Source organism: Nitrospira sp., assembly GCA_016715825.1.
Lineage (GTDB): Bacteria > Nitrospirota > Nitrospiria > Nitrospirales > Nitrospiraceae > Nitrospira_D.
Genome location: JADJXO010000012.1, coordinates 1 through 57,510, shown reverse-complemented (window position 1 = coordinate 57,510; position 57,510 = coordinate 1). Strand labels below are relative to the sequence as shown.

At 54.6% G+C, this 57,510-nt stretch carries 60 protein-coding genes and 2 pseudogenes (1 of these 62 only partly in view); 45 read left to right on the top strand and 17 right to left on the bottom strand.

The window, feature by feature from the left end:
- The 9 genes from IPM58_16700 to ychF all read left to right on the top strand — a co-directional run.
- A protein-coding gene (locus IPM58_16700) for a type II secretion system F family protein (protein ID MBK9308675.1) crosses the window boundary here: on the top strand, positions 1 to 764 show its 3' portion. The gene continues 451 nt to the left of window position 1, outside the view; the window shows 764 of its 1,215 coding nt (coding positions 452-1,215); the start codon falls outside the window, past its left edge; its stop codon occupies positions 762 to 764.
- Positions 765 to 966: 202 nt separating this feature from the next.
- Positions 967 to 1,455: a hypothetical protein gene (locus tag IPM58_16695; protein MBK9308674.1), complete on the top strand. Its 489-nt coding sequence runs from the start codon at positions 967 to 969 to the stop codon at positions 1,453 to 1,455.
- Positions 1,456 to 1,545: 90 nt separating this feature from the next.
- Positions 1,546 to 2,661: a PAS domain S-box protein gene (locus IPM58_16690; protein MBK9308673.1), complete on the top strand. Its 1,116-nt coding sequence runs from the start codon at positions 1,546 to 1,548 to the stop codon at positions 2,659 to 2,661.
- On the top strand, positions 2,646 to 4,031 hold the full coding sequence (locus IPM58_16685) for a sigma-54-dependent Fis family transcriptional regulator (GenBank protein ID MBK9308672.1): 1,386 nt from the start codon (positions 2,646 to 2,648) through the stop codon (positions 4,029 to 4,031). The genes IPM58_16690 and IPM58_16685 overlap by 16 nt, the downstream gene beginning before the upstream one ends.
- Entirely contained in the window at positions 4,024 to 4,932 is a 909-nt protein-coding gene (ispE, locus tag IPM58_16680) for a 4-(cytidine 5'-diphospho)-2-C-methyl-D-erythritol kinase (protein ID MBK9308671.1), read from the top strand. The genes IPM58_16685 and ispE overlap by 8 nt, the downstream gene beginning before the upstream one ends.
- Positions 4,933 to 5,141: 209 nt before the next feature.
- Positions 5,142 to 6,083, top strand: coding sequence for a ribose-phosphate pyrophosphokinase (locus IPM58_16675; protein ID MBK9308670.1), 942 nt, complete (start codon positions 5,142 to 5,144; stop codon positions 6,081 to 6,083).
- A gap of 51 nt (positions 6,084 to 6,134) precedes the next feature.
- On the top strand, positions 6,135 to 6,899 hold the full coding sequence (locus tag IPM58_16670; GenBank protein ID MBK9308669.1) for a 50S ribosomal protein L25: 765 nt from the start codon (positions 6,135 to 6,137) through the stop codon (positions 6,897 to 6,899).
- Positions 6,900 to 6,901: 2 nt separating this feature from the next.
- A complete protein-coding gene (locus IPM58_16665; protein ID MBK9308668.1) occupies positions 6,902 to 7,495 on the top strand; it encodes an aminoacyl-tRNA hydrolase in 594 nt (197 codons plus the stop codon).
- Complete coding sequence (gene ychF, locus IPM58_16660; protein ID MBK9308667.1) at positions 7,495 to 8,586, top strand: redox-regulated ATPase YchF; 1,092 nt, start codon at positions 7,495 to 7,497, stop codon at positions 8,584 to 8,586. Before IPM58_16665 ends, ychF begins: the two co-directional genes overlap by 1 nt.
- Before the next feature lie 114 nt (positions 8,587 to 8,700).
- Here ychF and IPM58_16655 read toward each other — a convergent pair whose 3' ends face one another.
- Both IPM58_16655 and IPM58_16650 read right to left on the bottom strand, forming a co-directional pair.
- A complete protein-coding gene (locus IPM58_16655) occupies positions 8,701 to 9,054 on the bottom strand; it encodes a PilZ domain-containing protein (GenBank protein ID MBK9308666.1) in 354 nt (117 codons plus the stop codon).
- Positions 9,055 to 9,198: 144 nt separating this feature from the next.
- Positions 9,199 to 10,791 carry a hypothetical protein gene (locus IPM58_16650; protein MBK9308665.1) on the bottom strand — a complete coding sequence of 531 codons (1,593 nt, stop codon included), beginning with the start codon at positions 10,789 to 10,791 and terminating at the stop codon, positions 9,199 to 9,201.
- A gap of 1,054 nt (positions 10,792 to 11,845) precedes the next feature.
- Here IPM58_16650 and IPM58_16645 point away from each other — a divergent pair.
- From IPM58_16645 to IPM58_16625, 5 genes are all read left to right on the top strand, one after another.
- Positions 11,846 to 16,078, top strand: coding sequence for a hypothetical protein (locus IPM58_16645; GenBank protein MBK9308664.1), 4,233 nt, complete (start codon positions 11,846 to 11,848; stop codon positions 16,076 to 16,078).
- 108 nt (positions 16,079 to 16,186) lie between these two features.
- On the top strand, positions 16,187 to 17,671 hold the full coding sequence (locus IPM58_16640) for an amidohydrolase family protein (GenBank protein MBK9308663.1): 1,485 nt from the start codon (positions 16,187 to 16,189) through the stop codon (positions 17,669 to 17,671).
- A 160-nt stretch (positions 17,672 to 17,831) separates the two neighbouring features.
- On the top strand, positions 17,832 to 18,515 hold the full coding sequence (locus IPM58_16635) for a TIGR00266 family protein (protein MBK9308662.1): 684 nt from the start codon (positions 17,832 to 17,834) through the stop codon (positions 18,513 to 18,515).
- A 57-nt stretch (positions 18,516 to 18,572) separates the two neighbouring features.
- A complete protein-coding gene (locus IPM58_16630; protein MBK9308661.1) occupies positions 18,573 to 19,721 on the top strand; it encodes a M48 family metallopeptidase in 1,149 nt (382 codons plus the stop codon).
- A 191-nt stretch (positions 19,722 to 19,912) separates the two neighbouring features.
- Positions 19,913 to 20,476 (top strand): DUF3332 family protein, encoded by a 564-nt coding sequence (locus IPM58_16625; GenBank protein ID MBK9308660.1) that lies wholly within the window; start codon positions 19,913 to 19,915, stop codon positions 20,474 to 20,476.
- Positions 20,477 to 20,499: 23 nt separating this feature from the next.
- On the opposite strand, the gene IPM58_16620 is transcribed toward IPM58_16625, so the two are convergent.
- Entirely contained in the window at positions 20,500 to 21,045 is a 546-nt protein-coding gene (locus IPM58_16620; GenBank protein MBK9308659.1) for an outer membrane beta-barrel protein, read from the bottom strand.
- A gap of 829 nt (positions 21,046 to 21,874) precedes the next feature.
- Between IPM58_16620 and IPM58_16615 the strand changes: the two genes are divergently transcribed.
- Both IPM58_16615 and IPM58_16610 read left to right on the top strand, forming a co-directional pair.
- Positions 21,875 to 22,384 carry a DUF3015 domain-containing protein gene (locus tag IPM58_16615; GenBank protein ID MBK9308658.1) on the top strand — a complete coding sequence of 170 codons (510 nt, stop codon included), beginning with the start codon at positions 21,875 to 21,877 and terminating at the stop codon, positions 22,382 to 22,384.
- A gap of 105 nt (positions 22,385 to 22,489) precedes the next feature.
- Entirely contained in the window at positions 22,490 to 24,349 is a 1,860-nt protein-coding gene (locus IPM58_16610) for a DUF4105 domain-containing protein (protein MBK9308657.1), read from the top strand.
- A 14-nt stretch (positions 24,350 to 24,363) separates the two neighbouring features.
- Here IPM58_16610 and IPM58_16605 read toward each other — a convergent pair whose 3' ends face one another.
- The gene (locus tag IPM58_16605) at positions 24,364 to 24,891 is read right to left on the bottom strand and encodes a hypothetical protein (GenBank protein MBK9308656.1); all 528 of its coding nucleotides are present in this window, start codon (positions 24,889 to 24,891) and stop codon (positions 24,364 to 24,366) included.
- 163 nt (positions 24,892 to 25,054) lie between these two features.
- Here IPM58_16605 and IPM58_16600 point away from each other — a divergent pair, with 163 nt between their 5' ends.
- On the top strand, positions 25,055 to 25,819 hold the full coding sequence (locus IPM58_16600; protein ID MBK9308655.1) for an alpha/beta hydrolase: 765 nt from the start codon (positions 25,055 to 25,057) through the stop codon (positions 25,817 to 25,819).
- Between the two features lie 36 nt (positions 25,820 to 25,855).
- Here the strand turns inward: IPM58_16600 and IPM58_16595 are convergent, their stop codons facing one another.
- The 9 genes from IPM58_16595 to IPM58_16555 form a co-directional block, all read right to left on the bottom strand.
- Positions 25,856 to 26,260, bottom strand: a complete 405-nt coding sequence (locus tag IPM58_16595) for a hypothetical protein (GenBank protein MBK9308654.1) — start codon at positions 26,258 to 26,260, stop codon at positions 25,856 to 25,858.
- Between the two features lie 158 nt (positions 26,261 to 26,418).
- On the bottom strand, positions 26,419 to 27,153 hold the full coding sequence (locus IPM58_16590) for an SDR family oxidoreductase (GenBank protein ID MBK9308653.1): 735 nt from the start codon (positions 27,151 to 27,153) through the stop codon (positions 26,419 to 26,421).
- Positions 27,154 to 27,184: 31 nt separating this feature from the next.
- On the bottom strand, positions 27,185 to 27,937 hold the full coding sequence (locus tag IPM58_16585) for a TIGR04282 family arsenosugar biosynthesis glycosyltransferase (protein ID MBK9308652.1): 753 nt from the start codon (positions 27,935 to 27,937) through the stop codon (positions 27,185 to 27,187).
- Between the two features lie 3 nt (positions 27,938 to 27,940).
- The gene (locus IPM58_16580) at positions 27,941 to 28,633 is read right to left on the bottom strand and encodes a TIGR04283 family arsenosugar biosynthesis glycosyltransferase (protein ID MBK9308651.1); all 693 of its coding nucleotides are present in this window, start codon (positions 28,631 to 28,633) and stop codon (positions 27,941 to 27,943) included.
- 8 nt (positions 28,634 to 28,641) lie between these two features.
- Entirely contained in the window at positions 28,642 to 29,055 is a 414-nt protein-coding gene (locus tag IPM58_16575) for a hypothetical protein (protein ID MBK9308650.1), read from the bottom strand.
- A gap of 2 nt (positions 29,056 to 29,057) precedes the next feature.
- Complete coding sequence (locus tag IPM58_16570) at positions 29,058 to 30,215, bottom strand: 2'-deoxycytidine 5'-triphosphate deaminase (GenBank protein ID MBK9308649.1); 1,158 nt, start codon at positions 30,213 to 30,215, stop codon at positions 29,058 to 29,060.
- Entirely contained in the window at positions 30,212 to 31,408 is a 1,197-nt protein-coding gene (locus IPM58_16565; protein MBK9308648.1) for a KamA family radical SAM protein, read from the bottom strand. The genes IPM58_16570 and IPM58_16565 overlap by 4 nt, the downstream gene beginning before the upstream one ends.
- Before the next feature lie 17 nt (positions 31,409 to 31,425).
- Positions 31,426 to 31,764 (bottom strand): glutathione S-transferase N-terminal domain-containing protein, encoded by a 339-nt coding sequence (locus tag IPM58_16560; GenBank protein MBK9308647.1) that lies wholly within the window; start codon positions 31,762 to 31,764, stop codon positions 31,426 to 31,428.
- A gap of 70 nt (positions 31,765 to 31,834) precedes the next feature.
- Positions 31,835 to 33,259 carry a hypothetical protein gene (locus IPM58_16555; protein ID MBK9308646.1) on the bottom strand — a complete coding sequence of 475 codons (1,425 nt, stop codon included), beginning with the start codon at positions 33,257 to 33,259 and terminating at the stop codon, positions 31,835 to 31,837.
- Between the two features lie 199 nt (positions 33,260 to 33,458).
- Here IPM58_16555 and IPM58_16550 point away from each other — a divergent pair, with 199 nt between their 5' ends.
- The 8 genes from IPM58_16550 to IPM58_16515 all read left to right on the top strand — a co-directional run bounded on the left by IPM58_16550 (position 33,459) and on the right by IPM58_16515 (position 40,569).
- Entirely contained in the window at positions 33,459 to 34,949 is a 1,491-nt protein-coding gene (locus IPM58_16550) for a DUF2156 domain-containing protein (protein ID MBK9308645.1), read from the top strand.
- Positions 34,946 to 37,258 (top strand): PAS domain S-box protein, encoded by a 2,313-nt coding sequence (locus IPM58_16545; GenBank protein MBK9308644.1) that lies wholly within the window; start codon positions 34,946 to 34,948, stop codon positions 37,256 to 37,258. The genes IPM58_16550 and IPM58_16545 overlap by 4 nt, the downstream gene beginning before the upstream one ends.
- A 113-nt stretch (positions 37,259 to 37,371) precedes the next feature.
- Complete coding sequence (locus tag IPM58_16540; protein ID MBK9308643.1) at positions 37,372 to 38,187, top strand: CbbQ/NirQ/NorQ/GpvN family protein; 816 nt, start codon at positions 37,372 to 37,374, stop codon at positions 38,185 to 38,187.
- Positions 38,188 to 38,218: 31 nt separating this feature from the next.
- Positions 38,219 to 38,527 (top strand): YggU family protein, encoded by a 309-nt coding sequence (locus tag IPM58_16535; GenBank protein ID MBK9308642.1) that lies wholly within the window; start codon positions 38,219 to 38,221, stop codon positions 38,525 to 38,527.
- The gene (locus IPM58_16530; GenBank protein MBK9308641.1) at positions 38,524 to 38,964 is read left to right on the top strand and encodes a hypothetical protein; all 441 of its coding nucleotides are present in this window, start codon (positions 38,524 to 38,526) and stop codon (positions 38,962 to 38,964) included. The genes IPM58_16535 and IPM58_16530 overlap by 4 nt, the downstream gene beginning before the upstream one ends.
- Before the next feature lie 316 nt (positions 38,965 to 39,280).
- Complete coding sequence (locus IPM58_16525; protein ID MBK9308640.1) at positions 39,281 to 39,715, top strand: hypothetical protein; 435 nt, start codon at positions 39,281 to 39,283, stop codon at positions 39,713 to 39,715.
- Between the two features lie 228 nt (positions 39,716 to 39,943).
- Positions 39,944 to 40,183 (top strand): type II toxin-antitoxin system Phd/YefM family antitoxin, encoded by a 240-nt coding sequence (locus tag IPM58_16520; GenBank protein ID MBK9308639.1) that lies wholly within the window; start codon positions 39,944 to 39,946, stop codon positions 40,181 to 40,183.
- Positions 40,180 to 40,569: a type II toxin-antitoxin system VapC family toxin gene (locus IPM58_16515; GenBank protein ID MBK9308638.1), complete on the top strand. Its 390-nt coding sequence runs from the start codon at positions 40,180 to 40,182 to the stop codon at positions 40,567 to 40,569. The genes IPM58_16520 and IPM58_16515 overlap by 4 nt, the downstream gene beginning before the upstream one ends.
- A gap of 143 nt (positions 40,570 to 40,712) precedes the next feature.
- Here IPM58_16515 and IPM58_16510 read toward each other — a convergent pair whose 3' ends face one another.
- Positions 40,713 to 40,979, bottom strand: a complete 267-nt coding sequence (locus tag IPM58_16510) for a hypothetical protein (GenBank protein MBK9308637.1) — start codon at positions 40,977 to 40,979, stop codon at positions 40,713 to 40,715.
- 141 nt (positions 40,980 to 41,120) lie between these two features.
- A complete protein-coding gene (locus IPM58_16505) occupies positions 41,121 to 41,612 on the bottom strand; it encodes a hypothetical protein (protein MBK9308636.1) in 492 nt (163 codons plus the stop codon).
- A 327-nt stretch (positions 41,613 to 41,939) separates the two neighbouring features.
- Here IPM58_16505 and IPM58_16500 point away from each other — a divergent pair, with 327 nt between their 5' ends.
- From IPM58_16500 to IPM58_16435, 14 genes and pseudogenes are all read left to right on the top strand, one after another.
- The gene (locus IPM58_16500; GenBank protein MBK9308635.1) at positions 41,940 to 42,797 is read left to right on the top strand and encodes an NmrA family NAD(P)-binding protein; all 858 of its coding nucleotides are present in this window, start codon (positions 41,940 to 41,942) and stop codon (positions 42,795 to 42,797) included.
- A gap of 12 nt (positions 42,798 to 42,809) precedes the next feature.
- The gene (locus IPM58_16495; protein ID MBK9308634.1) at positions 42,810 to 43,691 is read left to right on the top strand and encodes a pirin family protein; all 882 of its coding nucleotides are present in this window, start codon (positions 42,810 to 42,812) and stop codon (positions 43,689 to 43,691) included.
- Positions 43,692 to 43,723: 32 nt separating this feature from the next.
- Entirely contained in the window at positions 43,724 to 44,398 is a 675-nt protein-coding gene (locus tag IPM58_16490; protein MBK9308633.1) for a DsbA family oxidoreductase, read from the top strand.
- Entirely contained in the window at positions 44,398 to 44,826 is a 429-nt protein-coding gene (locus IPM58_16485) for a VOC family protein (protein MBK9308632.1), read from the top strand. Before IPM58_16490 ends, IPM58_16485 begins: the two co-directional genes overlap by 1 nt.
- A gap of 2 nt (positions 44,827 to 44,828) precedes the next feature.
- The gene (locus tag IPM58_16480) at positions 44,829 to 45,200 is read left to right on the top strand and encodes a nuclear transport factor 2 family protein (protein ID MBK9308631.1); all 372 of its coding nucleotides are present in this window, start codon (positions 44,829 to 44,831) and stop codon (positions 45,198 to 45,200) included.
- A gap of 27 nt (positions 45,201 to 45,227) precedes the next feature.
- Positions 45,228 to 45,650 (top strand): hypothetical protein, encoded by a 423-nt coding sequence (locus tag IPM58_16475; GenBank protein MBK9308630.1) that lies wholly within the window; start codon positions 45,228 to 45,230, stop codon positions 45,648 to 45,650.
- The gene (locus tag IPM58_16470; GenBank protein MBK9308629.1) at positions 45,647 to 46,093 is read left to right on the top strand and encodes a VOC family protein; all 447 of its coding nucleotides are present in this window, start codon (positions 45,647 to 45,649) and stop codon (positions 46,091 to 46,093) included. Before IPM58_16475 ends, IPM58_16470 begins: the two co-directional genes overlap by 4 nt.
- Before the next feature lie 317 nt (positions 46,094 to 46,410).
- The gene (locus IPM58_16465; GenBank protein MBK9308628.1) at positions 46,411 to 46,641 is read left to right on the top strand and encodes a hypothetical protein; all 231 of its coding nucleotides are present in this window, start codon (positions 46,411 to 46,413) and stop codon (positions 46,639 to 46,641) included.
- 272 nt (positions 46,642 to 46,913) lie between these two features.
- Positions 46,914 to 47,972, top strand: a pseudogene (locus IPM58_16460) (NAD(P)-dependent alcohol dehydrogenase).
- A 325-nt stretch (positions 47,973 to 48,297) separates the two neighbouring features.
- Complete coding sequence (locus IPM58_16455) at positions 48,298 to 48,636, top strand: hypothetical protein (GenBank protein ID MBK9308627.1); 339 nt, start codon at positions 48,298 to 48,300, stop codon at positions 48,634 to 48,636.
- A complete protein-coding gene (locus tag IPM58_16450) occupies positions 48,633 to 48,986 on the top strand; it encodes a histidine phosphatase family protein (protein MBK9308626.1) in 354 nt (117 codons plus the stop codon). Before IPM58_16455 ends, IPM58_16450 begins: the two co-directional genes overlap by 4 nt.
- 48 nt (positions 48,987 to 49,034) lie before the next feature.
- A complete protein-coding gene (locus IPM58_16445) occupies positions 49,035 to 49,211 on the top strand; it encodes a histidine phosphatase family protein (GenBank protein MBK9308625.1) in 177 nt (58 codons plus the stop codon).
- A 162-nt stretch (positions 49,212 to 49,373) separates the two neighbouring features.
- The gene (locus IPM58_16440) at positions 49,374 to 49,877 is read left to right on the top strand and encodes a hypothetical protein (protein MBK9308624.1); all 504 of its coding nucleotides are present in this window, start codon (positions 49,374 to 49,376) and stop codon (positions 49,875 to 49,877) included.
- 134 nt (positions 49,878 to 50,011) lie between these two features.
- A complete protein-coding gene (locus IPM58_16435) occupies positions 50,012 to 50,701 on the top strand; it encodes an HAD family hydrolase (GenBank protein ID MBK9308623.1) in 690 nt (229 codons plus the stop codon).
- A gap of 129 nt (positions 50,702 to 50,830) precedes the next feature.
- On the opposite strand, the gene IPM58_16430 is transcribed toward IPM58_16435, so the two are convergent.
- The gene (locus IPM58_16430; protein ID MBK9308622.1) at positions 50,831 to 51,094 is read right to left on the bottom strand and encodes an NAD-binding protein; all 264 of its coding nucleotides are present in this window, start codon (positions 51,092 to 51,094) and stop codon (positions 50,831 to 50,833) included.
- Positions 51,095 to 51,170: 76 nt separating this feature from the next.
- Positions 51,171 to 52,685: pseudogene (locus IPM58_16425) on the bottom strand (potassium/proton antiporter).
- Between the two features lie 403 nt (positions 52,686 to 53,088).
- Here IPM58_16425 and IPM58_16420 point away from each other — a divergent pair.
- From IPM58_16420 to IPM58_16395, 6 genes are all read left to right on the top strand, one after another.
- On the top strand, positions 53,089 to 53,325 hold the full coding sequence (locus tag IPM58_16420) for a CDGSH iron-sulfur domain-containing protein (protein MBK9308621.1): 237 nt from the start codon (positions 53,089 to 53,091) through the stop codon (positions 53,323 to 53,325).
- 82 nt (positions 53,326 to 53,407) lie between these two features.
- The gene (locus IPM58_16415; protein ID MBK9308620.1) at positions 53,408 to 54,946 is read left to right on the top strand and encodes a sigma 54-interacting transcriptional regulator; all 1,539 of its coding nucleotides are present in this window, start codon (positions 53,408 to 53,410) and stop codon (positions 54,944 to 54,946) included.
- A gap of 245 nt (positions 54,947 to 55,191) precedes the next feature.
- Complete coding sequence (locus tag IPM58_16410; GenBank protein ID MBK9308619.1) at positions 55,192 to 55,437, top strand: hypothetical protein; 246 nt, start codon at positions 55,192 to 55,194, stop codon at positions 55,435 to 55,437.
- A gap of 19 nt (positions 55,438 to 55,456) precedes the next feature.
- Positions 55,457 to 55,798 carry a hypothetical protein gene (locus IPM58_16405; GenBank protein ID MBK9308618.1) on the top strand — a complete coding sequence of 114 codons (342 nt, stop codon included), beginning with the start codon at positions 55,457 to 55,459 and terminating at the stop codon, positions 55,796 to 55,798.
- Between the two features lie 139 nt (positions 55,799 to 55,937).
- A complete protein-coding gene (locus tag IPM58_16400; GenBank protein MBK9308617.1) occupies positions 55,938 to 57,122 on the top strand; it encodes an efflux RND transporter periplasmic adaptor subunit in 1,185 nt (394 codons plus the stop codon).
- Positions 57,123 to 57,131: 9 nt separating this feature from the next.
- A partial coding sequence (locus tag IPM58_16395) for an efflux RND transporter permease subunit (GenBank protein ID MBK9308616.1) occupies positions 57,132 to 57,510 on the top strand: 379 nt, incomplete at its 3' end.

Genomic DNA, 57,510 nt, shown 5'->3' with positions numbered 1-57,510 from the left:
AACATATTGAAAAGGCGATGAAGCTCAAGGGGCAAATCAAGAGCGCCATGGTCTATCCTGCGGCCATCGTCGGGATCGCCGCGATTGTGATCACGGTCCTCATGATCTGGGTGATCCCTGTCTTCGAGAAGATGTTCAAAGAATTGTCAGGAGGAAAGATGGCGTTGCCGGCGCCGACACAGCTCGTCATCGATATGAGTAACTTCGTGCAAGGAAACTGGTACATCATCCTGGGTGTTATTGTGGGCTCGGTCATGGGCATCAAGAAATACTACGCAACTCCACAAGGGAGGCTGGCGATTGATAAGTTCGTGCTGAAGTTGCCGGTGTTTGGAGACCTTATCAGAAAAGCGTCAGTCGCGAAGTTCACGCGAACATTGGGGACCTTGCTGGCGAGTGGCGTTCCGCTCTTGGACGCTCTCACGATTTGCGCAAAAACCTCAGGCAACAAGGTGGTGGAAGGGGCTCTGCTTGATGCCAAAGTCAGTATCAGTGGAGGGAAAACAATCTCGGATCCGCTTGCGAAAAGCGGGACGTTCCCCAAGATGGTCACCCATATGATTTCGGTCGGAGAGTCGACCGGTGCGTTGGATACCATGCTCGGGAAGATTGCGGATTTCTACGAAGATGAAGTCGATGAGGCGGTCGGGAATCTCACCGCGCTCTTGGAGCCCATGATGATGGTGTTTTTGGGTACGACGGTCGGCTTCATCGTCGTCGCGATGTATCTGCCGATTTTTTCGATGGCAAATGCAATCGGGTAGCCGAGTGTCAACTCACGTCTGAGAGGCGGCTTGGCGAACTGCTTAAACGGGATGGCCAAGCCGTCCACTTCGTAGTGATTTCTGCGTCTATCAAGTATCAATCAGCCTCCTTCCTCGACATGCGTCCGCTTGATGGCACCACTGAAAGTGGAAGCCGCTCATGAGAAGGATCGAACCTAGCAGCTAGCTGGAGTCGGATGCCGTGGGGGATATCAAAACCAGAATCTATTGGTTGATGGGGTGGCGAGTCGTCATTGTGACTTTGCTATTGGGACTCTCCCTCGCCTTCCAGGTAACCAAAGGTGAGCGGGTCGAGACGTTCTATGCCTTGATTGTGTTCACCTATGCGGTGACCATTGTCTATGCGCTTGCGATCAGGAAGCTGACCAATTCGGAGATCCTGGTCCAATTTGCGTGGGCTCAGATCGTGATCGATTTCTTGCTCGAGACGATCTTAATCGCACGGACGGGCGGAATCGAAAGTCCGTTTGCTGTCCTGTATGTCATCAGCGTGACGGTCGCCAGCCTTGTCCCACGGCGGCGTGTGGGCTTACTCACGGCGAGTCTCTGCATCATCCTATTTGGGATTTTAACGAATGTACAGCTCTATGGACTGGCTGAGGTATGGGGATGGCTGCCGCATACTCGACTTGGTGCTGCTGGAAACGCTTCAGGCCTTCGGGGTCTATAGCTTGGCATTTTTGGTCGTTGGTTTTTAAGCGGTGCGCTTGCCGATCAACTTGGACAGGCCGATCGATCACTGCATGAAAAAGAACAAGGGTTGAGCCGCCTACGGGCCTTCCACGAAAATATCGTGCACAGTATCAGCAGCGGGGTGTTCACGACGGATGAAAATGGTCGGATTACGTCGTTCAATCCTGCCGCACAGGAGGCCACCGGCTATGATTTTGGACAAGTCCAGGGTCGTCCTTGGCGAGAGGTGTTTGATTGGCATCCCAGTCAGTTAGACCATGATCATACGCCTGATGTTTCGGTCAATACACGATTTGACGTGGAGTGCAAGCGGTCTGACGGCAATCGATTGATCTTGGGGATGACACTCGGACCGTTGCACGAACAAGGGGAGCAAAAAGGATTGGTGGGAGTGTTCAAAGATCTTACACAGATACGTGATCTGGAAGAGGAAATGCGTCGCAAACAATGGCTTGCCAGCCTAGGGGAAATGTCGGCAGGCATGGCGCATGAAATTCGCAACCCGCTAGGTGCGCTTGCTGGCGCGATGCAAATGCTCGGAAAGGATCTCCAGGCGGATGAGACCAGTCAGCGATTGATGGACATCGCCATTCGGGAAGCGACGAGGTTGGATGCGATTATCACCGAGTTTCTTCAGTATGCGAGACCGCCAGCACTCAATCTAGCGGAGCACGATTTAAACAAAGTCCTTGCTGAGACCCTCGATCTGGTACAACATGAAGCAGGGAGTCGCAGGGGTATTTCTATTAGGGCCGTCCCCTGTGCCGAGGCATTGTGGGCCCAGGTTGATCAGGATCAAATGAAACAGGTGTTCTGGAACTTGGCGGTCAATGCGTTCGACGCCATGCCATCCGGAGGCGAGCTCTCGATCACAGCTGGACGGAGAACAGTCGATGTCGGAGGGGACAAGGTCGACGTGATTGAAGTCTCATTTCATGACACCGGCGAAGGGATTCCAAAGAACACTCTCAACAAAATCTTTCTTCCCTTCTTTACCACCAAGCAACGAGGATCCGGATTAGGGTTGGCGGCCGTGCATCGTATTGTCGACCTTCATGGAGGGTGGATCAAAGTAGAGAGCCAAGAAGGTCGGGGGACAACATTCGGAGTGTGTCTGCCTCGCACGGCGGATGCTGGGGTACGTCTATGGCATGAAGGTAGGGAACCGTGGAAAAGATCCTAGTCGTCGATGACGAACCAAGCTTGCGTGAAGTTTTGAGCATCATGCTCAAGCGGGCGGGGTACTCCGTCACCAGCGTGACGGATGGAGAGAAAGCGATCGAGCTCGTACAGAAAGAGATTTTTGATCTCGTGATTACCGATCTCCGGATGCCCAAGATCGATGGGATGGAGGTGCTCAAAGCGGTGAAATCTGCCTCGCCGGAGACCGTTGTTCTCATCATCACGGCGTTTGCGACGGCCGATTCTGCCGTCGAAGCGATGAAGCATGGTGCCTATGATTATTTGACGAAACCGTTCCAGGTCGATGAGGTTCAGCTGATCATCCGGAACGCATTAGAAAAACGACGGCTTACGACCGAAAACATACTGCTGAAGCGTGAAATGGCCAGTCAATCCTCCTTTGCACAGTTGGTGGGCCAAAGCGAGGCGATGCAGAAGGTCTTCGACGTTGTGCGTAAAGTCGCCGATTCCAAAAGCAATGTGTTGATTTGTGGTGAAAGTGGCACGGGAAAAGAATTAGTCGCACGCGCCATTCACTACAACAGCGTGAGAAGTACCCTTCCGTTTGTGGCTGTGAATTGTAGCGCGGTGCCTGAAACTCTGCTGGAAAGCGAGCTGTTCGGGCATATGAAGGGATCGTTCACAGGAGCCATCTCCAACAAAGCGGGCCTGTTCGAAATCGCGGATGGGGGTACCATCTTTCTTGACGAGATTGGCGATACGACTCCCACGATTCAAGTGAAGCTGTTGCGGGTCATCCAAGAACGTGAATTTCGACGAGTGGGCGGCAATCAGGACATCAAGGTCGATGTGCGCATTGTTGCGGCGACGAATAAAGATTTGGAAAAAGCGGTCGCGGATGGGTCATTCCGGGAGGATCTCTACTACCGACTGGACGTGATTCCTATCCGGCTCCCTCCGTTGCGGATGCGAACCGGCGATATTCCACTGCTGGTCAATCACTTTCTCGACAGATTTTCAAAGGAGAGCGGTAAGTCTAGGCCTGTCATCAGCGCAGAGGCCATGCACGTGCTCCTAGAACACGAATGGCGGGGCAATGTTCGAGAGCTGGAGAATTTGATCGAACGCGTGGTCGCTTTTTCCACTGAAGGGCCGGTTGCCGAGGTTGACGTGCGCGGATGGCTCCACCGGCCCACGACGCCATCGCAAGCGTCCGTCATGCCGCTCGATCTGACTGACGAAGGAGTGGATCTTGAAGGTCTGATCAACGGTATTGAGAAGGACCTGTTACTCAAAGCGCTGGAGCGATCAAAATGGGTCAAAAAGAAAGCTGCCCGCATGCTCCGTCTGAACACGAGATCGTTTCGGTATCGTCTGGAAAAGTATGCTATAAAAGGAGGTCGTGACTAGCCCTACTCCTGACGCTGGTGTTCCGCCAGCCCACGTTACCGTTTCCGCACCTGCCAAGATTAACCTCGTCCTCCGTATTCTCGACCGTCGACCGGATGGCTACCACAACCTGTGGTCCCTGATGCAAACTGTAAAATTAGAAGACGAGCTTTCAATTTCCATCAATCATAGCCACTCAGCCATCAACCTGTGCTGTGACGATCCGTCATTGAAGACGGATCGTTCCAACCTTGTGTCTCGTGCGGCAGCAGCGGTTCTTGAGCGGAGCAGACAAGTCGTGGGATTGGATATTGTCCTCACCAAGCGAATCCCGATGGGGGCCGGCCTCGGTGGAGGCAGCAGCGATGCAGCGGCTACGATCCTGGGGCTGAATCGGATCTTGGGGTTGAGGTGGCCGAAAGAACTGATGGCGCAAGTTGGGCAAACGCTGGGAAGCGATGTACCGTTCTTCTCGTTCGCTCCCTCCGCGACGGTGGCTGGACGAGGAGAACAAGTAATGCCGGTCCGCATCATGGATAGGCGATGGGTCGTTTTGGTCAACCCGGGTTTCCCAATCGAGACCAAATGGGCGTATCAGCAACTCTCGGAGAGCCGAACCTGTGTGGTTCCGGTGTCTCGTTCACACATGGCGCTGGAGACCTCTCCCGAGCTCAACTGGAAACAGGTGCTGGAAATAGCGGAGAATGACTTTGAGATACCGGTATTCAAGGCCTACCCACTCCTCCGTGATATCAAGCAGCAGCTCATAACTCAAGGGGCTGAGGGTGCGCTACTTTCCGGCAGTGGAGCGACCGTATTTGGTGTCTTTTCTACCGAGGCCGGAGCTCGTTCTGCCCAAGTCTGCTTTTTGAATGAACAGACGTTCAAAGTCTTTGTGGCGGAAACCTGCACCGGTTCATAGCCGATCGGTGCCGAGCTGCCAGCTGGCTGTTTGTTGACAGGAGCCCAGGATTTCCGATACATTTTCACTCTTTGAGTGGCTTCCTCAGTAGTGTGTGCAGCAAACGAGAGACAAAGGCTTCCCAAAGCCACGGTCGCTCACCGCACAAGAACCACTAGAGAATCCAGCACGTTACACAAATGACTGGTCTGTAGTTCACGGAAGTTGTCATGAATAGAGAACTGAAAGTTTTCTCTGGCAACGCAAATCTTGCGCTTGCCCATGAAATTTGCGCGTATCTGGGGCAGAAGCTGGGTGAGGCGACCGTCTCCTCATTCAGCGACGGAGAGGTCAGGGTCAAGATCGATGAAAATGTGCGCGGGGCCGATGTGTTCGTGGTCCAGTCGTGCTGTCAGCCGGTGAACGATTCGTTGATGGAATTGTTGATCATTGTCGATGCGTTGAAACGTTCGTCGGCCAACCGTATCACTGCTGTCATCCCCTATTTCGGATATGCTCGTCAGGACCGAAAAGATCAACCTCGTGTTCCAATTACCGCGAAGTTAGTCGCAGATTTGATCACCACAGCTGGAGCTGATCGTGTATTGTCGATGGATCTTCATGCTGGACAAATCCAAGGGTTTTTCAATGTGCCGGTCGATCATTTGTATGCGCTACCTGTTCTGTTGGACTACATTGTCAAGAAACAAATTCCGGACTTGGTTGTTGTCTCGCCCGATGCGGGTGGTGTGGAACGGGCACGGGCGTTCGCGAAGCGTCTTCAAGCCAACTTAGCGATTATTGATAAGCGGCGCGAAGGTCCGAATCAGGCCCAGATCATGAATATTATCGGTGACGTGCAAGGCAAGAGCGTATTGCTTCTGGATGACATGATCGATACGGCAGGTACGATTGTTCAGGGTGCTCAGGCCTGCCTTGATCATGGGGCCAGAGAGGTGATTACGGCCTGTACCCATGCGGTGCTATCAGGTCCAGCGCTCGATCGCTTACAAGCGTCGAGCCTTTCCGAAGTAGTGATCACCAACACCATCCCGATGCGAGGGAAGGAGCTGGTGTGTCCGAAGTTGCATCAATTGTCGGTCGCGCCTCTGCTGGGTGAAGCCATCAGGCGCATTCACGAAGATGAGTCCGTGAGTTCACTATTTGCCTAGGTAAGTCTGTATTGGATATGGCGTCAGCAGTCGAGGAGACGGAGGAATCACATGAAATTCGATTTGACGGTAGCAATGAGAGAAGGAACGGGTAAAGGGGCGGCACGGTCGATGCGCCGGGCGGGGAAAATACCGGCTGTGCTGTACGGCCAAGGGGATTGTCTCTTGCTGACCGTACAACCTAAAGAATTAGAAAAAATTCTAAAGTCCCATGCGGGCAGTACCGCGTTGATTTCGCTCACTGTCGACGGTGCCAAGTCCAACCCGAATCGCACGGCACTCTTGCGTGACTATCAAGTGGACCCGGTGACCGGGGCTTTGCTGCATGCGGATCTCTTTGAAATTTCCATGGCCAAGCCGATTCGTGTAAAAGTCCCGATCAAAGTGGTTGGTTCCGTTCCTGCAGGTGTGAAGGAAGGTGGTGTTTTGCACCACAACATGCGCGACGTGCATGTTGAATGTCTTCCTGCAGTTCTGCCTGACCTGGTTGAAGTCGATGCCTCTGCGTTGACTATTGGTACTGGCATCCATGTGAAGGAACTCGTAGCGCTTGAAGGGGTCCGATTCATGGATGAGCCCGACCAAATGGTCGTGAGTGTGGCCGCGCCGATGACGGATGCCAAACTCGAAGCCTTACTCTCGAGCACACCGGGCGCAGCAGGGGAGCCAGAAGTTCTGGCAAAGGGCAAGGAAGGAGTTGCTGGTGCTGAAGGGGCGGATGCCGCCAAATCCGGGGCGGCCGCTAAAACCAGTGCAGCAGCGCCTGCCGCTGATACCAAGGGCGGTGACAAGAAAGAAGCTGAAAAGAAGAAGTAACGTTGCATCTTCTGGTTGGACTGGGCAATCCGGGGAAAGCATACGCTCAGACACGCCACAATGCCGGCATGTGGGTCATCGAACGGGCTGCCGCTCGATGGTCCATTCACCTCTCAGCACGAGGCTCCGGCCTACGAGGGGCCGGGCGACTCGGAAGAGAACTCGTCGAGCTGGCAGGCCTGCTCGATTGGATGAACGTGACCGGCCCTCCGCTGAAAGGCCTCCTACGAGAATTCTCGCTGTCGCTGGGCGAGCTCATTGTCGTGCATGACGATCTCGATTTAGAGCCAGGGCGGGTCCGTATCAAACTCGCTGGCGGTCACGGTGGTCATAACGGAATCAAATCCATCATCGAAGCGTTCGGGACCCCACAATTCGTACGGGTGAAGATCGGGATCGGACGGCCTGCTCCCGGTCAGGACACCGCCGACTTTGTCTTACAACCTGTGACGAAGGATGAGAGAGCCGTCATTGATCCGTGTTTGGAGCGAGCCGTCGATGTGCTCGAAAGTTTAATTCATCGTGGGCCAGAGGCAACCATGAATCAGTTTCATGTCAGAGAAAAGGTGGTTGACGAAAGAGAGGATAAGACCTAATGGGTTTGTGTTGCGGTATGATCGGTCTCCCGAATGTTGGCAAGACGACCGTATTCAATGCATTGACAGGCGGAGGTGCCCTGGCGGCCAACTATCCGTTCGCCACCGTCGATCCAAACATGGGAATTGTGCTAGTGCCTGACCCTCGCCTGGTCAAACTGACTCAAACCTTTACTTCGAAAAAGACCACCTATAGCACATTGGAAGTGAGAGACATCGCTGGATTGGTTGAAGGGGCCAGCAAGGGGGAAGGGCTGGGGAATCAATTTCTCGGACATATCCGTGAAGTGGATGCGTTGCTTCATGTGGTTCGTTGTTTCCAAGGGACAGATGTCGTCCATGTCAGTGGGGGAATTGATCCCCTCCGTGACATCGGCGTGATCGAAACCGAGCTCATGTTGTCCGATCTGGAGACGCTCGATCGACGGAGGCAGAAAACTGAAAAGAAAGTTAGGGCCGGGGATAAGAAGGCCGCGTTTGAAGTGGAGTTTCTCGCCAAGCTCATCGGGTGGCTCGACAAAGGCGAGTGGTTAGGCAACCGGGAATACTCGACGGAAGAACGGGTGATTCTCAACGAATGTCAGTTGCTCTCGGCTAAGCCAGTTCTTTTTGTTGCCAACGTGTCCGAAGGTAGAAGTGCCGATGAAGCCATGGTCCAAACTGTGTGCGAGTTTGCAGCCAAACGAAGAGCAAGAGTCGTTACCATTTGTGGGCAACTCGAAGCAGAGCTATCGTCGTTGGCCGAGACCGAGCGAGTCGATTTTCTCAAAGAAATGGGTTTGACGGAATCCGGCCTTCTCCGACTGACGCGCGAAGCCTATACCTTGCTGGATCTGGTTACTTTCTTTACCGCCGGAGAGACTGAATCTCGTGCCTGGCCGATACCCAGAGACACCAAGGCCCCACAAGCGGCAGGGAAAATCCACTCCGATATGGAACGCGGCTTCATCCGTGCCGAAGTCTATCACTACAATGATTTGCTGGCATGTGGATCTGAAGCGAAAGTGAAGGAAAAGGGGCTTTTCCGACTAGAAGGCAAAGACTACGTCATCAAAGAAGCAGATATTGTGTACTTTAGGTTTAACGTCTAGTCTCTTTGAGGCGATCAAGCTCAACCCACCAATTGACCGATCCCTTCTTCCTGTCCTATCTGTTACGGCAAGTGAAAATCCAACAGGGTCAAAAACGACGGTTGATTTCGCGCATCAGACTGATGCGGGAATCAGGTTTAGCTCGAGAGGGAATTGTTCAGATACCACTCGATCCAATCGATGTCGGGTGATCGCTGGTAGTCGAATAAACTCAACACCGAAAGTATTTTTGTGAACCCAACGGATCTTCCCCAATTCGATGAACAGAGAGGATGTGGGGTCTGGCAAGATAACGCTCAGCTTCACGTAGCTTCCTGTGAGAACCGTCCACTCACAGGTCACAGAACAACCGGAAAGAGAAAGGTTGGAAACGACGCCTTCCCCCACAAACGGGGCGCCTCCAAATATCACAGGATATGCCACGGGAAGCCGACGATGGATTCGCCAATTGACCGTTGTATCTATCATTCCTAGGCCCTCCGTAGACTCGGAGTTTATACAGGCGGTGGACATGGTGCCATTCCTCATAGGAGGGGCCGCTGGCATACCACCTCCTGGTTGTGGAGGACGCTCGCTAGGTTTTTTAGGCTGACTTTCGTTGCCCGGAGTATGTTAGGGCCTGACGTTAGTTGCGTCAGGTGGGGGAGGAGGGACAGTCGAGGGGAGCTCTAATCGCTCTAGGATATCCTGTTTAAGTTTGGTGGGCTCTTCAATACGGTTATCACGCTGGAGCGAATTGACATCCTTGGCCTTTCGCGCGTTCAACTCGATCATATCAGCCTCATCTCGAACGAGATGTGGAGTGAGAAAGACAAGGAGGTTGAGCTTCTCAACTTGACGACTTTGAGATTTAAAAAACCATCCAAGCCAAGGGATGTCACCCAACAGAGGAACTTTTCTCTCACTGAGGGTAATATTGTCACGCACGAGCCCACCTATCACGAGGGTCTGTTGATCTTGGGCAACCGTAGTTGTTTCCATCGATCGCTTCGTGGTTGTGGGGCCGACTGGGATGCTTGCTGTTCCTGATCCGATCGTTTGAGCCACATTTTCCGCGATAGCTGTAATCTCCTGCTTGATTTCGAGCCGAATCAGATCGTCTTCAAGTACCTGCGGGGTCAACTCCAATGTCACTCCAACGTCTTTCCGTTCAATGGTTACGAGGGTTCCACCCGTGATGCCTTGGGCTTGCCCGGTCGGAAATGGTCGATTTTCTCCGACAACGATTTTGGCCTTTTGATTATCCGCGGCTAAGACTTGAGGTGTCGAAAGGATATTTGTGTCCGTGAGGTTCATCAACAAGTTCATGAAAGCGCGAATATTGAGCGTGTTTAGCACCGTGGTTGCACCACCACTGGCTCCGCCTGCTGCAACACCACTGATTGCCTGGGCCACGGTTGCAAGGTCTTCCGGCGCTCGATTAAATCCCCCGATCCCCTGTATAAACCCATCTTTACCTGCGCCAAGAACCTGAGCTGGGTCAGTGCCGATTTGTCGCAGCCGGTCGACTTGAACCTCCAAGATGACGGCTTCCACGAAGACCTGTTTACGCCGGATATCTAAATCATGAATTACTGATCGGAGATGGCTCCAGGCGACCTTGGTCGAACTAATGATGACCGAGTTGGTTGCCTTATCGGCAAACACTTGGACAGGGGCTTCGAATTCCGTCAGAGGCCTGATCGGCGGCCGAGTGCCGGGAGTGATTTGTGCCACGGTCTGCGATCGCGCCACCAGATTGGTCAGTACGGCGGCCAGGTCTGTTGCATTGGCATGTCTGAGTTTATAGACGAACACACCACGTTCCGGCGGAAGATCACCCATCGGTACAACTTGGTAGAGATTATCGCCTTTGGGGACCACAGCCATCCGAGCTGCTTCTAACGCGGCCACAAACATGTTGAACGCCTGTTCCGAGGAAACCTTACTCGGGGAGAAAACCGAGATCTTTCCACCTTGCTTCTTAATTGTCTCGTCTAAGACGAAGTTTTTCCCGGTGAGCTCGCTGATAAAGCGAACGAAAACAGGGATCTCCACGTCGTTAAAGTCGAGTGCCACTTTAACCGGTTGGGCTGCCCAGACCTGCGAGAACCCAATAGGACATAATGGAGACAGGACGAAAGAGAGGAGAGCGAACCCAGCTAAGCCGAGCCGAAGCCGACCGTGAGGTCTCGATGACTGCTCAAAGCTTAATGGGTATCGCACGATGGACTTGTAATTCCGTGGTGTTGCTAATCTTTGGATATGTGCATTTGACGGTACCATAGGGAGATTGAAAGACACAACCAGGATAAAGGTTTTTGAATGAAATCCGGGAGGATCGGCGTTCCAAAGCTTCGGTTACCGTCATACACGTTCTGGCCGGTGGTCGTGCCAGACCCGTACCCTACTTCTCCATCTGAGCTTCAACTCAGCATATCAGCGGGGGGAATTATTCAGTCTAGGAGAAGGCGGAAAGCCGTTAAATACTTCCGCAAAAAGACCGATAGGGAAGGGGGGATGTGAAGAAGAGGGCAGGCGTGGATCACGGGATCGTACACGATAAGATTTGGGTGTTCGCTCAACAATTACTCAACGAGGCGAAAGGCGACCCTGTACGTGCCTTGGGACTTCTCGTGCTCGTATTAGACGGTCCAGAGGTGCTGTCATCAGAGCATGCTTGGCGTCTTGTGGCTGAGGTACGCCGTGTTCTGATACCTGAGACCACGGGGGAATCCTCTGTACCCATTCAGCATCTGGTTGGTCCCGTGTCCTGGGAAGGGGAGCAACGATGCCTCCGTTGCGGAAGGGTGTTGAGTAAGCAGAGCCCAGGGTCTGTGGTATCACTCCCGTCTGGGTATATATTCGAAATCGGATCACGGTTGACTTCCGAGCCGTGTGAAAACTACCGAGTTTGCAGCTAGAGGCTTGCGCACTACCTCGGTGAGTTTGCCTTCTGCACCGACAGGACGGGGATTGCAGATGAGCAGAGCGATACATCGAATTAAATTCAGGTACTACCCTCACCTGTGGAGGTCGATCGGCGCATTGGATTGTCCATAATTGAGTGCGGGAAGCTCATTCCCTTAGGCCCATTAGTTGACCAAATAATTGATTTATAACAATAAAGTATCATTTTTTACGGAACAGTGCACGGCACTTTGCTTGCAAGATTCTTACAAGTTTCACTCCTTTCAAGCTTCCGACCTTCATAGGGGTGGTGAGTGGGGTTCGGCCCGTCTGTGGGCTTCATCGAGTGGCTATCTGATAAGGTTGTAGCGTGCGTTGGACTAAAAAATCATCCGGCAAATCAGATAAAACTCAGACTGTCCGTAGTCAGAAGCGTGGTGTTGTTGGCTACAGCAAGAAGAGTGCCCTTCTTGAAGAAGCCATCACCCAGATGAATGCGGGCAAGTATGCGCGATCCTCTGCAGTCCTTAAAGAGCTGCTCACTCTCGATGCAGGGAATATGGAGGCGAGGAGGCTGTTTGCCACGCTCCATCTCCGCCTTGGGAGTCTCATTCCAGCACGACAGGCGTTTGACTCACTCATCGACGAAGCCTTTCAACGCCAGGACTACTGGCTGGCGGAATCGTTACTCCGGGAGTATCTAACAGCCGCACATCGGTGTGTTCCCTATTTGGAAAAGCTTGGGCGGATCTATGAGGAGAAGGGAGATACACTGGAGGCCGTCACCGAATACGGCAGGGCCGTCGATATCCTGATCGAAGATCCTGACACCGAAAATTCCCAGCAGGCGTCTCAGCTCTACAAGAAGATTCGAGATCTGGCTCCGGTCAGCCCTGTGGCTTTCCGGCTAGCGTCATTCTTTGATGCCCAAACCGGCGATCTACTGGCTCGCCAGCCTGCCGGAGATTCGGAATCAACCTCGACTTCGGCAACTGATTCGACTGCAGCAACGTCAGCTGGTCCAGCTCACGTTGAACCCATAACTGAACCGATGCCATGGGAACTTCCGAATCCTCAGGAAGTAGCCTCCTCATCTGGCTCTGCACCACTGCCTTTTCCCCCGGCCGCTTCGGATGAAGTTTCCTGGGAGGAACAGCCTTCGACGCAGGAACAAACAGTGCCTGCAGACACACAGTATGCACAGTCAAGGGAAGAGCAGCCTCCCAATGCACAGAATGAAATCTCGGTAGAGAGTCACAACCAAGAAATTGTCACAGTTCTTCCAGAAACAATCATAAATGGTTCTTCCGAGTCGACTGCTCCAGAACATACCTTATCAGAAGTCGCGCTATCGGACTCTGTCGGAGAGATTCCCGTGACGCAGGGGGAAACCGATGAGATTGTGCCGAGAGGCGATGTGGCTACGAGCCAGGAGCCAGAGAGGCTATCGGGGGAGACCTGGGGAGAGCATCGCATCGACGATCCCGGCAGATCGGAAACAGTGGCACTCGGAAACGAGGAGGTTCCAGCGCCGCCTCCAAGTGATACGGCAGCTGATATTCCTGATACCAATATTTCACCTTCCCAGGAGATTGAAAAAGGCCCTGAGTTCACATTCTCGACCGTGGAGCCACCGACTGTCGAAGCGACCGATTTGAGAAATACGGAGACGACCCTTTCGCAACCTGTCGAGACTGAGTCTCAAGAGGCGACTGTTGCAAACCGCTCGGACTCGGATGATGCGGCAATGTCGGGACTAGGACTTGGTGAAACCTCCCAGCCTTGGCTGCAACCAGGATTCTCCTGGGAGGCCACGTTTAGTAGAGCATGGAATTTCGGGAATCAAGATTCGGGGAATACGGTTTCACCTGAACCGAGTTCGCCTGAAAATGATGAGCCTGCAGCTGAAACCCAAGGAGGTCTTACTTCTCAGGATCTACCGCCAGGAAACCAATCTGAAGAGAATCATGAGACGGGTCTGCCGTCCACGGTTCAGGATACCACCTCAACTGGAACATCAATTGCTCCGATGCCATGGGATCAGGTGCAAGACTCGGTAGTATCAATTCCGCCAGCGCAGGTGGACTCTCCTATAGAGGATACATCGGGTCTCACTGTCGCTCAGTCAGATGACACACACGACTCAGATAAGGCGGCAACCGCTGAGGAGTTTGCGGACCAATCGGTGGTACCAACCTCCGCTTCCCATGATCCAGATTCTTTTTCTATCTTTCAAGATTCTGAAACAATCCAGCCACTCGACTCACCTGAACACGTTGATAACGATCATGCGGTTGCTGATGTGGGTGCATCCCAGAGCTCAGGGGCGGCTCAGCTTGAGACAGCTCCCCCAGCGGAAGAGTCATTCTCGCTCGTGCAAGATTCTGAATCGCCTCAACCGCAAGACTCATCGTGTTCGCTTGAGGCCGACTCGGCCGTTCTCGATGTGGGACAGCCTGCCCCATCCAAAGAAGAGGAACCAGTCTTGATAGGGGAGGAGCAGCAAGGCTTGCTTCACGTTTCCCTAGTAGAGGAGGAGCTATCGGTGTCGGAGGTTCCTGCCGGTGATGCCGCCGAGCCATTGTCGGCCGAGGAACCTTTTGGTGAAGAGCGGACACCTACCCAGGGCGAAATACGGCTCGAGAGCGGCGACTTTGTCTTGAGAATAGAAGAGGAATGTACACCGGCAGGTAGTGAGTCTCCAGCTCAGGAGGATTCTATAGAGCCACCCCGGCAAGCTCCACAACAGTCCCAAGAAGTCATCAGTGAGACGATGCACATGGAGCCGAGGCTGCTTCAGTCGGAGTCAGGAGTTCCATCGACTCCACCTGTCGGGCTGGAAATGGAAGAGAGTTCAGCTCTAGAAGATCAGACAGCCACGGAGGAGATCACTGAGCCCAGAACTCCGATTCGCGAGCCGGTAGCGCAGCAGAAAGAATGGCAAGACGCAGGAGCGTCGATTCGCTTTGTCGAGGAGTCGAAAGCTGCTCCCCTTCCTCCCGTGTCCCCTATCCCCACCGAGACGCAAGAAACGAATCGGCCGTTTTCTTCGCCTGTTACTGCTGTTGATAGGCTCTCTGAATCGTCCACAGATTCCAGAAAGACCGAGACGAGACAACGTACAGCAGAGATCGCATCCAATTGGACAGTTGGCTCCATCTTCAGTCCAATCCGCACCGGCCTGGTGGGTTTGGTTTGCGCATGCTTCTCTACGACTCGCTCCATTGTAGCTACCGCAATTGGGTTCATGGTGGTATCTGCCTTGGTTGTCGCATTGGCCATCGGGGCCGTCGCGTTGACATGGGTGATTATGGAGGAGCCGCCGTCCCAAACCTTCCAAAGTTTCACAACCATTCCTCAGCAAACCTTGTCGGACTCCAAAAACAATGGGTATCTGCTCCTGCTCGGAATAGATGCAGCAGAAGGACAAGATCCGGAACAGGGAAGCGGCGCGCCGAGTTCGAATACGGACGGTGGGCAGGCCGCGTTGACGTGCTTTGGCAGTCCGGTGGGTACGGGAGAACAGCCATCTGCATCGGCCGAGGTTATGAAGAAATGGTTTCGTGGACCAGATCCCATCGGTCAATTCAAGTCTCAGCAGGGTACCATCAAAGGGTTGGGGAACGAACATCAGCGCATGCTTGCTCGCTACGGGCGGTGGCAAAAACTACCCTTCGAAGATTGGGGGTATGGGAAGCCCGCCAGCTTACCCTGTGGGACGGTGGTATTTGCACACCAACTCCATGTCGCCGATGGGTTCGGCCAAAACATGGATCAGGGTGTCAGTCGGTTGGAGACGGATATGGAGGCCTGGCGCATCGCGTTAAGCCAGGCGAGAACTCTTCCAATGAAAATGCTGGCCCTGCAGGCGATCAATGACGATATTGCCGTGGCCTCGGGACTGCTGGTTCGGTCGGATTTCGATGGCACACATCTGGGGCGACTAACAAGGTTACTCCGCCCGCTCGATCAAGGAGAGCTGTCCATCCGCTGGCCCATGCAGAACGAGCTGGTGACGGCGTCGAAAACCTATGATGAGCAGCTGAAAACCTCACGAGCGGAAGCCCAAACGGCCTCAACTACGGTGGCCTCACTTCTTCCGTTACCCAAACAGCGCAGATTGAATGAGTACGCGAAGTATTATGAAGCCTCGTACAAGGCGGCCGGCGAAGGGCAATACGGTTCATTGCCCAAGTGGAAGAGCTATATCCAGTTTCCTGCAACCACGTTCATGGACTACTTGACCAATCCGATCGAAAATATAGTGGGTCTCGAGCCACTTCCTCGCTGGGATGAATATAACGGGCTTGTGGTGGATACCGATGCGTATCTCCGGCTGGCGAGTCTACAGGCTTGGCTCCGGCGTGGTCCGGCTGATGGCGATCTTCTTGCCCGTCTCGCCAAAGCTGGGCAGAGCTTTTATGATCCGTACACAGGGCTGCCGATGCTGGTGAATATGAAAAAAGCAGTGTTGTACAGTGTCGGGCATGACGGCAAGGATCAAGATGGAGATCCTGAGTTGGACGTGGCGGTGGAAATCCCGGTTGGTCATGCCGGTCCCGCTACAATCAAGTCAGCGGCTAGATCGTCTAGAGCCAAGTAGTTCGTCACATTGTCTGCGATCTCAGTGAAGTGGCTTCACATCCCTCCGCTTGACAGCGCTTCCGGTATTCCACACAATCACCCCACGATCGTCAGCCGAAGAGGATTCATGGGACATTCCCCAAACCTGTTTACGGATCCCCCTTCTGTGGAAAAAGGCAAGATATTCCCTACGACCATTCCTACCCAGATCGTCTCAAACGAGGAATTTGATCCTCTCTGCCAGACAAACCAGCAGAAGGCCGTTGAGCAATTAGCCGAGGCGATGGTGGCACAAGCAGCGGCGCGGCGAGGGGTCTCTCGGCGAGAATTCCTATGGACGACAGGTTCAATGGCGGCCGGGCTTCTGGCCATGAATGCACTGTTCGGGCGATTCTTTACTGTTGACGCTATTGAACTGTTTGAACCGGCCGCGTTTGCCGCACAGCAGGGAACACCCTACTTCATCTTCGATGTGCAGACCCACTATGTCAGCTCGGGCTACGATCCGTCCGATGCTGAATCCAATCGTAAGGGAGCGGTGTCAAAACAGGCACTGCTTTCCCTGAGAAAGCACATTCGAGAGGCCGGACTCAATCCAGTGTTGGCCGGGGATCGGGGTTCCATTGACGATCTCTCGTGGAAGAATTTTGTCAAGGAAGTGTTTTTGGACAGTGAAACCAGCATCGGTTTAATCAGCACCCCGCCGGGGCCGTATCCACAAGAGGCCGTCGTTCCGCCGAAGGAAATGGCGCATATTCGGGATGAGATCAATCGACTGGCTGGGTCGCAGCGAATGCTGGCGCATGGGCTCATCACACCGCAACTCGGCTCGGCTGACCTAGAATTCATGGCGATGCAGGCTGAGATCCTCAAGGTGGATGCCTGGAAGTGTTATACGGGATCTTGTCCAAAGGGATTTGATAGAGGCTGGCGTATGGATGATGAGGAGATCGCCTATCCGATGTTGGAGCAGGCCCAAAAGCTTGGGGTGAAACGCATCTGTGTCCACAAAGGCCTCCCGCTTGGCCCCGTTCCGGATTACAACCACCCGAGAGATCTCATCAAAGCCGCGAAGGATTTCCCTGAGCTTACCTTTTTGGTGTATCACTCCGGATTTCGTGGAGTGGCCGCAATCGATCAGATATTTGCGAAAACCGGAGAAATCCCCTGGACCACCGAGTTCTGCCGGATGAAGGAACGGGAACCGGGGATCTCAAATATCTACATGGAGCTGGGATCGACGTTTGCGCAATTAGTCACGACCTACCCGCTGATCTGCGCGCATCTACTGGGACAGATCATTCGTGCGTTCGGGGTCAACCATGTGCTGTGGGGAACGGACTCCATCTGGTATGGGACTCCGCAGTGGCAGATCGAAGCGTTCCGGCGATTCCAAATACCCGATCAATTGATCGAGAAGCATCAATATCAGCCCTTGACCAGACAGACCAAAGAATGGATTTTCGGACTGAATGCCGCCAAGATTTTTGAGATCAATATTGAAGCGAAACGGAAGGCGCTTCCTGGCGATGCCCTTGGTCGGCTCAGGATGACCTACTTGGATGAGGGGCCGGAGCCGAGTCGGCGAGTGTATGGATGGGTTGCGGGGTGAGTTAGGCGGAGCAGGTCGTGTCTTCTGCTCGCGCACCGCGCACACAAGTATAATTCTAAAAGTTAGTTGGTGGGAGGTGCTCGGTGCATGCGCGCAATGAGACACGACCTGCTCCGCCTATGGTTATGGTAGAGGTGGTAGAGAATAAAGGAGAAGGTGAATGAGAAGCGAAATTCTGTATCCCGGGGCATTTCCGATGGTGCGAGTGGAGCTGGCTGAGGGAGAACATATCAAAGCGGAATCAGGTGCGATGGTGGCCTGCTCGCCGACTATCGACATTGAAAGTAAAATGGAGGGAGGGTTCCTCGGCGCCCTGTCGAGAAAGTTTCTGACAGGGGAGAAGTTTTTCTTCCAGACGTTACGTGCCAGTCGGGGTGCCGGCGAGGCGCTGCTGGCTCCGACGGTGCCGGGTGAAATCGTTGTGCTGGAGCTTGATGGCGTCAATGAGTATATGGTGCAGAAAGACGGATTCCTGGCCGGTGCGGATGGAATTGCCATAGACAGCCAAATGCAGAGCATGACTCGAGGATTGCTGGGTGGGGAGGGGTTCTTCATCCTCAAGATGAGCGGAAAAGGGATGCTCGTCCTGAACAGTTTCGGCGCTATTCACAAGATCGAGTTGAAGCCTAATCAGGAATATATTGTCGACAATAGCCACCTCGTGGCGTGGTCGACCACAACCACGTATAACATCGAAAAAGCCACCTCCGGTTGGGTCGCCAGCTTCACGTCGGGAGAAGGGTTCGTCTGCCGATTTCGTGGACCGGGTATCGTGTATATTCAAAGCCGCAATCCCCGCGGCTTCGGTTCATGGGTACGACAGTTCATCCCAGTCTCCGAATAGCGGATGAGGAAGACACCGACCACGTGTACCGTCTTGTGATCAGTGGGTTCTCACTCCATGGTTGAGACTGCGCCCAATGGGCTCTATTTCGGCGACGGATTCCCTGCCAGTGGTGTGCCGTGCGTCGTTCGCGTCGAAGAGCATGGACTCACGATCACCTTTTCTTCTGACGTTCATGGAGCCGAGAAGGGTGCAGACTCTGTGCCGTTTTCAGATATGCGCGTGTCTGCTGGTGGGCTGGACCACGATCAGCTGGTGGTGATGTGGGACACACCGACTGCACCGCGGACTCTGTATCTGAAAAACCCTGATGTCATTCGAGCGTTCCGGCAAGCCGCCCCGGCGCATTTGAACAGCCCGCTTGAACGGGCGGCGGAACAAGTCCGTCAGGTGCGGAAGCGGCACCGAGTGGTCTGGGGTGTCGTCGGGGGGAGTCTCCTGGCTCTGGTGTTGGGGCTATGGTTTGGAAGCGACGTGCTGGTCGAACTGGCAGTCGATCGCATTCCCATCGAGTGGGAACAGAAGCTGGGCGAATCAGCCTATCGCGACTTTCTCGGCGGGCAAGAGGTGATGCAAGAAGGTCCAGCGGTGTCGGCTGTCGAGGAGATGACCCGTCGTCTGGCCGGCCAGATTCTGGATAGTCCCTATCGATTCAAGGTCACTGTCGTGAAGAGTGATGTGGTGAATGCCTTTGCCCTGCCAGGTGGCTCTGTCGTGGTCTTTACCGGACTGATGAAAAAAGCGGACCGTCCGGAAGAGGTGGCAGGGGTCTTGGCGCATGAGTTGAACCATGTCCTACAGCGGCACGGGCTCGAGCGGATCGTGAAACAGCTGGGCTTCATTGCCGTGGCGTCAATTATTTTTGGGAACCAGCAAGGCTTGGGGCAGATAATGAAACAACTTGGTGTGGAATTAATGACGCTGAAGTTCGGTCGTGCGCAGGAAACCGAGGCAGATCTGACCGGTCTTCAATTGCTCCACCGTGCCAAGATCGACCCGTCCGGTATGATCACCTTCTTTGAGCGGCTGGCGGAGAAGGATGGGGGGCGGGTGGAATTGCTGTCCACCCATCCGATGAGCGGCTCAAGGGCTGAGCGGTTGAAAACTGAGCTCGCAGCCATGCCGATCGTAACTCCGGAACCCTTCGCGTTCGAATGGGGCACGATTCAAACGGCACTTGGCGTGCCGATCAGTACAGGCTCATGAGTCGGTTTCGTTCGATCGGTCTCTCTTGCCAAGACCGTATCCCGAAGTCGTCCTGTGCTGAATGAGCGCTCCCATCGCTCTTTGTCCGGAGCAGGTTGTGCCTGCATTCACTCTTATGCTAGACGAGTGTGTAGGTACGATTAGATGGGGCTGCTCACTTATTCCTAGGTACTTCGAACAGGGAGGAGATCATGACTACACTCGTTCGTCGCATGATGATTGCGGTTGTGTTGATGTGCTTTGTAACGGTGAGTACGGCTTGCTATGGTCCGTTTAATCTCACCAAGAACGTCTATCACTGGAATAGTAATGTCAAAGGCAGCGGACAAGTGAACGACAAGTGGATGAAGGAGATTGTCTTCTTTGGGATGTTGATCGTTCCCGCCTACATGTTTTCGGCGCTGCTGGACACATTTATCTTTAACTCAATGCACTTTTGGACTGGGGAAAGCCCGATCAAAGCTTCTGATACAGGTGTTGACGATACGAAGGTGGCCACTGTGGGTGATACTACCATCCGGTGGACCCAGTCGAATGATGGGGCAACGGTGACCTATGAACGCCACGGTATCGTCGAGCGTCGAGCCACGATTGTCCCCAATGGGGCAGGGTATCGTCTCATTGATGAGGATGGCAAGCTGCTATCTGAGGCAGAGTACGCCATGGACGGGGGTGTCCAACTTCGCAATGGTGATGGACGGGTAGTGAATCGTTGGAGCCAGTCGCAACTTCAATCGCTCGCTCCGGCGCAATAACCTAAATCGACTTTGCCGGAAAATTAAAAGCGTAGCCCTGCACCCGCCAATCCATAATGGGTGCGAAAATCGATGGCTAATCCGTCCCAGTGATAGTTGGCCGATACATACCGATATTCGCCGAACAGAAACCACTTGGGACTGATTAGAAACTGTCCGCCGACCAGAAACTGATGGACTAAGGCATAGGCAGAGTCAAAATCCTCATCCGCTCGCCCAGAGATGTTCGGGTTGAGGAGGACTCCAGAGGACCAACCAAGACCAATCCCAACATACGGACGGACGTACTTGCCTGGATACCGCAAGATGAGATTGGCCGTCGTATTACTCACTAGCAGGTCGGACCGACCCGTGCCGTGGATCGATCCTCTTGTGGCATTGGGGAATGAGAGTGTTCCGTGGTGGATATTTGAATCCAATGCGAGCCCCATCATTCCATGCAGCGCAGATGGGAAGAGTCCAACCTTCACTCCAGCTCCAAAGCCCTGCTGTATGGAAGCTGGAATGATCGCCCCTTGATTAAAAATGTCCTGATCGCGCGGCCAACTGCCTAGCGCGTATCCACTCAACTCAAGATCTCCAAGTTCGACTGAGTACACGAGCGCGGGAGTATCTAGCCACCAGAACAGCACGCTGAACAGAGCAGCAGGCAGTAAAGGGCAACCAACTTTCACTATGTAACAAAGAAAAAGGGGAGAAAAAGACAGGGCCTTGCGTAGGTGTGGCCGAAGGCCCCTGTACAACCCCTTACAGCCGTCGGTTGGGTTCCAAGACAGAGTGTGCGCCATCGACTATCTGCGAGTTTTGAAATCACCATCACTGGCCGAGACGGCGACTGCTTACCTAGTGACCTTAATCTATCATCCGGCGGGAGTATAGTTGTATGGGCGGTATCCGTCAATTTGATATCCAGCGCACATCTAATAAAGAACCGAGCGTATTGATCGCGTCTGTTGCAGGAGTTTGATGAGTGTGAAGTGTGAGGATCTAGCCGCTAGAACTACGGAACAATACCTGCCAAAATCAATCACGCAAAGCTTCGGTTGTGGTTTCAAGTGAGCCGTATTCAGTGTGCTGATATTCAGCATAATGTCGAAGGTCAGTGTGTGCAAGCTTTGTTTGGCCTGTGTGGCAAGACAGAATCTGCTGGGCTGAGGAGCTCTGTGAATGTCCAGCGAACTTGTTAGGTGTGGAACATCGGATTTGCGGTAGGTGCTCGAAAAAAGTTGTTGCGCTGATCCATGATTTGTCTATAATCATTCCCCCATTTTATTGAAGCGAATAATTCATGAAACGGAACTTTTTTCTCAACATCCCTAGTGAATTCGGCTATACTTTGGGGCGATGTTTGGGTAGTGAGTGTGGGTACTCATACTTAAATTTAATGGAGGAGGATTTATGTTGAAGAAAGTGCTTATGTTTTCTATCGCCGTCCTGTTTGGTGCCCAGGCAGGTCTTGCAATGGCGTCTAATCCAGATACGGGGCCAGGCTGCGGTTTAGGGAAGCTGGCGTGGGGCGAGTATAAGGGCCAGAAGGAAATCCTTCCTCAAGTGCTGCAGACGACCACAAATGGTACCTTTTGGAGCCAGACGTTCGGCATCAGCTTCGGAACCTCCGGCTGCACCAATGATGGAAAAATCATGGGTGAGCACAAGACCACGATGTTCGCGTCGCTGAACTTCGACGCCCTCACGGCGGAAATGGCTCAGGGACAGGGCGAGCACCTGACCTCACTCGCGACTCTGATGGGCGTGCCGGCTGAGCGCCACGCGGAGTTTTTTGCCATGACTCAGGAACGCTATACGTCACTGGTCCAAGCTGGAGAAACGTCTCCAGTGGCCTTGGTGAAGTCTCTCAATGATGCGATCGCGGGCCATCCGGTCCTCGCTCAAGCATCGATTCGCTAAGTGATCAGCGAGGGCCCTGGCAGGAATGTCAGGGCCCTCGCTGTGTCGTATTACGACGTGCTGGTTCCTATTCTTGCTATCATCGGTTCGCTTTTTCTTTCAGCCATCTCTGAGGCCCAGTCACCAGACCATGAGTCCTATCTCGCGCAGCTGATCGAGCAGGCGCAACAAAAGAAACTCGCCGAACAGCGTGATTGGCGGCTGTTGTTGCATTATCGGAAGGGACTCTTTGGAGAATATGAAAGCGAACAGGACGACCCAGGGTTTTTTCTGTCTCCGAACGGAAAGACCAATCCGGAAGCCGAACTAGCTGCCACACTCGCACAATTCTTCTCATCCGAACTGGTGGGACGATCCAAGCAGCCGGCTCAATGCGCCTTTGTGGCGCGCTATCACTGGCTCAAGGAACAACTCACATTTGACTCGGCCCGTCTTCCCCAGCTTGCGTGCGAACGGTTCGATCGCTGGTACGAAGATTTTGAAGTTGACTCCGTCTCCCTGATCTTTCCTTCATCCTATCTAAACAACCCGGCGTCGATGTTTGGCCATACGCTGTTTCGCGTGGACCAAAAAGGCCAAACGGAACAGACCCGTATTCTGTCCTACACCATCAACTATGCGGCTGATGTTCCACCCAACAGCGGGTTGCTGTATCCAATACGAGGGATCTTCGGCAGCTATCGAGGATACTTCTCAACGATTCCTTATTACCTGAAGGTGCAGCAGTATCGAGACATTGAGAACCGCGATATTTGGGAATATAGGTTGAATCTCACCGAAAATCAGTTACGGCGCTTCCTGATGCATACGTGGGAACTGGGGAATGCCTATTTCGACTATTTCTACTTCAAGGAAAACTGCTCCTATCACATCCTGGCTTTGTTGGATTATGCCGATCCGAACTTGCATCTGACCGATGAATTTCTGTTTTGGACCGTTCCGGCTGACACCGTCAGATTAATTATTTCAAAACCTGGCTTGGTATCTGGCATTACCTATCGCCCTTCCCGCAGCACCATCATCAAGCGAAAGCGAGAATCACTACCCGCGGCAGAGCGGGATCTAGCGCAACGGGTCACCCAAGACCTTGGGGAACTGACTTCGCCGGCGTTCACTCACCTCACTCCTCCCAAACAGGCGTTTGTCCTGGATTTGGCGTCAGATTTTCTTCGCTCTCAGATTGAGACGAAAAAGGATCCGAAACCAGAATGGAAAGAGCGTAATAGGGCAGTTCTGACGGCTCGTAGCCGACTTCGAATCCCATCTGAGGAATTCTCCGTACGTCCATTTGCGAAACAGCCTGAGCTAGGCCATAAGATGTTACAGGCTACACTCGGAGGAGGATGGCGGAATAACGATACGTTCGAAGAGGCAACGTTTCGGGGGGGATACCACAGCTTATTAGACCCGGAGGCGGGCTATACGCCGGATGCGCAGATCGAAATGGCCTCCATTACGGTTCGGCATTACAACCGAGCTGATCAGACCAGAGTAGAACGAGCCACGTTGCTGAATCTGCTGTCACTCTCACCTATGGACTCCGTTTTTCGATCGCCCTCCTGGAAGCTCAACGTGGGGATGAACACGATTCGCCACAATGGCTGTCAGCTCTGCAGCAATGGTGTATTTAGCGGTGGCTTAGGAGGGGCAAAGGAATTGCGGCTGCTCAACCGCGAAGTCCTGTTCGCTTTCGCAGAAGCCGAAGCGAACGTCAGTCGAGCTTATGATGACATGCACCGAGTCGGTGGTGGCGCAACGATTGGGATCTTATCCGATCTCGCTGAACGCTGGAAAGTTATGGCAACGGGGTCGTATCTAAGGTTTCCCCTTGGTGACAAGTCCGACGAGTTTCGCTGGTACGTTGGCTCTCGTTTCACAATAGCCCAGAATTGGGCGGTAAGACTGGAGTATAACCATCGGAACCATGACAACGATATTCTCTTCAGTGTTCAAGCCTTTTTTTAAGGGTTGGATGTGGTCTAGGGTGAAGTGGTGTTTTGTGGATTTTCTGCTGTGTCAGGATGAGGAGTCTGATTCAAGCGTGATGCCGGTCGCTTTCGGACATACTTGTCCTGTTCCGCAAGGGCAGCCTTCTCTTCAGCCGAAAGCGGTGGAGGAGTATACCCACTGATACGAAGTACTCTGTTGTCGGCGCCGTAAACGATGTGAGTCTCTTCTTTGTGCCCTACAAAAAGTTCAATCACAGTGAACGCAGGCTCAGCAAACCCCAGGGTAGCTAAGTCATAATAACCGTAAATTGCGGCACGGGCAGCATTAGGCGAATTACCCATTGAGTATTTGTATGTCACTTCAGTAGTGCCGTCACCAATGTCTTTTGGCGTTCCAGGCTGATTGAACTCGAAATCAATTTCCTCTTTGGTTGCTCCGACCTTAATATGCTCAAAATCAGGTTCCTTGTCGCCGATCATCGCCATCGCAATTGAGCAGCCTGATAGGGTTAGCACCGCATATAGTCCACAGAGCGTTGCAGAAAGTGATCTATACATTATAGATTCTCCCCTAATAAGGAAAAGGCAAGTATCTGAGCTAGATGTTATATCGCAGGTATGGGATTGCCCAAGGAAACAATCGGTTTTTACCTGGCTAAGAGAAACAACGCCAACCTGTCTTCCTCTTCCTTCTCGGAGCTGACTTCGCTATCCTCGTGCGATGAGCCTGCTTGACCAATTCTTCGTCTATTACCCCGAATCATGGCAGGATCGAGACTGGGCAAGGCTGACCGGTTTGCCGCTCGAAGATGTGTGGTTTCAGGCCACTGATAGGTCGCGACTTTTCGGCTGGTATGTTGAAGCAGCCGCCAACCGTCCCGTCTTACTCTGGTGCCATGGCAATGCGGGCAACATCATCAATCGCCTCGATAATCTGAAGCTTCTCTACCAGATGGGACTGTCCGTCTTCTTGTTCGACTATCGGGGATATGGGAAGAGTCAGAATATTCGTCCCACGGAGCAGGGTTTCTATGATGATGCCGTTGGGGCATATGACTACCTGACCAGAGTCAGAAAGATTCGTCCCGAACGAATTGTGCTGTTCGGGCGGTCGCTGGGAGCGTCCGTGGCAGGAGAACTCGCAGCCCAACGGCCTGCCTCGGCCTTGATTCTCGAGTCATCATTTCCTTCTATCGAGGCAGTGGCCAAATTCTATTATGGGGGGGTACCTGTGCATTGGCTCCTCGGAGCCGCACATCGATTGATCGACAGGCTCCCGCAGCTGTCGCTTCCCAAGCTGATCATCCATGGAGACAAGGACGAGATTATTCCCATTGAGTTTGGTCGCCAGGTCTTCGACGCGGCCAAATCACCCAAGGAATGGTATGTGATCGAAGGTGCCGGACATAACGACACGTATGTCGTCGGTGGGAAGGACTACTTCCGTCGAGTTGGAGAGTTCATCCGAAAAGCACTTGTCGCCTAAGGGGACAATAGTCTGAGATTGCAGGACTGTGTTGAATTATCGTTTGGCTTCTGGTGGTGGCCAGTTCATTTCCGTGTGTCGGCCGCAGTAGTAACATAAGAGACGATAGCGACCTTTCCGGCGCGGATTGGGCAACGAGACAAAGGTAATGGGGGTTTCGTCGAAGGGGCAAATTGGTTGATCGTGAAGGAGGTGTGCTTCTGCCATCAATGTGATTGAGGCATCATCCCACGCAGGTTGGTGTGTTTCTTTTCCAGTGATGTGTTCCACGGTATGACACTGTTCGCATGTAGCCTCATACGTCTTAATCTTGGCAGTGTGCAGCGTGTGATCAACCACATCCATGGGGCCACCGCATCCTGGCTTGGCGCAAGTCAGGTGTTCGTGTTGCAGGGCCTGGACGAACCGTCTATGCGCCTCACGTTCTTGATCCGATTTCATCGGTGTCCCTTCCTTTCCTGAATTCTCTTCTCTGCCTAGAATGGCATCCAGGTTGGTTCCCCTGCGCACATTGAGCGAGCACAGCCCTTCATCAGAGAATATACTCATTCCGAGTGCGCGCTCAGTGAGCAAGGAACTAACCTGGGTGTCGTTCTACCCTATATCCCCCAGGCTCCGCTGATTTGGATATTCGCGCCATTGACGTACCGGGCTTCTTCGCTGAGCAAATATCGGACTGCGGCAATCGTATCATCAACCGTTCCGATGTACCCAGCAGGAATGCGTTTCGTCATGGCCGCAAGTTCCTGAGGTGGGGCGCTGCCGGAGTCGATGAAGCCGGGCGAAATAGCGTTGACCGTAATCCCATAGGGAGCCAGGAGCTTGGCTAACGTGCGTGTGAGAATGAGGACGCCTGCTTTGGCAATGTAATGGCCGGTGACATCAGGCTGTGCTTCCATCTGATCAGCATTGGCCATACTGAAACTGATAATCCTGCCCACTTTACGGGCCTTCATGCCTGGTGCAACGGCCCGAGCAAGGTAGAAGATGGGATGCAGGTTGCCGTCGAACATCTCGTTCCACCCCGCAACGGTTTCGTCGAACAGGTTGATGCGGTGATAGGGGCCAGCTCCATTGATGAGAACATCGATTCGCCCCCACGTTTGTTCAACTTGTGCCACTAAGTTCTTCGAGGCTACCGGGTCTGAGACATCACACCGGATCACAAGGGCCTCCCCGCCGCGGGTCGTGATGTCTTGTGCCGTCTGTTGTGCGGCTGCCTCACTCGTTCGGTAGCAGATGGCGATCCTCGATTGTTGGGCGGCGAGGTCGAGGGCAATTCCCCGTCCGATGCCTTTTGCCCCACCAGTGATCAATGCGACGCGCTGGTTCATGCGGTTCCTCGTCCGAACGGCTAGTGAAATGTCATGTTCTTGAACGAAGTCGTTTCGTGAGCGCTTGGAGGACACCGGCGGTGCGGGTCGAAACAACTCGCTCATTTTTGGATTTCTTGCTGTCGGTTGTGCACGCTTCGATCAATGCTTCCAGATCGTCCAATGTATCCACGTCGCGCCAGGGTTGTAGCAAGGCCGTCTTCAAACCAAGCCTGGCTGCTTTCTCTTGTGTGAGCCTCAGCACTTGGTCGGTCGACCATGGGATGTCAGAAAATAGTTCTGGGACTGCCTGGTTGATCCCCATCAGATAATAGCCACCGTCGAGCGCTGGACCGAGGACGACATCATGGTCTTTCAGCGAGGTGAGGGCCTGTTCAAAAAGGTTGAGCGGCAACGTGGGGACATCAGTGCCGGTGATGATGGTTTGGCGATAGCCTCGCCCGAACATTATCTTTACCGCCTCATGCATTCGTGCACCGAGATCAGCTCCGACTTGATCGATCAATTTGACACCTTGCCGCTCTTCCATGATCTTGAAAAATACATGGGTAGTGGATGGGGCGCAGGCAAGGTAGCGATCCATGTCCAACTTCAGCTTTCCAACGGCTGCTTTGGTGCGTTCGAGTGTATCGAGTACAAAGCTGCCGTGGAGTGTGGCGGCCTCGTCGGGAGTCAGCGGTGGGCAGAGGCGCGTCTTGACCTGCCCGGGAACGGGGGCCTTGGCAAAGATGACCAGAGCGGTACCACGAGTCAAGTTCCGGTCAAGGGAAGGAGCAGTCGGCATACCCTATCGCACCGCGTGGTAGACACGGGCCAGTTGATGCGGGCTGACACCCGCCCAGTAGAGGAAACGCAGCGTCCACATAAAGAGAATGGTCCGCAGGGGGCCTTGTGTGTCCCACCGTCTAAAGGAGGTCACGACGGTGTCTCGGAGTGCCACAATACCACCGGCTTGCTGGAGTCGCCTGCTGAATTCAATGTCTTCCATCAGGGGAATCTCACTAAAACCGCCGAGCATCTCGAATACGTCACGGCGCACAAAAAGGGCTTGATCGCCGGTTGCGATCCTCGTCAGGCGCGACCTGCGATTCATAAAGGAGCTGATGACTTGGCTCCACGGCGAAGAGCTATCGAATCGGACGTCGAAACGTCCCCCCACCACGGATGGGCTGGTTAAGGCCAATCCAACAATCCGTTCAGCTTGTGGCGGAAGTTGAGTGTCGGCATGCAAGAAGAGGAGGACCTCACCCTGACTGGCCTTCGCGCCTTCATTCATTTGGGACGCGCGGCCTTGTCGCGCCGTGATGACACGGGCGTTTGTCATGCGTCCACAGAAGTCGTGAGCAAGGTCGAGGGTACGGTCTGTGCTGCCTCCGTCGACGATGATGATCTCAGTGGGAGCCGAGGCCGACAAACATGCGAGACTCTGTGGCAGACTCCGTTCTTCGTTTAGCGTCGGGATGATGACAGAGATTGTCATCCTGGAGATCACGGGGTCGGCTTCTTCGGTTCGACGAACATGAAGTACATCACGATGATGATGGTACCCCAAAAGAGCATCTGTTTGTGCCAAAACAACACTTCGCCATACTGAAACAGGACCAGGGCTAATGTGACGGCGAGGCCCATGACTCCGTACCGAATGCCGGGTGTTTCGATTGCCGCATTGGCCCAGATCGTCAGACCTCCGAAGTAGATGAGAAACGGCACCTCATTGATTTCGAACCCTCCGCTGATAGAGAGGAAGATGTTCAAAAAGCCGATGAACATCAACGCGGTGCCGATCATCAGACCGATGACGTGGACTTGGTGTTCATTCCCCCCTTCCTGCCCGTCTGATGAGGAGGGGGAAGGCGAATGCACTGGGTCGTTGTGAGAAGGTGGGAGATCAGTTGGAGCCATCGCTAGACCTTAAAATGTTTACTCAGTGTGAGTGATTGTTGTTGATAGGATGACCCCAACCCCGATCCATAGAGTTGTGTCGGAACACCCAGCATTTTCTCATAGACGACTTTGAAAAACGTCTGTCCATCATGGATTAAGAATGGCACATCATGGGGACGAACTTCCAGCACGACTTGTGTCCCTTTGATTTCTCCCTTCGACCCAAAGCCGAACCCTGGGTCGAAGAACCCGGCGTAATGCGTTCGTAACTCGCCACAGGCCGCTTCGTAGGCCACCATTTCGGCGGCATAGCCCGCCGGAACGCGGATGCGTTCCTTTGAGGCGAGGATGTAGAACTCCTCCGGCTCCAAGAGCAGGCTGTCCTGACGATGACGGGGAAGCGGTTCCCAAAAGTCTGATGCTGCATAATGACTGATTTTTGCCAGATCAATCACGTGACTATTCTTTTTTGCCCGGTACCCGATCACCCGGTTATTCCCCCGATCTGATCCCGCCAGATCGATCCGAAGGAACAGGCCACGATCGGCTCGAAAGTCGCCGTTCCCGACGGGTTTCAGTGCCCCGCTATTTTGGTAGAGCAAGGGAGTCCGTCGATGGAGGGCCAGCAGGGCTTGGTCAGCCACGGTGGCTTCACCGGCGACAAACCGGATCTGATTCAAGGACTGTCCGGTACGCACATTGATAGCAAAGGAGCGTGGGACAATTTCAAGGAATAATTGACCTCGATAACCGGCTCGGATTTCATCGAATCCCGCGGTGAGGTCCGTGACCACGCGGGTAAAGATGTCCAAGCGCCCGGTCGTGCTCTTGGGGTTTGCATGGGCGCGAATCGTCTTCGGAAGCGCCAGGTGTTCCAGTAGGGGGACCAGGTAGACGTGGCCCTTCTCCAGAATGGCACCGTCCGTCAGGTCCATCTCATACATGACGAGATCGGACTGATAAAAATCCAACACGTTGAGCCGAGAGGAAATGGCCGACAGCTCGGGTAAGAAACTGCTGATCAAGCGATAGGCTTTGTGCCCTAAGCGGAGGTCGAGGCTAGCCGGTTGAAGTTGTCGGTCTTCGACGGCCGGCGAAGACATCACGGCACGACTCGCGATCAGGCGCTTAATGTCCTGGTAGGGGAGAATGCCGGCCCGGCGAGATGGTGTGGTCACAGGTCGTCCGACTCTCCGCCACAGCTGTTTCCCCACGACGCGAAGCCGTCTCGATCGGGATAGCTGTCACTGCAGGACGCATAGGCTTCCTCATCCGAGGCCTCACGCGAGGATCGGGCGCCGACCATCGGAAGCTCGCGCCCAGACCCGGTCTTGGGTTGAGGATAGAGGAACGATTTATGCTCGTAGTTGCGGAGAACAGCCCCATCTTCGTCCAGATGAACCAAATAATCGGCTGGTAACAATGGAATCTTCCCACCGCCGCCAGGTGCATCGATGACGAAGTGGGGTACGGCCATTCCACTGGTATGGCCTTGGAGTGCTTTGATGATATTCAAGCCGGTTTCTACGGTCGTCCGGAAATGATTGGTCCCTTTGGTCAGATCGGCTTGGTACAGGTAGTAGGGCTTTACCCGGGCCAGGAGCAGCTGATGAACGAGACGTTTCATCGTCTCAGGATCGTCATTGACGTCCTTCAGGAGCACGGTCTGCGCGCCCAATGGTATGCCGGCATCGGCCAGTCTGCCGCAGGCGGCCTTGACCGCAGGCGTGAGTTCATCGGGATGATTGAAATGTAGGTTCATATAGATGGGGTGGTATCGTTTGACCATTTCACATAGTGCGGGCGTGATGCGTTCAGGCAGGCTTCCTGGTACACGCGACCCAATCCGGATCAATTCCAGGTGGGGAATCGTTCGAAGTGATTTCAGGACCCGCTCAAGGAGGTGGTCGGGGAGCAGCAACGGGTCGCCACCGGAGAGAATGACATCACGCACCTCCCGGTGTTCTCGGAGATACTCGATCGCGCGGTCCAATTCCCCCTTCTTGAGGAAGCCGGGTTTGCCGACCAGCCGTTTTCTCGTGCAGAAGCGGCAGTAGATCGGACATTGATTCGTCACCATCAACAGCACTCGGTCCGGATACCGATGAACGAGGTGGGGCACCGGGCTCATGAGATCCTCCTCTAGGGGATCATCATCAGCCGCAATATCATCCAATTCCGCCATTTCGGGGACGACCTGTTTCCAAATTGCATCTCCCGGGGATTTGATGGTCTCCAGGACGGTTGGAGTGATTCGCATGGGATATGGGCCGACGATCGCTTCAACCTCTTTCTCGTCGAGCCCAAACCGTTCCGCCAAGTCTTTCGGTTTGACGATACTTCGGGCGAGGACTTGTCTCCATTCTTCCATGAATCGTCCTTTATTGATCAGTTGATCCGGCAGGAAGGGTGGTCGTCGTCTTCATTCGGGGTATCAGGTATCGCACGGGCTTGCGACTCAAATTGCACCGCGGCCGCATCGCCCACGCCGGCTGCCCCGTATCGTGTATCCAGATAATGAAGAATGTCTTCGGTCTCCGTCAGGATCAGGTCGTCGTCCTTGAGGACCGGGACATAATATTGGCCGGATACATCGTAGACTTGTGTCCGCATCCGTCTGCTGTCAGGCACGACGATATCCTGATAGGAGACCTTCAGAACGCTCAGTTTTTGTCGGACCACGTGACAGTCAGGACACCAGTCGACATGGAAGAGAGTTAAAGCCACGGTGACATAAGGCTACCAGGAAAACGAAGAAAGTGAAACGGCCTTTTTCCATTTTGTTTGTAGGCATACTTCAGCTGGTCTGAACGGCACAAGGCGCCAGTATCGCGTCCTTCATGCCATGGAGCACTTTCTTGTCGGCGGGGCAGATGGTCGCCAGGATGCCGGCCAGTTTGACTGTTCCGTCCGACACAAAATAGTAGGGAGAAAGCCGAGTGCGGCCGGACATCTGAACGACAGCAGCCTTGCCTTCATCCAGAAACTCCATCTCGAACAACCGGCCCTTGTGAAATGCCTGCAAGATGTAAGGAGTAGTCGGGAAAGAGGCCAGCGCGTTGCGCAGCGCGTCGCCCCATTCAGCTTGTGGAAGGTCATGCCCCACAGAAACTCCTCGGCTTCCCCAGGCCAGCTCCGAGAATCCCGACGGCTTAATGACAAACTGGCGCTCCTTCTGCGTAGCGTTCTCAAGATCGGTCCAGCGCGCGACGGCCCGAGGACCGAGATAGAGATCTGGAATCGTGGCGATGGCCGGAAGCGGTGCTGGGTCGAGTAACCAGGTTTTCGGGATGACCCTGGTCAATTGGGTCATGCATTCGGCCTCAAGTTCCTTTTCCCAAAATGGGCGCAGAATGGGATGGTGAAACAGCGCAAAGGCTGACTTTTCCTCCAGTGCCGGTTTGTAGGGAGGGGTCACGGCGACCCGCCCCTTCTTGGCGGCATATTGGATCAGTTCGGCCTTGGGGATGTTCAGGAGGTCGAACAGTTCATAGAAGCGGTAGACGACGCCAATGGGTTGCTCGTGCCCGTCGGCATCCAGCCATAACCCGTCCTCCGTAAATCGAATCTCGCGAGGCTCGACGCACCAGGCAGAGAGTCCTTCCTTGCGGAGCTGTTCGGCGAGCCACAACATCTCCGGCCGGTAGTCTTTGGATTCCTCGGACACCAAGATGGCCACACAGCCTGCGCGCTGGGCTTGATGCGATCGCAGCATGCGGGCAAAGTTTCGAACCATCCCATCCCGTCCTCCGATGATCTGCGAATGCCCCTCATCAAGGTCATGGTAGATCTGAGACAGGCAAGCCGTCAGACCGATGCCTCCGGGAACTGAATCCAGCTCAGTGATCACCATGCCGTCCTGCGTCGGAATGACGTCGGGTCTAATGACGGCCGGGACTTCGTCGCGAAACCGTTTCATCCGGCTGTACTGTAGTAAGGATTCCGGTTTCCCTTGATCGAGGTAGGCGGCAACCCACGTAGGCTGGAGACCTTTCACGCTTTCGTTGTAGAGGCGATTGAGCCCTCGATAAAACGACAGGAGGTGTGGGCCTAACGCGCTAAAAAACTGGAGTTCGTCAGCGGATAGGCGAAGCGGGCAGGGACTGATGCGCCAGGAAACCCCAAATAGATCGGTGCCGCCTAAGCGTGTTCGAACGGTCGTACAGCGGTCATAGGCCGCTGCCGTTGAGAGTGTTGGGCAGATGCCGTGCGTTTGTTCCACGTGGGCCTATCCTTTGCCATCGGTGCGTCAGGCATCCCAACGGCGTTCGAGTCGACAAGACGGTGAATGCTAGCACGCAGGACCTAGGGCGACAAGGGCTCTGAACACGGGTACGATATCGGCGGGGTGACAATTATCCTGCGCCGGAAGAGGTCGCGTTCTTGCTACCTTTTGGCATGCGTCGTATGATGGGCACCCGATGGGCCTCATTACGATGGATTCCAAACAAACAGCAAGGGGTCTACCGCAATTCGTGCCGGGTTCGACCTGTGCGCGCTGTGATGTCTGTTGTCGTTTCCCGGAAGTCGAGAGTTTTCTTCGCCCATACTTTGCATCACAGGAAATCACCGATGCCGTGATGCAGGGAATGCCTGAGGTCTCGTTCCCTGACAAGTCCGGCTCGCAAGTGAATCTCGTCAAGAATCCGACTGGTGAGGGGTATCTCTGTCCGGCGTTCGATTCTACCTCCGGCCTTTGTGGAATCTACGGGGTGCGCCCACTCGACTGTCAGATCTATCCATTGGCGTTGATGTGGAATGCATCAAGAAAAGAAGTCCTCCTGGGGTGGGATACCAAGTGCCCTTTTATGCGGGAAGAGACTCCTCATTCGATTCGTGCCTACGCTGATCAGGTGGCACGCCGCTTGGTACACGGTGCCCTCATGGACAAGATCGTGGCCAACCCGAACCTGATCGGCCGGTTTCAGGACGACGTGATCGTGCTCAAACCATTGCCTGAACTGACGGCCCGACTTGTGCCGCGGCAAGTCGACCCTCGACTCCGACCTCTTACAGTCTCGGATGCGGCCCCTTTTGAGCGAGCGATCGAGCGATTTGGTATGCGTTCTTCCGACACCCCGGCTGCATTTTCCTTTCCCTATCATTACATATGGACCTCGCTGCTTCCCTATTGGTGGATGGAGGTTGATGATACCTTCTTTTTGTTCGCGCGCTCGCCGGATGGATGGTTTATGCCATTGCCTCCGCTTCGACCTGGTCCTCTGGATGAAGCCGTGGATCAGGCATTCGCCTTCATGCATCAATGGAACGGGGACTCCCCGGTCAGCCGGATTGAGCAGGTGCTGAATGCACAGCGAGCCCTATTCGCCAAAGAGGGGTATCAATTCCGAAACAACGACGGAGACTATCTCTACGCAGCGTCGGCGTTGGCTGCACTGGTAGGGGATCCCTATAAATCCCAACGCGCGCTCTGTAATCGTGTGGAACGGGAACAGAGAGTTAGGAGCGAACCCTATCGCCCTGAATACCGACAAGACTGTATGGATCTGCATCGGCGCTGGGCGAGTCAGAAGCGCGGAGGCAACCTCGATGTGATGGGAAGGTTTCTCTTGGAGGACGCGGAAGCCGCCCATGCGTGTGTGCTTGAAGCGTATGCATCAATCGGCGTGTCCGGGACGGTGACCAGAGTTGACGAGACGATTGCGGCGTACACCTTCGGCTATTGGTTGACTCCGCACACGTGGTGCATTTTGTTGGAAGTCGCTGATCGATCAATTCCAGGTCTTGCGCAATGGGTGTTTCGTGACACCTGTCGGACGGCCTTGGCGCAAGGAGCGGTCTCCATCAATGCGATGGAGGATGTTGGTTTGCCGGGATTACGCGCCACGAAGTTGGCCTATCGCCCAACGATGATCCTCAATACCTGGACGATCACAAGGGTGGCAAGATGACACAGCTGGAAGAGCGTCGGGCATCCATGGCACGACGATACGAATGGTTGACGTTCGTCATGGTGCTGATCACGCTGTTTAGTCTGGGAGTGGGAACGTTCCTGCTCGGGCATGTCGAACGCAGCATTGTCGCGGCGGTCTGGATCCCGCTCCTGGTCTTGGTCCTCTGGTCGACCGCTCGGTTGCGCGCCGAATACCGACAGGCGCAGCAGGAAAGTGCGTGGGCGCGGGCGGCCGAAGCGGCGTTGTTGCAGAGTCAGGAGCGGAACCGCGCGATTGTCGATACGGCGCTGGATGGCGTCATCACGATTGATGCAGCCGGCATCGTGACGGAGTGGAATGCACAGGCGACGGTGATCTTCGGGTGGACTCGTGACGAGGCCATGGGGAAATCGCTTTCGGAGACCATCATCCCCGAGCGAGATCACGAGGCTCATACCCAAGGAATTCGGGAGTATCTGCAGTCGGGTATCGGTCCTGTATTGAATCGTCGTATCGAGATTTCCGCTCGCCACAAAGACGGGCACGAGTTTCCGGTTGAGCTTGCGGTGTCACCGGCCCGCATCGGCGAAACATATATTTTTAGCGCTTTCGTGCGCGATATCACCGATCGCCGTCGGGATGAACGCCGGGTAGCATCCCAACACGCAGTGACTCGGGTCTTGTCGGAGGCGATGACACTTGAGGAAGCCGTGCCCAATATCATTCAGGCCGTGGGCGAGAGTCTCGAATGGGATGTGGGTGTCTTTTGGCGAGTGGATAAACCATCGGGAACCTTGCGATGCCTCCACCAGTGGCAAGCCGCACGTGCCTGTGCCGACGAGTTGATCGCGGCGAATCCACGTCATGCGTTCAAACCGGGACAAGGTGTGCCAGGTCAGATCTGGGAACGTGGGCGGCCGGTCTGGATACGAGATCTCCTGAGCGATCCTGGGCTGGTTCGCGCCGAAGCGGTCACTAAGGCCGGTCTTCACGGCGCGTTTGGATTCCCCATTCGCATCAGCGGAGAGGTCGATGGGGTCATCGAGTTCTTCAGTCACCAGGTGCACGAGCCGGACGAGGAATTGCTCAGTATGATCGCCGATGTGGCGCTGAGAATCGGACAATTCGGCGAGCGCACCAGAGCGGAAGAGGCCTTGCGTCAGACAGAGGCACAACTCCGCCAAGCACAGAAAATGGAAGCCGTGGGACGGCTGGCCGGCGGGGTTGCGCATGATTTCAATAATCTGCTGACGGTGATCCGTGGGTACAGTGAATTGGTCCTCGGCCGGTTGGCACCGGGGGATCCCTCCCAGCGTGAAATGGAAGAAGTGAAAAAAGCCGCCGATCGAGCCACCGGCCTCACGAGCCAACTCCTTGCCTTCAGCCGACGCCAATTTGTGGCTACCAAGATCGTGGATTTGAATGCGATCATCATGAATATGGACGGCATGCTGCGGCGGTTGTTGGGTGAGGATGTCGTCGACCTCTGCCTCGACCTCGATCCAAGATTGGCATCGATCAAAGCTGATCCCGGCCAAATTGAACAGGTGATCATGAATCTGGCTGTGAATGCTCGGGATGCCATGCCCACGGGAGGCCGACTGACGATCGAGACCCGGAATGCCGTCGTCAATAAAAGGACTCAGCATGCAACCCTGATACTCGAGAACGGATCCTATGTGCTCTTGGCGATCAGGGATACCGGAGAGGGCATGAGCGAAGAAACGCAATCTCATTTGTTCGAGCCGTTCTTTACGACAAAAGAAAAGGGGAAGGGAACTGGGCTGGGACTCTCCACGGTGTACGGCATCGTGAAGCAAAGCGGTGGGACGATCGGCATGGAGAGTAAATTAGGACAGGGAACCGTCTGCAAGATCTTTTTTCCGAAAGTGGATGAGGCCGCCCAGGCCGCGCCGGTCGCCAATGGCGCCGTGGGCAGAGCAGTCGGGCGGGAAACCATTTTGGTGGTGGAAGATGATCCATCGGTACGCGGCCTCGTGCAAGAGGCCCTGCGTGTCAGTGGGTATGACGTGTTAGTGGCTCGCCATGGCATCGAGGCGCTGTTGACCGGCGCCAAGCACATGGGCCCTATTCATTTGTTATTGACCGACGTGGCGATGCCTCAGATGAGCGGGCCGGAGGTCGCCGAAAAGCTGGCGGGTGTGCGGCCGGACATCAAAGTCTTATACATGTCGGGCTACCCGGACCATCCCGTGTTCGAGCAGGGTGGAGTCAAGCGGGACACGGCCTTTCTGCACAAACCGTTCACACCGGCCGTGCTCACCCAGAAAATACGCGAGGTGCTGGACGGGCATGAAACGACCTAGGAGCACTCCCTGCTTGCCGATCGCTTGATCTTCGCCGTTTATTCCGTTTATTGTGACGGGGTCTCTTCCGACAGGAAGCGCGCGATGATGTTCCACGTAAGCATGAGAAGTTGATGCAAGCGGCCCGCGAAATCGATCTGGCACAGTACCGTATCCTCCATGAGCCGTTTTATGCGGATGTGTCCGGGGAGGTCGGGCTGTTTACCGTTGCCGCGGACCGGAAGCTGCCGGTCATGCTCAAGGGACCAACTGGGTGCGGGAAAACACGATTTGTTCAATACATGGCCTACAAGCTGGGTCGGCCGCTGATCACTGTCGCGTGTCATGAAGATCTCACCGCATCCGACTTAGTGGGAAGGTATTTGCTCAAAGGGCAGGATACGGTCTGGATGGATGGCCCGCTGACGCTGGGTGTGAAGCATGGGGCCATTGTCTATCTGGACGAGGTGGTGGAGGCGCGGAAAGATACTACCGTGATCATCCATCCGCTGAGTGACGACCGGCGCGTGCTGCCGATCGAGAAAAAAGGCCAAATCATTGAAGCTGCCGACGAGTTCATGCTCGTGATTTCTTACAATCCGGGCTATCAAAGTGTGCTGAAAGATTTGAAGCAGAGTACCAAACAACGATTTGTGGCGATTGAATTCGACTACCCCAATGCCGACATTGAATCACGCGTGATCCAACGCGAAGCAGAGGTCGATCCAGGGGTGGCTGGAAACCTCGTCAAGCTCGGCCGCAAAGTTCGCAATCTCAGAAACCATGGGCTGGAAGAGGGCGTCAGCACCAGACTCCTCATCTATGCCGGTACATTGATCAAGCAGGGTATTCCACCTGAGCGGGCCTGCGAGGTGGCCATTGCCCGTCCCATCACGGACGATACGGACATGCAACGCGCCATACTGGAATTGGTCAAGGCCATCTTTTAATTTCTCACCTCCTGTGGGTTTCCCTTCTGGAATTGTGCGAGACGGTAAGGATGGAGTGATACTGACGGTTCATGTCCAGCCGAACGCGTCGAAGACGGAGTGTGTCGGAGTGCATGGAGATGCACTCAAGATCAGGTTGACGGCGCGGCCGGTTGACGGCGCGGCGAACGATGAATTAATCAGATTCATCGCAGAACAATGCGCAGTTCCGCGTGCGCATGTGCAGATTCAGGCTGGAGCCGAGGCTCGGCGCAAGCGACTCTGTATACGAGGAATCACGGCACAGGTGCTGCTGACTCGGCTGATGCCGCAACACGGAAAAGAAAAGGAGCGTATATGAAGGGATTCGGAGCGAGTGTGCTTGTCGTGGTGTTCCTGCTCTCGGCCTGTTCGAGTGCGCGACCGATCCTCTATCCCAATACGCATTTAGAATCGGTGGGGAAGGAAGGGGCAGAACAAGACATTGAGGCCTGTAAAGCATCCGCCGAATCGGCCGGTGCAAAGGAAGGCGGTAATAGCAAGGTCGGGCGTGTCGCAACGGGGACGGCCGTTGGCGCCGGCACCGGGGCGGCCAGTGGCGCCATCGGCAGCCTGATTTACGGAGCATCAGCCGGCTTGGGATCGATGGTGGGGGCAGCCAGCGGCGCGGTCTGGGGCCTCCTGACGGGACTGTTTTCAGTTGTGACCGGCCCGTCCCATCAGCCGAACCAGGCCTATACAAATTATGTCAACCGGTGCTTGCAAGAGAAAGGCTATGAAGTGACGGGATGGCAGTAGAGGGGGAATGGTTGCGTGTGGGAGAAGTTCCTGTGCTCACGCATCGCGCACACAAGAGACCATTTGAATGAAATTTTGGTCGGCGCTCGATGCATGTGCGCAGTAGGAACCCCTCCCACGCGCAACCTGAAAAGGTGAAGCAGAGAAAAAGATCGTTGGTGGGCAATGATTGGCTATGTGCGCAAAGGAAATGACCTCACCGCTCATCCACGAATGAGTGGGAAAGAGGTGCTCGGACAATATTCAAAAATCCTCGACATTTACTCCAAAGGGTGAGAAGTGAAGCAAGGAAGAGCAAGCACCCTAGGAGACTTCCGTGGTTACTCACGCATGGCAGCGGCTGATTGGAATCATACTGCTGCTGTCTGTCGCAGCCTGCTCCGGACCCCAGCCGATTTTACGGTCGAATAAGCACCTCCACCTGTTCGGTAAGCAGGTCGCGCAACAAGAGATTGAATCCTGCCGGAAACACGCTGAAGGAACCGGGTTGCGTCCGGGGGTTCACCAAAGTGCCAACGCGGGGTCCGGTGCCGTGCTTGGTCTGTTGCTCGGTGGTGCCATGGGTGCGTCGGCCGGGGTGATCGGGGGACTGCCGGGCATGACGATCGGGGCCGCCGCTGGCAGTGGGCTGGGGTTGCTCATTGGCATACTCGGAGGCACGTTCAAACCCCTCGAACCGGAACCGCCCTACGCTGAGGCCGTGGAGAGTTGTCTGAAGGACAAGGGCTATGAAGTCAGTGGGTGGGAGTAGGAAGAGGAGGCTATGAGGCCTGACATCCATTCACCATCCTCAACCGACTTCTCGTCCAGAATCGTCCCTTCCCGTGGTGAATCGACAAGCGTATGACCTGCTTATTCGGCCACAAGATTCCTTGTGGGGCATAAGGGATGTATCGCCCTGCAGGGACATTGAGTTGACGTCCGCAGCGGGCAGAAGTAGGCTAATGTTAGTCTACATGAGGGAACTATGAAGGCCAATCTGAAGACCGTCAATATCCATGCGGCCAAGACACACTTTTCCAAACTGTTAGCCGCCGTGGCGAAGGGTCAGCGGATTACGATTTGCAAAGACGGGACGCCCGTGGCGCAGCTTGGGCCGATAGATACGCCCATTCCGGTCCGACGTCCAGGGCTGTTGAAAGGACGTGTGACTATCGCCGACGATTTTGATGTGCCGTTACCACCAGACGTGGTGGCCTCGTTCGAGGGTGGGGCGTGAATCTCCTGCTCGATACCCATGTCTTTTTGTGGTTTGTGATCCAATCTCCACGACTTTCACGAAGCATCTATCATCAGATCGAGACCACACCCCTGGTCTACGTCAGTGCGGCGTTACTCTGGGAGGTGGTCATCAAGATTCAAGTGAAGAAGTTGTCTGGTGATCCAGAAGAGCTCGCCGCCAAGATCGCGGACAGTGGATTTCAAGAATTGCCGGTGTCGGTTGTGCACACCTTGGCCCTTGAGCGGTTGCCGTCGCATCATCGTGACCCCTTCGACCGCATCTTGGTGGCACAAGCCTACGTTGAACACCTGCGCCTGCTCACGGCTGATTCCGGTTTGAAACCCTATGGTTCGGTGTGTCAGGTAATTGCCGAGGTAACCTGACTGTTCTCCACACGTGGGGCAGCATTTTCTTCTGCGACGCCTTCCCTATTGATCAGACCCTCAGCGCCGCTGAGTCAGTTGTGTCACGACTTCTTTGAATCCTTCAGCAGCCTGACGCTCAAAGTCACGGGGCTGCAGTTTGTCTACCAAATACTCCAGCATGTTGGACGTGTTGCGCGCAACCCGCCGATCAACCGGAACTTCCTAAAAAGCTCAGTTCCAACTGCGGTCAGGTTGCCATCGACGAGTGGCTCAAGCTTCGCCTCCTGATCGGTCCAGTGGCTCGCCCGTTGTGGCGGGTCGATCATGCGTTCAATGTTTGCATCAGGCAGGATGATGGAGATCACCTTCTTGAGAAAGCGATCCGACTTATCGGAGCAGTTTCGACAGATTCGGAACAGTTCATACATACAGTACTCCGATCGCAGATACCTATTGCTGATGACGACCAACACAAAGTCGCCGTCGGGAATCTGCGCTCCATCAGGCGCAACACCGGTGGCGTCTCGGCACGGTAAGCGTACCCTCACCGTAATTTGCGAGACTTCGTGCTACTCTCGGGCTAGGTCGATATAGCGAATGGTCGCTTCCATTGATGAGCCGCGAGTGCCCAAACCGTTTGGGAGCATGATCTGCACGAGGAGGTCGATCGGTTGGCCTACCTTCAGCATCGGTGCTTTGAGTGCTCCGACATTCTTCCCGCAGGCGCCTTGATCGATCACCTCAATTCTGCCACTGTCATCTTCTACGGTCAGCGCCGTCCGTTCGTGGGGACTTCCACAGATCATCCGATTCGGGATAGTCTCGGTCTGCATTGCCATGACGGTTCCGGTGATTCGGATATCCCTCATTTGATAGCGATCTGGATGGGCCAACAGGGTGGCGATCGGAATTCGTTCGTACGAGGAGACAGAGATTCTTACTGAACCGACCGGTGAAGGGAGAGAGTGCCCGTCCGATGCCAGCACAACATGAAGACCGATCCACACTGACAGGATGAGCAGGGAGATGTGAAGCACGAGGCGAATGGGCGAAATCGTCATCAGTACCCTCTCAGGTAAAGGTAGCATAAGGCTCAGGTAGACGAGCCGACAGTTCGGCATGCTGCCATTGATTCGGCACTTCTTCTCTTCAGTTCGTTCGGTAGGTACCGCGTTGACGAAGCGAATGTCCTCTTGTTTCAAGCAGATCGAGTGAGGACCTCCGTGCCTTTTGGCTGGAACGTATGTTGCCAAGCCGGAAGGTGTGGGAGGAGTAGTGGTCTGGCGGAACGAGGCCCTGTATGATCACTGGTCGCGCCGCCATCATGTGCGCGTGATCACCAGTCGATCTGATCGATCTGACGTCGTGTCAGGAAGAGGAGGGACATCATGTTCGTTGTTCTTGGTGCTACGGGAAATACCGGTGCTGTTGTCGCAGAGACCTTGCTGGGGAGAAAACACCCAGTCAGAGTTGTTGTCCGTTCGAATGAGAAAGGTGTTACCTGGAAAGCTAAAGGGGCGGAAGTGGCGGTGGCGTCGCTCGACGATGTAGCCGCCTTAACCAGGACGTTCGAAGGAGCAAACGGGGCCTACGTATTGGTGCCACCCAATTATGGGGCTGAGGCCTGGTTGGGGGATCAACGATCGCGGATGGATCGGGCTGCGGAGGCCGTCAAAAAGAGCGGGGTGCAGCATGTCGTATTCCTGTCGTCGGTCGGCGCACAAATCGCGACTGGAACAGGTCCGATTCAAGCCGCTCGTTATGGTGAACAGGCGCTTGGACCTGTGGCGAACACGCTGACGATGCTGCGTCCCTGTTACTTCATGGAGAATTGGGCGCCGGTGATCGGTGCGGCGAAGGCGGAGGGAGTTCTGCCGACGTTCATCGCCCCTCAGGCGAAGATTCCGATGATTTCGACTAAAGATATCGGCAGGATTGCGGCGGAACAGCTGATCGCCGGTGGGCAGGGCAAGCAGATCGTGGAAATGGCGGGTCCGGAAGAGTATAGCCCGGATCAAGCGGCGTCGGCACTCAGTCAGACCCTTGGGAAAACGGTAACCGCCCAACAGGCTCCACTCAGTGCCGTGGTCCCGACGTTCACATCGCTTGGGTTTTCGGACGAGGCGGCGAGATTGTTTGAAGAAATGTACACGGCATTCTCCACAGGCGCAATCGGGTACGAGCATCCTGACAAGCTCGTGCGGGGAACCGTGACGCTTCAGGATGCCTTACGGGGGATGGTGTAAGAAGGAGGGATTATGACAACAAGCACGGTGGGAACCAAAGACGTGCTCGGCGTCTATCAACCAGGATCTGCCCATATGGTCGGTGACGGGTTTCCTGTTCGCAATCTGTTCCCGAGCAACGATCTCGATCGGCAGGTTGACCCGTTTCTCATGCTGGACTACGCCGGACCGCATCAGTTTTCCGGCACCGATCATCCAAGAGGGGTCGGGGAACACCCACATCGCGGGTTTGAAACGGTGACGATTCTGTATCAAGGTGCCGTGGCTCACCGGGATTCGGCCGGCAACGCCGGCGTGATCGGACCTGGCGATGTGCAGTGGATGACGGCGGCGTCCGGTGTCGTGCACGAAGAGATGCACGAGCCACAGTGGGCGAAGAAGGGAGGAACGTTCCAGGCCATTCAACTGTGGGTCAATCTACCGCGGTCTCAGAAAATGTCCGCGCCTCGTTATCAAACGATTCTCGATGCCGATATTCCAACCCTCGATCTGAGTGGCGGAGGGAAGTTGCGTGTGATCGCAGGATCCGTTCAGGGGCGGAGGGGACCGGCTCACACCGTGACACCGATCGAGCTCTACGATCTGCAACTGCAGGCTGATGAGGAGACCGAGGTGAATGTGCCGGATGGGCACCATATGGCAATTCTCGTCGTGGGGGGGCGAGTATCGGTGAACGGATCAGCCGAGGTGACGGAAGGGGAGTTGGTTGTTCTCACGCCTCGTGGAACCTGTGTGAAGATCGATGCAAAAACCGAAAGCCGACTCTTGGTCATGGGCGGAGAGCCTCTCAATGAACCGATTGCCCGCTACGGCCCATTCGTCATGAATACGAAAGACGAACTGGTTCAGGCAGTCGAGGATTATCAGGCGGGAAGGATGGGGCATCTATCCTAATGGGCGTTCGTGGGGCGTGAAAGGTGAAGCATATGACTGGCCAGGGCACAGTAATCCGTATCGATGTGTATTCCGATGTCATCTGTCCCTGGTGCTACGTCGGCAAGCGGCGGCTTGAACGGGCGCTCCAGCAGGTCGGTGACGCAATAACGACGCGTGTCGTATGGAGGCCGTTCCAGTTGAATCCGACGATGCCAAATAGCGGGATGGACCGGCGGCAGTATCTTGACACGAAGTTTGGTGGACCTGAGGCTGCTCGAGCGATCTATGACCAAGTTGCGGCGGCAGGAGCTGCCGAACACATTCCGTTCGCCTTCGATCGAATTGCACGGACGCCCCATACATTTGCCGCACATCGCCTCATCTGGTGGGCAGGGTATCAGGGGAAGCAGGATGAGCTGGTTGAACGACTCTTTCGCCGTTATTTCGTCGAGGGTGGAGATATCGGGAGTCTCGAGACGCTCTCTCTCGTCGCGGCTCAGGCAGGGCTCGATCAAACCGCGACCGAAACGTTTCTGACTGGTACTGAAGGTGTTGAAGCAGTGAAGGCAGAGGAAGCCGCAGGCCATCGTCTGGGTATTCGAGGCGTTCCCTATTTTGTCTTCAACGGGACGTCCGCGCTTTCCGGAGCACAACCGCCGGAGCAGTTTGTGGTTGTGTTTCAACAGCTCACAGGCGACACCATGGCTGGAAAGGGAGGTGGGTAATGGCCGTTCACGTCTATGGATGCAATCATATCGTGATCGAGGTCACAGATGCCAAGAAGGCGGTGAAGTTTTATCAGGACGTGTTCGGGTTGAAGATGTTGCGTGGCGGGGAAGGCGCTGCCTGGTGCAAGCTGGGCGAACATCAGTTCATGGCGATCTTTGAGGTGGAGAGGCTCCAGCCTGATCGTACGAAGCATTTTGGACTCATGGTCCGTGATGCGAAGCAGATTCAAGAGGTACGCAAAAAGCTGACGCAGAAGTACAAGTTGAAACTCCACCCTGGTTTTCGCTGCGACTTTCGCGACCCGTGGGGGAATCGCATTCAGGTCGGCGACCTGAGCGATGAATCGTTGGTCTGGCTGCTCCCCTATCAGGAAGTGCAGAAGGCCGGAATAACATTCGCCGGTAAACCTCAAAAGGAGAAATGATCATGGGCACGACGAATGTGCAACAGCGGTTGAACGAGTTATTCGACTACATCCGTCAGGGAAAAATTATTGAAGCGATGACCGAGTTTTATGACAAAGACGCGGCCATGCAAGAGAATGCCAACCCCCCGACCGTCGGTCAGGCCGCCAACATTGAGCGCGAAAAGCAGTTCATGAGTGGTGTAAAAGAGTGGAGAGGGTTCAATGTGACGGCCTCAGCCGTAGGCGACAACGTGACATTCTACGAATGCAGTCTGGACTTTATCGCCACCAGCGGCCAGGCGGTGCATATGGAGCAGGTCGTGGTATCGAGATGGAACAACGGCAAGATCGTTCATGAGCGGTTTTATTACGATGCGGGCAAGAAGCCATAGGCTGTTGGATGTTCTCAAGGGCATTTGATGCAAGAGCGGGGAAGTCGGGATAGTACTCTGGATAATATTTTTAAGGGGCTGCTCCGTCTGCATAAAGCCGTACTGGACGACGAGCGGGTGGCCTATGAACGTGTGCATGGACGTATCCCATCCAATGGAGCATTCTTGCAGCTGGTGTTGAACGATGCCTGGTTTGCCTGGTTACGTCCGCTGTCCCAACAGATCGCCAAGTTGGATGAATTGAGCGAATCAGATGATCCATCATCCCGTGAGGGAATCCCAGCGGTGCTGACTTCCGTGCAGGCGCTTCTGACTCCGACGGAGGAAGGAGAGGGATTCGGTAGGCAGTACCACGATGCGCTGCAACGAAGCCCGGATGTGGTGTTGGCGCACGCGGAGGTCAGAGCATTGCTCAAGCAGTCTGTTCCTCACAAAGGGCGAACCAGATGAAAGCCCATTACCTTGGTCATGTCGTCTTTTATGTGAAGGACCTTGAGCGATCGCTCGGCTTCTACCGAGACCTGCTGGGGTTCAAGGAAGTCGGGCGAATCTTCAACGGGGCAGCGGCCGCACTGACATCCGGCCGGACGCATCACGAATTGCTGTTAATCCAAGTCGGTGATGCGCCGGGACCTCCGGTTGGGAGACGATGTGGGCTCTATCATATCGGGATCAAGATCGGCGACAGTCTTGACGAGCTACGTCAGGCTAAGCAAGAGTTGGAACAAGCAGGGATACTGATCGACGGCATGAGCGATCACACCGTAAGCCAAAGCCTCTATCTTCGCGATCCGGACGGGAATGAAGTCGAGATCTATGTCGATGCAGACGAGTCGATATGGAAGAACAATCCGGCGGCAGTTCTGTCGCCGATTAAGCCGTTGCCGCTCTAATCCCTTTGCAGAAGCGCGCGAGAGAGGGCGATATGACTTAGCTTTTCAGACAATCATAAGATTGAAGGGGCCGTATCCTCACGCTGCCATAGTCCAGCCATATGACCTCGACCAGTTTGTTTGTTCTTCACGGAAATAAATTAGCTTCAAGGAAGCGACTGATAGCAGTAGGTATATTAACCTCTTCGCATTCCCTCCACCCGTCTCTCGCAAACAAGGGTTTTCGCTAGGTTACCCTCCATCTGTTCTCAAACATGATCATGTTTCTACACGTACATGATTAAGGTTAAGGGCGACTCGTAATTGGCTTTGCGAAAATGACTTCATCGCCGTCCGGATATTTCCCAGCCCGAGGGGCATATGGCGGCGGTGGCTACCAGGAATTGGAGCTGCCAAGCCCCGATCGCTTTCCAGAACTCTCTCTCACAGGACTCCTCAGACTCGTGAGATATCTGGACGTGCTGATCGCGCAGCAGAGTCTGCGCAAGGCGGAATTGCCGATCGAGACGACTCGTCGTTTTTACCTGATCTCGGTAGTCCAACCGTGAGAAGCGCAAGGTGGTGGCTGATTGCCTGAGGATAGAGCGCAAAATCTACACACGGATCAAGAAGCATTGGGGATCGAGGATGGGCAGTTCAACGGAGCTGCAATCAGCGTCAGAGCAGGAGGCCCCAAGAATGAAGATAATTGGCTAAAACATGGGGGCTATAGGTGCATACGACATGAAATAGAGAGGAAGCTGCTGTAGAAGATCTGCACAGTTGTCGGCAGAAGAGTATAGGCCATTTGCTGACAGATTTGCATCGGGAGGATAGAGCTATGTACAATGCGAAAGCATACTCCGCCGCAACTGCAACATCGTCACTGAAGTCTAGCACCATCCCAAGGCGTGAGCTGACTGAACATGACGTACAAATCGACATCCTCTTTTGTGGCATCTGCCATTCCGATCTCCACCAAGTTCGCAATGAATGGAAGAGCGCCATGCCGACCGGTTACCCTTGTGTGCCGGGCCATGAGATTGTTGGTCGAGTAAACAAAGAGTCGGGACTGCTGTCAAAAGTTCAAGTCAGGAGACCTTGCCGCGGTTGGCTGTCTGGTCGATTCCGATCGCACCTGCAGCGAGTGCCAAGCCGGACTTGAGCAGTTCTGTCCCAACATGACGCTCACCTATAATTCTCCGGATAAGCACCTCGGGGGCGTCACCTACGGTGGCTACTCCGACAGCATCGTAGTCGATGAACGCTTTGTTCTGCGAGTTCCCTCACACCTCACCCTGGCAGGAGTCGCACCACTGCTTTGTGCTGGGATCACAACCTATTCCCCCATGCGTCACTGGAATGTCGCCAAAGGAAAAAAGGTTGGAGTGGTCGGGTTAGGGGGACTAGGCCATATGGGAGTAAAGTTTCACGTGCGCTGGAAGCCCATGTGGTCGTCTTCACGACCTCACCCAACAAAAAAGAAGACGCCCTCCGTCTCGGCGCCAACGAAGTAGTGGTCTCTCGCGACGCTGCGGCGATGCAAAAGTGTGCCGGAAGCTTTGATTTCATCATGGATGCGGTCTCTGCCGATCATGACATCAATCCGTATCTCAATCTTCTGGGTCGCGATGGAAATATCACTCTTGTTGGCGCACCGGAACGTCCGCTCCCCGTGGCCGCCTTCGGGCTCATCTTCCGACGCCGAAGTCTCTCTGGTTCACCGATCGGGGGAATTGCTGAAACGCAAGAAATGCTCGATTTTTGTGGCAGACATAACATCACTGCCGATGTCGAAGTCATACCTATCCAGATGGTCAACGAAGCATACGACCGGCTGCTCAAATCAGATGTGAAATACCGCTTCTCGATCGATATGGCTTCTTTGGGTCATGAGTGATGTGATTGTGACGGTAGATTTCATTTGCGTATTTGTGGACTGTACGATGCTCGTGATCGGAGAGCATGTGCAAGATGGAGCCTATGGTGTAGTTGTCTACAGCCGCACACATGCTTGAGACGGATGCACGGCTCCGGCCTTGTCCACGTGAAAACCTCAGGCGGAATGATGACGTTTGCATGGCAGGTTCCCAAAAGCTGAAAGTCGGTCAAGATGTGGTATTGCAAGTGAGTGAGAATAATCGGGGTGGTCATCGACTTTTGGAAGTCGTGATGTAATCTTTGGACATGCGTTCGATATTAGTATTTGTTCAAAGAGGTGCGTAATGATTCATGTCATTGTGGTATTGGCGGTGGCCGTCCTGTTGTCATTGGGAGATGGTTTCGTTGGCTGGGCAGTGGATAGGAGTGGCAGTCAGCTCGCAATCATGAGTCCGGTGCAGGGCGCAGTGATAAAGGGGGATTCCGTCGAAGTGCGGTATGCGTTGTCGAAGGGTACTGAAGCCACCCACATTCATTGTTATGTGGATGGGGAGTATCAGAAAGGGTTTAAAGGCGTGGTCAAGGGGCTCACGCGTGGCTCGCACGAAATTAAACTTGTGGCGGCGAGCCACGATCATAACGCTCTGGGTGCCAAAGCGACCGTCACAATCGAAGTGGAATGATGCAACGAGATAGCGTTCGGTGTCCGATGGGTTGGGGTATCGGTATAGCAGGACAGAAGAAGCCGATTGCATGGGGAAGAAGGAACTTTCAACGACGGCAGGCTGTCGAGCTGGGCCGTTCTCTCGCTGGTTGCCGGTTCGCCTTGGTGCTCTGCAGCCCGCTGCGGCGAGCACACGAAACCTGCAGGCTGGCCAGTTATGAGGACGAGGCGAACGCGACCGAAGACTTGCTCGAATGGGACGATGAAATCTATGTAGGAAAGAACGACGCAAGAAATCAGGTTGGAGCACCCCGGATGGTCGATCTGGACGGCTTCCATTTCCGAGGGCGAATCGCTCGAACAAGTTGAACGCCGGGCTCAATGGGTGATCAACGGGCCCTGGAGGCTCGAGAAGCCATGATACTGTTCACCCACGCCCATAGCGTACGCATGCTCACCGCATGCTGGGTTAATCTCCCGCCCGACGTGGGATATCTGTTCGTCCTTCGTACTGCCTCCATAAGTGTGCTCGGCTTCGAGCACGGCGGGCGTGTCATGGCTCGGTGGAATCTTCTACCGGAAGCGTGGGCATGAAAGCACAGCATTTGAGCCACACTGTCTTCGATGAGCGATCGCTCCACTTCTATCGAGACTTGTGGAATTTGAAGGAAGTGGGGCGGGATGTTCAGAATAAGCGTTTCTCTATCAGGAATCAGAAGACCAGACATCCATACATTCATAAACGAGGAGGTAGTTATGCGGAATACACGAACTGTCTGTGAATTCCTGCTCATAGCCATCATTAGCGGAGCCACCATACTAGGATCCGCCGACATATGCTTGGCAGAGAAAGCACAATCGGCACATAAGTCCTTCAAAGGCGAGGTTGTCGAAAAGGCTGGTGCGCTAGCTATCCGGTCGGAAGAAGGTGCCACGTATCAGTTGAGCGAAAACGAGGCACGACGCCAGGGCCGTCAGTTCAAAGCCGGCGATAAGGTTGCGGTCACGATCAACGAAAACAATGCCATTGTCGATATTCACTTGGAAGGCGAGAAAGGCACACACCACTTCGTCACGGGGAAGCTTGTCTATGTTGGCAAGATGAAGAAGGAAATCAAGCTGCAAACGACGGAAGGAGAAAAGTCCTTCCCACTCTTGCTGCAGGAAACAAAGACCAGCGGTCTGGCGGAGGGCACCGAAGTCACCGTTGAGTTGAACGAGGCGGGTACCGTGATTGATCTACACAAGGGCAAGCCTTGATCGTCGCCCATGCCTTCGTGGATTCGAAGTGTGTCGTAGTGCCTATCTGATGACTAGACGGCGGTCAGGAGAGGTCGGGCATACTGTGTCCATTGCCGGAGTATTGAAATTGTAACCTGATAGGACCACAAGCCATGACACTCTCCTCGGACCGCGACTCATTAGCATTTCTCTTCGATCTGGATGGTACTTTGGTAGATAGCGTCTATCAGCATGTCCTGGCTTGGCGCGAAGCCATGCAAGGTGCCGGGATTGAACTGGACGTGTGGCGGATTCACCGACAGATCGGTATGAGTGGTGGCCTCATGTTGTCGGCGTTTCTTCGAGAGATCGGACGAGTTCTCTCCTCAGAAGACGTTGAGCGTATCCAGCGCACCCACGCCGAGGCCTATTGCAGGCAGGCCGCTTCGTTGCGCGTGTTATCGGGAGCGCTGGAACTGTTGGCGGAGCTTTCGGCGCGTGGCGTGCCGTATGCCATTGCTACCAGTGGGCGTTTGCACAGTGCGCAGCCTACTCTCAATCTGTTGAATCTATCCCAGGATGTGCCTGTTGTGACTCGCGATGATGTGCGGCATGCAAAACCGGATCCGGATCTCTTCGTCGCTGCCGCCCAGCGGCTGAAGGTACCGCTGAACCAGTGTGTGATCGTGGGGGACAGCGTCTGGGATATGTTGGCTGCTCGTCGGGCATGGGGTTTGGCGGTGGGCTTGCTGTCCGGAGGATACGGGCGTGAGGAGCTTCAGCAGGCCGGCGCCTACAGAGTGTATCAAGATCCCGCTGACCTCTTGCGCCATCTCGACGAAGTGGGAGTGCGATTGCACTGAGCAGGCCGAAGCAGAAAGATGCACGGGATGGCTCAGCCATAATCGTCGATAACGCTACCGCAGCCATAGGCCTCGCGGTGATGATTCAACGTGTTGGCCCCTTTGTTTCCATGGACTGCCGGTACTGTGCTATTGGTCTAAAATTCTCTCCTTTGGTACCCCAAACCAGGTCAAGGCATGCCGGATCAATGTCGCCGATGCCTCGACTTCTGGCTGAATGACCTCGGTCACTCCGACGGCACCGAGTCGTTCCGCTTCCGCTACGCCATGCGCCCGCGCCAAGATTGGAATTTTTGGATTGAGGTCGTGGATGCGACTCACTGTCAGCGCGGCGGGCTCAATTTCAGGCAAGGCTACGATGATTAGCGATGCGTCCGCCGCGCCAGATTCCACACGTTCTGAAGGGCTTGACGTCGATGAATGGAAGCGCTGTGTCGCGGGAAAGCGATTTTGAGATGTGGCGTGGTCTTCACACGACCTCGACGCCTCCACCCTCCGGAGGATCCTCGGGCGGCGGAGGCTGATGTCGGCTTTCGAGAATCGACCGCAATCGGAGAAATGAAAATTGGTCAGTAAATGCAAGAAGGGAATCGTTGGCCTGCAACACGGCCGTCCCGTCCGGAACAAAACACTTACTTTTTCGAGCGATCAAGAGTATGAACGCGCTTTTCGGTAGGCCCAGATCAAGCAATCGCCGCCCGATTGCCCAGGAGTGTTCTGGAATCTGCACTTCTAGGAGCCCACTCTTGAGGCTGGTTGGCGCGTCCCAAATTGGTGAAGACTCCTTGCGCGGCGCCAACGGCTCATCGACCTGCAGCCAACGGGCTACGATCGGAATTGAGGTGCCTTGCAACAACACTGATGTCAGCACGATGAAAAAGACCAGATGAAAAGTTGTAACAGCCTGAGGGACCTCTGCAAGAAGCGGAAAAGTGGCCAGAATAATCGGCACGGCCCCTCGCAATCCCACCCAGGCGACCATGGTTTTCTCTCTCATGCTGAGATGCGTAAATGCCAAGGTCGCAAAGACAGCCACGGGTCGGGCTATGAACATCAGGAACAACGCCAAGAGCAGCCCTGTACCGGCGATTGGTACGAGCTGCGCAGGGAAGACCTGCAGCCCTAGAGCCAGGAACATGCTGATCTGCATGAGCCAGGCCAGTCCGTCGTGGAACCGGATCAGACTTCGTTTATGGACAAATTCGCTGTTTCCCATCATGAGGCCGGCTAGATATACGGCCAGAAATCCATTTCCGCCAAGCCATGTGCTGCCGCTGTAGGTGAAGAGCACGAGCGATAGGGTTAGAACAGGATAGAGCCCATCATATTCAAGGCGCAGTCGGTTCACCAGCAACACCATCAACTTGCCTACTCCGTACCCGATGGCTCCGCCAAGGACCATTTGCCGTATGAACATCGGTACCAAGTCGAACGCTGAATCGGAAGCTCCCGTGATCAGGGAAATCATGCCAATGGTGAGAAAGACGGCCATCGGATCGTTGCTGCCGGATTCGAGTTCGAGCAAAGGTTTCAAGGTGCCACGCAGGCCTACATAGCGTGAACGCATCACGGCAAACACCGCCGCGGCATCGGTCGAGGAAACGATCGCGCCGATGAGGAGTCCTTCTAACCATGACATCTGCAACGCTGTGGTCGCGAACCAACCGACTAGTCCAGCTGTCACGGCGACTCCTAAGGTCGACAGGCCCACCCCAATTCCCAACACTTTCCGCACGGTCGCCCACTCGGTGTCCATACCGCCGGCAAACAAAATGAAGGTGAGTGCCACTACGCCAAGAGACTGGGCCAACTAGGGATTGTCGAAATGTATGCCACCTGGACCGTCCGATCCCGCCAGCATCCCGATACCGAGGAACAACAAGAGCGCTGGGATGCCCATATTGCCAAAGGCTTTACTCGCGATGACGCTCAGCAGTAGGAGCCCGGAAGCAGCGAGCAGGATAAACTCGATCGGTAGTATCATGTCGTCTTACCTACAACGGCGCGCTTTCCTCATCAACACGAGATGCCCGGCTTGCATACGGAACGTTCAACCGGATACTTGCTTGAGCAATCTGATGTCGGGGTGATGGTGCTAGAGGATATCTGCTTATTCCTTCTTGTACGTACTCTATTTGCGATTGACCCGCCATGGACGAGTAGTAGCAAGCTCATAAGAGACCCAAAATCGAAAGTACCATAGACCGGATGAATAATACCCGCTGTCTCATAAATCAATCGCCATGAACCACTACTGATCGAGTGAGATGGGGAGAGATGGAAGTGATCAGAGGGTCGCGCAAGAGGAAGGTGCGAAATACATAATGAAAACGTTATACTTCAGCCCCGTAGTCTGATCTTGACCAATGGCAAAGGGAGGAATGCTCATGGGACAACCACGCATGGCAGCCAAGGAACCGGCGGTGCTGACATTGGAGGCCGGAACGTACTACTGGTGCTCCTGTGGACGATCAAGGGACCAGCCATTTTGTGATGGTTCTCACCAGGGGACCGAGTTCGAACCGGTTGAGTTTACCGTGGGGGAGACGAAGGAAGTCGCGTTGTGCCAGTGCAAGCACACCAAGACCCCACCGTTCTGTGACGGCACGCACCAGATGCTCTGACGGTCCGATTTGGGGTTACAGGTTCGCTCGTCTGCCGTAACCTCTTGAGCCGTTACAGGCGGATGGTCCATACTGCCAGTCTATGAATCGACCGGCCATCTCTCCATGCGAGGACCTTGCGGAGCGGTACCAAGCGCTTCTTGAGGTGGCACAGGCGATTTCTGCCCAGCGAGATCTCGATCAACTGTTCCGCGATCTGGCCCACCGGCTTCCACGGGTCGTACAGGTGAACTATGTTGACCTTTCCCTGCATGATCCCATCAAGAAAGTCATGCGGTTGCATACGATTCAGGCCAATGTCCCGGCGGATCTGGTGGGCGGGCACGAAGTCGCGATCGACGACTGTCCCGCCGGATTGGTCTGGCAACAACAGCAATCCATCATCGTCCCGAAATTGGCGGAGGAGCGCCGGTGGCCAAAGGTGATCGGCCATATGAAAGAGGATGACACGGAGTCGTTTTGTTTTGTACCCCTTACCACGTCGAGGAGACAGCTGGGGGCGATGGGGTTCATGAGTTTGCAGCAGGACGCCTATAGCGATGCAGACATCCAGTTTTTGCAGCAAGTCGCTCAGCAAGTGGCTGTGGCGGTCGAAAATGCGCTGGCGTTTCAGGAGATCGCTGAGCTTAAGGACAAACTTGCGAAGGAAAAGCTCTATCTTGAAGAGGAACTTCGTATTGAACATGGGTTTGAAGAAATCATCGGCGAGAGCACTCCCTTGAAGAATGTGCTGAAGCAAGTCGAAGTGGTGGCTCCGACCGATTCGACGGCTTTGATTCAAGGGGAAACCGGGACGGGCAAGGAACTCATCGCCCGTGCAATCCATCGATTGAGTACCCGAGGGGAGCGGACGTTCGTCAAACTGAACTGCGCGGCCATTCCGACCGGATTATTGGAGAGCGAGCTCTTTGGGCATGAACGAGGTGCCTTCACGGGTGCGATTTCGCAGAAAGCCGGACGATTTGAGCTGGCCGATAAGGGGACGATTTTTCTCGATGAAGTGGGTGAGATTCCGTTGGAACTTCAATCCAAGCTGCTTCGCGTTCTGCAAGAACAGGAATTTGAGCGGCTGGGCAGCACCAAAACCATCCGAGTCAATGTCCGCTTGATTGCTGCGACCAACAGAGATCTCAAGGCGTTGGTGGAGCAGAAGCAGTTTCGAAGCGACCTCTACTATCGACTCAATGTCTTCCCGATCACCGCTCCACCGTTGCGTGAACGCCGCGAAGACATTCCCATCTTGGTTCGCTATTTCACACAACATTATGCTGTCCGCATGAAGAAGAACATTCAAACCGTGCCTGCCAAGACCCTTGAAGTGCTCTCTCGCTATGTCTGGCCTGGCAACATTCGGGAATTGGAGAATCTTGTGGAACGGTCTGTGATTTTGACACAAGGGACAGACTTACAGGTGCCGATCAGCGAACTCCAGACCGCGACTCTGCCGACGAGTTCGATGACAACCACCCTGGAAGACCTAGAACGTGAGCAAATTCTTCGGGTTCTGCATGAGACGAAGTGGGTCATCGGTGGACCAGGTGGAGCTGCGGCTCGGTTAGGGCTCAAGCGAACCACCCTCCAATCCAAGATGCAAAAGCTCGGTATTTCTAAGCCCTCGTAGCGGTGAGTGGAGGGCGAGATGCTCTGCATACGTGACTCCAAGGTACGGCATGCCGCCGATCGATCGGCGGCATGCCGGAGGGTCGGCAGCTTCTCGGCATTTCTCCACTCAGCATCCTCCAGCCTCAAATCGACTTTATCAAAGTAACTCAACGACTTCGGTAGTGGTGGTCCCACGAAATCGTTCATGGAACAGAGGTTGCTTTGGATCTTCATAGTTCCGTCTCTCTACCAGGGAGGTCAATCATGGCCACATCAGGATTCGCGCGTAAAGAGCGCATCGAACAGGAACATTGTGGGAAATCCATACGCTGCACCAGGTGCAAGGGACTTATGGTTCTCGAGCCGGGGGTTGATGCACTGACCAGTACCGGTCCGGCTGCGATGCTGCTTCAGCGGTGCGTGCAATGCGGCGAGGTGATTGATCAGGTCATTTTGATGAACCGGCGCTCGCAGCTTGGGAATGATCTCAGTCGAACCCACCAAGGCTGACGGCTGTGAGGACCAGTTCATGTTGAAAGTCACCGGTCAACGAGATGCGGTTTCTCAGGGCATTTCACTCGTGATAGAAGGACGATTAGCCGGCGCTTGGGTGGAGGAACTCAACGCCTATTGTCGCGCGTTGTCCGAGAATCAACAGCATTGCACAAAAATTGTTTTGGCAGGCGTGACGTTTATCGACGCCGACGGGAGAGCCCTATTGGCGCGCCTCTGGCGAGAAGGAGCGCAATTGCGAGCATCGGGGTGTTTGACTCGGCGCGTGGTCGAAGAGATCACCGGAGAGAGTCTGGTCGATCAATTCTGTAGGAATCAAAAGAACGTTGTGTCGGAAACAGATCATGAGACAGGTTGAACAGAGACCGGGGCGCATTGAGGCAAAGGAGGAAAGTCTTAACCATCTTGGGCTTGCCGTCGTCTGCTGCGCCTCGGTAGAATGGTATGTTTGCCGGAAAGAATATCTGATAAGGATTACAAAGTAAGGATAGATTAGCATGCTGATAGCGCAACGGGTGGGACGATCTGTTTTGGTGGGGCTTCTTCTTACGTCTATGGTTTCGTCGACTGCCTGCAAGCAGGAAGCAGAATCGATGCCTCCACAGGAAACCCCGCAGGTTGAGGTGGTGACCGTCCGGACCCAGACAGTCCCCGATGAACCGGAATTTATCGGGCAAGCCGAGGCCTCCCGTCCGGTGGAGATCCGTCCCCAGGTAACGGGCATTCTCAAGGCGGTCTTGTATAAGGAAGGTCGGGACGTCAAGAAGGGCAACAGACTCTATCAGATCGACCCCGTTCCGTTTAAAGCGTCGGTTGCGAGCGCCAAAGCCAAGATTGCACAGGCTGAAGCCCGTGTGGTCCAGGCTAAACAGGACCTGGCAAGGGTCAAGCCGTTGCTGGCTGAGCAGGCGGTCAGTCAGAAAGATGTCGATGACGCTGTCGCCGAAGAACTCTCGGCCAACGCCGCCATGCAAGGAGCGCAGGCCGACCTTATCACAGCGCAGTTTAATCTGGACAATACGCTCATTACGGCTCCGATTACCGGAGTTATCGAGCGAAGCCGGTACTATGAGGGACGACTCGTCTCGGCCCAGACCGACTTATTGACCACCATTCATCGCGTCGACCCCATGTTTGTGGTCGTCAATGTTCCCGAAACATTCATCCTGAAGCGGCGACGGGACATCGAGGCAAAGAGAATCATTCACCCAGGCGTGTACCAATTACGTGGTCGGCTGACGCTCATGGATGGGACCGCCTATCCTGAGGAAGGGGTGCTTGATCTGTTGGAACCAGGGCTGCGTACAGAGACCAGCGCACGCGAGGTCAGAATGACGTTTCCCAATCCCCAGCGAACGCTTTTGCCTGGACAGTTTGTGAAGGTGCGATTCACAGGTGATACCAAGACCGACGCCGTTCTGATTCCACAACGAGCCGTGATGCAAGGTCCCCAAGGGCCGTTTGTGTACGTCGTCAACCAGGACGAGAAGGTTGAAATTCGAGATGTGGTGGCGTCTGATTGGAAAGGGGACCAATGGCTCATCGACGCAGGCTTGGCTGCCGGAGATCGGGTGGTGGTGAACGGGCTGATGCGAGTCGGTCCCGGTGCGTCGGTGAAGTCTGTTCCGTGGGTCGCGGCCAACCAGACAGGTACGGAATCGGTTCCTCTCGCTTCTCAATAAGGATCAGAGGTGATCTCGCACGTCTTTATCGACCGACCGATTCGCGCGTCGGTGATCTCAATCGTCGTGGTTGTGATGGGGCTGCTTGCCATGCAGTTCCTCCCGATTGCGCAGTTTCCTGAAATCACCCCACCAGTCGTACAAATCGATGCGGATTATCCCGGGGCCAGCGCTGAGGTCGCGGCTGAAGCGGTCGCGAGACCGATTGAGGTCACGCTCCCCGGCGTCGACAACCTTCTGTATTACGAATCCACCAGCAGCAGTGATGGGCATGTGTCGATCAAGCTGACCTTTGAGATCGGTACGAATCCGGATATCGCCCAGGTCCAAACCCAGAACCGTGAAAAACTTGCCGAGCCACAGCTTCCCCCGGAAGTGGTCCGTCAAG

Bases quoted from the DNA above. Each gene is read 5' to 3' on its own strand.
- IPM58_16675 (MBK9308670.1), top strand. From the start codon at position 5,142: ATGAATAGAGAACTGAAAGTTTTCTCTGGCAACGCAAATCTTGCGCTT.
- IPM58_16670 (MBK9308669.1), top strand. From the start codon at position 6,135: ATGAAATTCGATTTGACGGTAGCAATGAGAGAAGGAACGGGTAAAGGG.
- ychF (MBK9308667.1), top strand. From the start codon at position 7,495: ATGGGTTTGTGTTGCGGTATGATCGGTCTCCCGAATGTTGGCAAGACG.
- IPM58_16655 (MBK9308666.1), bottom strand. From the start codon at position 9,054: ATGATAGATACAACGGTCAATTGGCGAATCCATCGTCGGCTTCCCGTG.
- IPM58_16640 (MBK9308663.1), top strand. From the start codon at position 16,187: ATGGGACATTCCCCAAACCTGTTTACGGATCCCCCTTCTGTGGAAAAA.
- IPM58_16635 (MBK9308662.1), top strand. From the start codon at position 17,832: ATGAGAAGCGAAATTCTGTATCCCGGGGCATTTCCGATGGTGCGAGTG.
- IPM58_16630 (MBK9308661.1), top strand. From the start codon at position 18,573: ATGGTTGAGACTGCGCCCAATGGGCTCTATTTCGGCGACGGATTCCCT.
- IPM58_16625 (MBK9308660.1), top strand. From the start codon at position 19,913: ATGACTACACTCGTTCGTCGCATGATGATTGCGGTTGTGTTGATGTGC.
- IPM58_16615 (MBK9308658.1), top strand. From the start codon at position 21,875: ATGTTGAAGAAAGTGCTTATGTTTTCTATCGCCGTCCTGTTTGGTGCC.
- IPM58_16605 (MBK9308656.1), bottom strand. From the start codon at position 24,891: ATGTATAGATCACTTTCTGCAACGCTCTGTGGACTATATGCGGTGCTA.
- IPM58_16600 (MBK9308655.1), top strand. From the start codon at position 25,055: ATGAGCCTGCTTGACCAATTCTTCGTCTATTACCCCGAATCATGGCAG.
- IPM58_16595 (MBK9308654.1), bottom strand. From the start codon at position 26,260: ATGAAATCGGATCAAGAACGTGAGGCGCATAGACGGTTCGTCCAGGCC.
- IPM58_16590 (MBK9308653.1), bottom strand. From the start codon at position 27,153: ATGAACCAGCGCGTCGCATTGATCACTGGTGGGGCAAAAGGCATCGGA.
- IPM58_16585 (MBK9308652.1), bottom strand. From the start codon at position 27,937: ATGCCGACTGCTCCTTCCCTTGACCGGAACTTGACTCGTGGTACCGCT.
- IPM58_16580 (MBK9308651.1), bottom strand. From the start codon at position 28,633: ATGACAATCTCTGTCATCATCCCGACGCTAAACGAAGAACGGAGTCTG.
- IPM58_16575 (MBK9308650.1), bottom strand. From the start codon at position 29,055: ATGGCTCCAACTGATCTCCCACCTTCTCACAACGACCCAGTGCATTCG.
- IPM58_16565 (MBK9308648.1), bottom strand. From the start codon at position 31,408: ATGGAAGAATGGAGACAAGTCCTCGCCCGAAGTATCGTCAAACCGAAA.
- IPM58_16550 (MBK9308645.1), top strand. From the start codon at position 33,459: ATGGGCCTCATTACGATGGATTCCAAACAAACAGCAAGGGGTCTACCG.
- IPM58_16545 (MBK9308644.1), top strand. From the start codon at position 34,946: ATGACACAGCTGGAAGAGCGTCGGGCATCCATGGCACGACGATACGAA.
- IPM58_16540 (MBK9308643.1), top strand. From the start codon at position 37,372: ATGCAAGCGGCCCGCGAAATCGATCTGGCACAGTACCGTATCCTCCAT.
- IPM58_16530 (MBK9308641.1), top strand. From the start codon at position 38,524: ATGAAGGGATTCGGAGCGAGTGTGCTTGTCGTGGTGTTCCTGCTCTCG.
- IPM58_16510 (MBK9308637.1), bottom strand. From the start codon at position 40,979: ATGTATGAACTGTTCCGAATCTGTCGAAACTGCTCCGATAAGTCGGAT.
- IPM58_16505 (MBK9308636.1), bottom strand. From the start codon at position 41,612: ATGACGATTTCGCCCATTCGCCTCGTGCTTCACATCTCCCTGCTCATC.
- IPM58_16500 (MBK9308635.1), top strand. From the start codon at position 41,940: ATGTTCGTTGTTCTTGGTGCTACGGGAAATACCGGTGCTGTTGTCGCA.
- IPM58_16495 (MBK9308634.1), top strand. From the start codon at position 42,810: ATGACAACAAGCACGGTGGGAACCAAAGACGTGCTCGGCGTCTATCAA.
- IPM58_16490 (MBK9308633.1), top strand. From the start codon at position 43,724: ATGACTGGCCAGGGCACAGTAATCCGTATCGATGTGTATTCCGATGTC.
- IPM58_16485 (MBK9308632.1), top strand. From the start codon at position 44,398: ATGGCCGTTCACGTCTATGGATGCAATCATATCGTGATCGAGGTCACA.
- IPM58_16480 (MBK9308631.1), top strand. From the start codon at position 44,829: ATGGGCACGACGAATGTGCAACAGCGGTTGAACGAGTTATTCGACTAC.
- IPM58_16475 (MBK9308630.1), top strand. From the start codon at position 45,228: ATGCAAGAGCGGGGAAGTCGGGATAGTACTCTGGATAATATTTTTAAG.
- IPM58_16470 (MBK9308629.1), top strand. From the start codon at position 45,647: ATGAAAGCCCATTACCTTGGTCATGTCGTCTTTTATGTGAAGGACCTT.
- IPM58_16465 (MBK9308628.1), top strand. From the start codon at position 46,411: ATGACTTCATCGCCGTCCGGATATTTCCCAGCCCGAGGGGCATATGGC.
- IPM58_16455 (MBK9308627.1), top strand. From the start codon at position 48,298: ATGATTCATGTCATTGTGGTATTGGCGGTGGCCGTCCTGTTGTCATTG.
- IPM58_16450 (MBK9308626.1), top strand. From the start codon at position 48,633: ATGATGCAACGAGATAGCGTTCGGTGTCCGATGGGTTGGGGTATCGGT.
- IPM58_16445 (MBK9308625.1), top strand. From the start codon at position 49,035: ATGATACTGTTCACCCACGCCCATAGCGTACGCATGCTCACCGCATGC.
- IPM58_16440 (MBK9308624.1), top strand. From the start codon at position 49,374: ATGCGGAATACACGAACTGTCTGTGAATTCCTGCTCATAGCCATCATT.
- IPM58_16435 (MBK9308623.1), top strand. From the start codon at position 50,012: ATGACACTCTCCTCGGACCGCGACTCATTAGCATTTCTCTTCGATCTG.
- IPM58_16420 (MBK9308621.1), top strand. From the start codon at position 53,089: ATGGGACAACCACGCATGGCAGCCAAGGAACCGGCGGTGCTGACATTG.
- IPM58_16415 (MBK9308620.1), top strand. From the start codon at position 53,408: ATGAATCGACCGGCCATCTCTCCATGCGAGGACCTTGCGGAGCGGTAC.
- IPM58_16410 (MBK9308619.1), top strand. From the start codon at position 55,192: ATGGCCACATCAGGATTCGCGCGTAAAGAGCGCATCGAACAGGAACAT.
- IPM58_16405 (MBK9308618.1), top strand. From the start codon at position 55,457: ATGTTGAAAGTCACCGGTCAACGAGATGCGGTTTCTCAGGGCATTTCA.
- IPM58_16400 (MBK9308617.1), top strand. From the start codon at position 55,938: ATGCTGATAGCGCAACGGGTGGGACGATCTGTTTTGGTGGGGCTTCTT.